The sequence below is a fragment of the Blastococcus sp. SYSU DS0753 genome, from assembly GCF_054051175.1.
This window is the reverse complement of record NZ_JBJHAT010000021.1, coordinates 1-56,450: the sequence shown is the minus strand read 5'-3', so window position 1 is coordinate 56,450 and position 56,450 is coordinate 1. Positions and strand designations below refer to the sequence as shown.

Here is a 56,450-nt window from a genome sequence, read left to right as displayed (position 1 = left end):
GCGACAAGCTCGCGCTGCTCGGCCTGCTCCCGCAGGAGGTCTCCCTGTGACCGCCATGGACACGGGCGAGCGTCGTCGCGCCGGCGACGCCCGCCCCGTCATCGCCGACCTGATCGATGGGGACACCGTCCTGTCGATCGCGCAGGAGGCCTGGATCTCGCTCGTCGGCGAGGACGAGGTGCTCGTCCCGGTGCCCGGTGACCTGCCCGCCGACATCCTGTCCAGCTGGGTCGACATCGTCGGCCCGTGGACCGGCAGCGTCGTGCTGACCACCGCCCGCGCCACCGCCGAGGAGCTCTCGCGTGCCCTGCTGCGCGAGCACGCTCCGGCTGTGCTCGACGGCGAGGACGTCGCGGATGCGTTCGGCGAGATCGCCAACGTGGTCGGCGGCAGCGTCAAGGCCGCGCTGCCCGGCCACTCGGCCCTGAGCCTGCCCCAGGTCGGCAACGCACCGCTGGTGCGCAACCCGGCCGACGTCTGCCGCATCGACGTCGTCTGGCGCGGCGAGCCGATCGCCATCTCCGTGCAGGGCGCCCTCCCGCCACTGCCTGTCCCCACCCCCACCCGCGAGAACGAGGTGTCCTTGTGAAGATCCTGATCGCCGACGACAGCCGCGTCATGCGGCAGATCGTCATCCGCACGCTGCGCCAGGCCGGCTACGACGACCACGACATCGTCGAGGCCGAGGACGGCGCCGACGCGCTGGCCAAGGTCTCGGCGGAGAAGCCGGACCTGGTCCTGTCCGACTGGAACATGCCCAACATGACCGGTATCGAGTGCCTGCAGGCGCTGCGGGCCTCCGGCTCGGCGGTCCCCTTCGGCTTCGTCACCTCCGAGGGTTCCCCGGAGATGCGGGAGAAGGCCGCGAACGCCGGCGCGCTGTTCCTCATCGCCAAGCCGTTCAACGAGGACACCTTCAAGGAGCACCTGGACGGGGTGATCGCATGACCGCCCCCGCCGGCACCGTGCAGCTGCCCGCCGCCAAGGACATCCGCGACATGCTCACCGGCCTGGTCGGCCGGCCGGTCACCGTCTCCCCCGGGGCGCCGGTGACGCCGACGCCGGAGAAGCCGGTGGCGGTCGCCGTCTACGTCGACCCCCAGATGGGCGTGAACGCGCTCTGCCTCATGGACCTGGGTGCGGCCGCCTACACCGGCTCCGCCCTCGCCCTGCTGCCCCCCGGGGGCGCGCAGGACGCGGTCGAGGAGGACGGCGAGCTCACTGGCATGCAGGTCGAGGCGCTGCACGAGGTGGTGAACGTGCTCTCCGCGCTGTTCAACACCGCGGGCGCCCCGCACTCGAAGCTGCACAAGCTGTACGCCCCGGGCGAGGAGCTGCCCGGTGACCTCGCCGGGATGCTCTCCGCCTTCAACCGGGTGGACCTCGCCATCGAGGTGCCCACCTACGGCAAGGGAGCGATCTCCTTCGTCGTGCCGTGAGGCGATGACATGGCGGTCCTCCGGACCGCACCGCGGTCAGGTGCCGTCCCCGGGCGGCGCTGAGCCGCTCCGTCATGGCATCCCGGACCCCTCCGGGGCCCACTCGCCGTGACGCACCGCGGCCGACGGTCGTGCACGGCGAGACCCCCGCCGCCTCCGGGCGACGGGGGTCTCGCCGTGTTGCACGTGGAACAGGTGGTCAGGTGAGAGCGGGCGCCCGGTTCTCGCTCTCGGTCGGCAGGCAGGCCCAGACGTGCTTGCACTCCTCGTCGACGTACCAGCCGTGAGCCACCGACAGGCGGGCCACCAGCTGCAGGCCCATGCCGCCCCGGGCCGGGTCGCGGTCGGCCGTGGGTGCGGGCATCGCCTCCGGCGCACGATCGCTCACGTCGAGCAGCCAGCCGCCGCTGCCGGCCACCACGGTGGCCACCACGGGGTGCTCCCCGTGGCGCAGGGCGTTGGAGGCCAGCTCGTCGAAGGCGAGCACAAGCTGCTCGCCGCACTCGTCGTCGGCGGGCGGGTGCCCCACGTCCCGGAGCCGGGAGCGGAGGGCCGCCCGGGCCGCAGGGAGCTCGGCAAGGGCGCCGAGCCGCCAGCGCCACACCTCGCCGCGTCCGTCCGGTAACGGTCGCACCGGCCACGCGAGTCGCCCCATGCCTCCCCCTCGACTCGGCTGCACGACCGTCTCGTGGTGCCCCGCCCGGGTGACTGTCAACCCCCTCGGGCGCGGTGGCGACGTGCTGTGTGCGGCATCACCCGCTCCCTCCCGGCAGGTGGGATCCCGTTCCCGGACCGTGCGCGCCCTCGTGCGGCCGGGCCCGGTTCCCGGTGCGGTGCGGTGCGGGTGCAGGACTCCGTCAGTCCGGGTGGCGCAGCAGGTACCGGCCGAAGTGCGGCACGGTGAAGGCGATCTGGCCCCGCTCGGCGGAGTAGACCAGCCCCTTCTTGATCAGCGAGTCGCGGGCGGGGGAGAGGGACGCCGGCTTGCGGCCGAGGGCGACCGCGACCTCGGAGGTGGCCACCGCGGTGCCGCCGGGGCCGCCCAGCTCGGCCATGGCGTGCATGTACTCGCGCTCGGCGGGGGTGGCGCGGTCGTAGCGCGAGCCGAAGAAGCCGACGGCGAGCTCGGCCTCGGCGACCGGCGCGGCCATCGCGACGTCGGCGGGGGTGATGGGGGAGGAGGCGGCGACGTCCCAGGTGACCTTGCCGTAGGCCTGCACGAAGTAGGGGTAGCCGTCGGCCGCCTCGTAGAGGGCGTCCAGCGCGGCGGGCTCGAAGGTGACGTCCTCCCGTTCGGCGGGCGCGAGCAGCGCGCGGTCGGCGGCCTCGCGCTCCAGCCGGTCGATCCGCAGGTAGCGGAACAGCCGCTCCGAGTAGCTCTTCGAGGCCGAGAGCACCGCCGGCAGGTGGGGGAGCCCGGCGCCGACGACGATCAGCGGCGCCCCCTGCTGGGAGAGCTCGTGGCAGGCCGCGCAGATGGCCGAGACGTCGTCGGCCTGGATGTCCTGCATCTCGTCGATGAACAGGGCGATGCCGCTGCCGATGTCGGCGGCCACCCCGGCGGCGTCGCTGAGCAGCTCCACCAGGTCGATCTCCATGTCGCCGGAGTCGGCCCGCCCGGTCGCCGCGGGGACGTCGATGCCCGGCTGCCAGCGGTCGCGCACCTTGGCCTCCGGCGTGTTCACCCGCTGCGCGAAGGCCTTGACCACCCCGAGCACCTCGGCGACCGACTCCTGGTCGCCGTGGCGGGGCCCCAGCTCCCGCAGCGCCATGTGCAGTGCCGAGGAGATGGGGCGGCGCAGCGACTGCTCAGGCCGCGCCTCGATCTTGCCGGTGCCCCAGCCGCGCGAGATGGCTGCGGAGCGAAGCTGGTTGAGCAGCACCGTCTTGCCCACGCCGCGCAACCCGGTGAGCACCAGCGACCGCTCCGGCCGGCCCCGGGCGATGCGCTCCAGGACGACGTCGAACGCGGAGAGCTCGCCGTCGCGGCCGGCCAGCTCGGGCGGGCGCTGGCCGGCGCCCGGGGCGTAGGGGTTCCGCACGGGGTCCATGCCGAGCACCGTATGGGCTTCTCTAGCGTTCGCCGTAGAGATTCGTAGAAGGCGCTCACCGCGTGTCGCGTGGGACGGGTGGTGCACCGGGGAGACCGCGCGCCGTCGCGAGGTCCGTATCGGTTCGTCTAGCGCAGTCGCTAGACGCAGTCATACGGCGCTCGCGAGACGGCCTCGCCGGGCACTCCCCGACGGTCGACCCCGCTCTGGGGCTCTCTAGCTCCAGAGCTAGACGGCGCCAGATGTACGGAGATCCCACGATCGGCCGCGCGCCGCCGCTAGCGTGACCACGTGATCAAGTTCGCGCTCAAGGTGGTCATCCTCGGGGCGGTCTTCTACGCCCTGACCTACTTCGACGTGCTCCCGGGGCTGGAGGTCGTGCCGAACCCCGACGCGCCACTGGGCGAGTTCGGCACCTACCTGTGGATCGCCCTCATCTTCGGCGTGGTCAACGCCATCGTGGGGCCGATCCTGCGCCTGCTGTCGCTGCCCTTCGTGCTGCTCACGCTCGGGCTGTTCCTGCTGCTGATCAACGCCGCGCTGCTGGGGCTCACCGCCGCGATCACCGATCGCCTGATGGTCGACGGCTTCGGCACGGCCGTCATCGGTGGGCTGATCCTCGCCGTGGCCGGCTGGGTCGCGGATCAGCTGCTCGACCGCTGAGCAGCCCCTCGTACTCGCACTGGTCCCGCGCCGCCGTGACGACGGTCTCAGTGGGCAGTAGCGTGGCCTGACATGGCCAGTGACACCGGTGTCGCCCCGGGGACCCCGGTGCGCGACCGGGACGGCGGGCCGGGGGGCGGCTCCCTCACCGAGCTCGCCGCCCTCGAGGCCGGCCGCGACGAGAAGAAGCTGCTCCTGCGCGAGGCGGCCCGCGCCGCCGTCGCCGAGGCCGGCCGCGGGTCGCCGGCGCTCCCTCCGGGCTGCACCGCCGACGACCTGCCGGCGTTCCTGCGCCGGTACTACTGGAGCGAACCGGCCGAGGAGGTCCTCGCCACCGATCCTGCCCAGCTGGCCGCGCTCGCCCTCGGGCACCTCTCCCTCGCCGAGGTCCGCCCGGTCGGCGCAGCCATCGTCGACGTGCAGGCCGTCCCGCGCGGGCAGGGCGCCGGCCGGACGGTGATCCGGCTCGTCACCGACGACATGCCGTACCTGGTCGACTCGGTCACCGCCGAGGTGGTCCGCCAGGGATTCCGGCTCGAGCACGTGGTCCACCCGTTGCTGGTCGTCCGCCGCGACATCCGCGGCCGGATCACCGCCCTGTGCGACAGCCTGGACGCCGCTGCCTGCGGTGACGATGCCGTCGCCGAGTCGTGGATGGCCGTCGTGCTCGACGGCCCGCTGGACGGCGAGGCGGCCGGTGACCTGGTGACGGGCCTGCGCGCCGTCCTCGACGACGTGCGTGCCGTCCACGAGGACGGCGACCGGATGCGCGCCCGGATGGTCGCCCTCGCCGCCGAGCTCGACGAGCTGGGCCCGGTGAGCGGGGCCGGCCCGGAGGCTGCCGATGATCCCGCCGACGACCCCGCCGAGGCCGCAGCGCTGCTCCGCTGGCTCGCCGAGGGCAACTTCGTGCTCCTCGGCGCCCGCGACGTCGAGATCACCGCAGGAGTGGACGCCGTCGCCCGGCCGGTGCCCGGGACGGGCCTCGGAGTTCTCCGCAGCGACACCGACATGGCCCGCTCGGCGACCGCCCCGCCGGAGGCCCCGGGGCTCACCGGGCGCCACCGGCTCACGGTCACCAAGGCCGACACGCGCTCGACGGTGCACCGCCGGGCGTGGCTGGACCTGGTCGCCGTCACCCTGCCGCACAGCGATGGCGAGACCCGACGGCGCCGGTTCGTCGGGCTGTTCCCGTCCACCGCGTACGGCACGAGCGTGCTCGACGTCCCGCTCGTGCGCCGCCGCGTCGCCGAGGTGGTCCGCCGTTCCGGCGTCCCGGCCGACAGCCACACCGGCAAGCAGCTGCTCGACATCCTGGAGACCTACCCCCGCGACGAGCTGATGCAGGTGGGGGCCGACGAGCTCCTGCCGGTGGCGATGGCGGTCCTGCACCTGCAGGAGCGGCGCCAGACCCGCCTGTTCCTCCGGCAGGACCCGACCGGGCGGTTCTGGTCCGCGCTGGTCTACCTGCCGCGCGACCGGTACACCACCGAGGTCCGGCTCGCGATGCAGCGGCTGCTGCTCGAGCGGCTGGGCGGCTCCGGCATCGAGTTCACCGCCCGGTCCACCGAGTCGGTGCTCGCCCGGCTGCACTTCGTCGTCCGGTTGCCGGTGGGCAGGCAGCGCTCGGCGCCCCCGGTGGACGTGGACGTCGAGGGGCTGCAGGCCGAGTTGGCCGCGGTCGCGCGCAGCTGGACCGACGACCTGTCCGCTGCCCTCTCGGCGCGCTTCGGCGCGGACGCGGAGAGAGTGTTCTCCCGGGTCGCCGACGCCTTCCCCGCCGCCTACCAGGAGGACTTCCCCGCCGAGCGCGCCGTCGAGGACCTCGAGCGCCTGGACGGCCTCGCTCCCGGCGACCTGTCGCTGCGGCTGTGGACGCCGACCGGTGCGGCCCCGGGGGAACGCCGGCTGTCGGTGTACCGGGTCGGCGAGCGGCTGCTGCTCTCGCAGATGCTGCCCATGCTGCAGAACATGGGCGTCGACGTCGTCGACGAGCGGCCCTACGAGATCGACCGGATCGGGGCGCCACCCACCTGGATCTACGACTTCGGCGTCGCCGTCCCCCAGGTCGAGCTACCGCTGGTCCGCTCCCTGCCGGAGCGGTTCACCGAGGCCGTGGCCGCGGTGTGGCGCGGGGACGCCGAGGACGACGGCCTGGGCGCGCTGGTCATGCTCGCCGGGCTGAACTGGCGGCAGGTGACGGTGGTGCGGGCCTACGTGCAGTGGCTGCGCCAGGCCGGGCTGCCGTTCAGCCAGGCGTACGTCGAGCAGACCCTGGCCGCCCACCCCGGCGTGGTCGCCCGGCTGGTGGCGCTGTTCGAGACCCGCTTCTCGCCGGGCCGGGTGACCGGCCGCGACGCTCGGCAGGCCGATCTGGTCGAGGCGCTGCGCCGCTCGATCGGCGAGGTCGCCTCGCTCGACGCCGACCGGGTGCTGAGCTCCCTGCTGGCCGCGGTGACCGCCACCCAGCGGACGACGTACTACGCCACGTCGTCGACCCAGCCCACCCCCCTGGCTCTCAAGCTCGACCCGGCGGAGGTGCCCGATCTCCCCGAGCCCCGGCCCGCGCACGAGGTCTGGGTGAGCTCACCCCGCGTGATGGGCGTGCACCTGCGGTTCGGCAAGGTCGCCCGTGGCGGGCTGCGCTGGTCCGATCGCCGGGAGGACCTGCGCACCGAGGTGCTGGGGCTGGTGAAGGCGCAGATGGTGAAGAACACCGTCATCGTGCCCACCGGCGCGAAGGGTGGCTTCGTCGTCAAGCGCCCGCCGGGGGAGGGGGCCTCCCGCGAGGAGGTGCTCGCCGAGGGGCAGGCCTGCTACCGGCTGTTCATCGGCGCGCTGCTGTCCCTCACCGACAACCTGGTCGAGGGCCGGGTCGTCCCGCCGCCGAAGGTGGTCCGCCACGACGGCGACGACAGCTACCTGGTCGTCGCCGCGGACAAGGGGACGGCGACCTTCTCCGACCTGGCCAACGAGGTGGCGCTGGAGCGCGGCTACTGGCTGGGCGACGCCTTCGCCTCGGGCGGCTCGGTCGGCTACGACCACAAGGCCATGGGCATCACCGCCCGCGGGGCCTGGGAGTCGGTCACCCGCTACTTCCGCGAGCTCCACCTCGACGTCCAGCGCGACGACTTCACCGTCGTCGGCATCGGCGACATGTCCGGGGACGTGTTCGGCAACGGCATGCTGCTCTCCGAGCACATCCGGCTGGTGGCGGCGTTCGACCACCGGCACGTGTTCGTCGACCCCACGCCCGACGCCGCGACGTCGTTCGCCGAGCGCCGTCGGCTGTTCGCGCTGCCCCGGTCGTCGTGGGCGGACTACGACACCTCGCTGATCAGCGAGGGCGGTGGCGTCTGGCCGCGCACGGCCAAGACCGTGCCGGTGTCCGAGCAGATGCGGGTCGCCCTCGGGCTGCCCGGGAACGTGACGGCGCTGAGCCCGGTCGAACTGATCCGCGCGGTGCTGCTCGCGCCGGTGGACCTGCTGTTCAACGGCGGGATCGGCACGTACGTGAAGGCCGCGACCGAGAGCCACCTCGAGGTGGGGGACAAGGCCAACGACGCGGTGCGCGTGGACGGCGGGCAGCTGCGGGTCCGGGTGGTGGGGGAGGGCGGCAACCTCGGCCTCACCCAGCGGGGCCGGGTCGAGTACGCGCTGGCCGGTGGCCGGGTGAACAACGATGCCATCGACAACTCGGCCGGCGTCGACACCTCCGACCACGAGGTGAACATCAAGATCGCGCTGAACCGGGTGGTCGACGAGGGGCGGATCGACGCCGAGGGCCGGGCGGCGCTGCTCGGCGAGATGGCCGACGACGTCGCCGCCGCCGTCCTCACCGACAACCACGCGCAGAACGCGACCCTCGCCGGGGAGGCCGCGGCGGCGCGCAGCCTGCTGGACTCCCACGAGCGGTTCATCCGGTCGCTGGAGCGGTCGGGGCGGCTCAACCGTTCGGTGGAGGCGCTGCCCGACGCCCGCGGTCTGGCCGAGCGCCGTCGCGACGGGCAGGGGCTGACCAGCCCGGAGCTGTCGGTGCTGCTGGCCTACGCCAAGCTGCAGACCGGTGACGCCGTACTGGCCTCCCCGCTGCCGGACGACCCGGCCCTGGAGGAGCTGCTGATCGGCTACTTCCCCGCCCCGCTGCGCAACCGGTTCCCCGCCGCGGTCACCAGCCACCCGCTCCGCCGTGAGATCATCGCCACCGCGCTGACCAACCGGGCGGTCAACATCGCCGGCGTCACCGGCCTGTTCCGGCTGGGGGAGGAGACCGGCGTGCCGCTGCCGGCGGTCGTCCGGGCGCATGCGGTGGCGCGGGCGGTGTTCGGCATCGATGGCCTGTGGGACGCCGTCCGCCCGCTCGACAACCAGGTCTCCGCCGCCACCCAGGTCGAGGTGCGCACCGAGGCCACCCGGCTGGCCGAGCGGGCGACCCGCTGGCTGCTCCGCCAGCCCGACCTCACCGCGGAGACCGCGGCTCCCCTGGCGGAGGTCACCGCCCGGTTCGCCCCCGCGGTGGCGCAGGTGGCCGGCGGGCTGCCCGGTTGGCTGCTGGGCAGGGAGGCGGAGGCGTACGCGTCCCGGGCCGCCCGGCTCCAGGAGGCCGGCCTGCCCGCGGAGCTCGCAGCCCGCGTCGCGGCCGCACCGCTGATGCCCGCCGCGCTCGACCTCGCGGTGGTCGCCGAGCGCACCGGGGCACCCGTGGCCCTGGTCGGCCGGGTCATGCAGCGACTGGCCGAGCGGCTCGGCCTGGTCGCCCTGCGCGAGCAGGTGACCGCCCTGCCCCGCGACCGCCGCTGGCCCGCGATGGCCCGGGCCTCGCTGCGCGACGACCTCGCCATGGAGCAGTCCTCGCTGACCGAGGACGTGCTGAGCCTGCGCACCGCGGACACCGACGACGCAGACGAGCTGGTGTCGAGGTGGGAGGAGGGCTGGGCCGCCGCGCAGCACCGCGCGGCCGCCCAGCTGGCCGACATCACCGCCGGGGAGCGGCAGGAGCTCGCGGAGCTGCTGGTCGCCGTCCGCACCCTGCGCGGGCTGCGCCGACGCCGCCAGGCCCGGCGCCTGCCGCGCCCCGAGGAGAAGTAGCCGCCGCCGAATGACTCCGCGCCCTAGCGGGCAGGGTCGGGGCGTCCGCCGTCCCGACCTGAGGAGCCGCTGTGCCGCTGCGCCCGCTCGACCGCACCGACGGGTACCTGCCCATCGAGGACCACGGCCTGATCGGTGACGGCCTCACCTGCGCGCTGGTGGCCCGGGACGGCAGCATCCCCTGGCTGTGCCTGCCGAACTTCGACAGCCGGCCCTTCCTCGCCGGCATCCTCGACGCCAAGCGCGGCGGCAGCTTCGGCATCGCTCCGGCGGGGCTGCGGGAGTCGGCCCAGCGCTACCTGCCCGACACGGGGATCCTGGTGACCGAGCTGCAGGGCGCCGACGGGCGGCTGGAGCTCACCGACTGCATGACGCTGCGCTCGGGGTCCGACCTGGGCGAGCAGGTGCCGCCGGGGCGGGGGGAACTGCTGCGCCTGGCCCGGGCGGTCGGGGGTCGGGTGACGGTCGAGGTCCACCTCGACCCGCTCGACGGCGTCCAGGTGCGGCGCGAGCTCGGCGCGTGGCGCATCCTCTGGCCGGCCCACCCGGAGCTCGAGCTCTCCCTGTGGTGCTCGCACGAGTTGTCCGTCGACCGGACCGGCGCCCTGAGCGCCCGCGTGGAGCTCGACGACGGCGAGCTGCTCACCTGCACGCTGCACTGGTCGGGGCAGACGCACACCCGGTCGCGCACCGCGCCCCAGCGGCTGGTCGACCAGACCGCCGCCGCCTGGCGGGACTGGGCCGGGCGCATCCAGTACGACGGCCCGCAGCGGGAGCTCGTGCGCCGCTCCGCGCTCACGCTGAAGCTGCTCGACCACGCCTCCACCGGCGCGATCATGGCCGCGGCGACCTCCTCGCTGCCGGAGGCGATCGGCGGCGTGCGCAACTGGGACTACCGCTACACCTGGGTGCGCGACGCCGCCTTCACCACCTACGCCCTGCGCCGGATCAGGATGCACGAGGAGGCCGACTCGTTCCTGGCCTGGACGCTGCGCAACATCGAGCGCGACGACCGGGCGAGCATCGTCTACACCCTCGACGGCCGGCGCCCCGGCCTGGAGTGGCAGGACCTCACGCTCTCGGGGTACCGGGGATCGGGGCCGGTCCGGTGGGGCAACGGGGCGGCGCGGCAGGTGCAGCACGACGTCTACGGCGAACTGCTCGACGTCGCCTACCAGTGGGCGCGCGCCGGCGGCGAGGTGTCCCCGCCGCTCTGGCGCGCCCTGTGCGAGCTGACCGGCCAGGCGATCGCCAACTGGCGGACGCCGGACAACGGCATCTGGGAGATCCGCGCCGCGGGCCGGCCCTTCACCTACTCCGTCGCCCTGTGCCACGTCGCCGTCGACCGGGCGTTGCGCATCGCGGACCTCTGCGGGCTGCCGCACCCCCGGCGGGAGTGGCAGCGGGAGGCCGACCTGATCCGGGCGACGCTGCTCGAGCAGGCCTGGGACGACGAGCGGGGGACCTTCACCGAGCACCTGGCGCCGCCGGGGGAGGCGCAGCGGGGCGGGCTGGACGGCTCGCTGCTCACTCTGCCGCTGCGCCGGGTCGTCGCCGCGGACGACCCGCGCATGGTGGCCACCACCGAGGCGGTCCGCCGGCACCTCGACGCCGGCGACGGGCTGCTCTACCGGTACCTGCACGACGAGTCGCCCGACGGGTTGCCCGGGGGTGAGGGCGCCTTCCTGCTCTGCAGCTTCTGGCTGGTCGACAACCTGGCCGGTCAGGGCCGGCTCGACGAGGCGCACTCGCTGTACGACTCGCTGTGCGGGCGGGCCAACGAGGTCGGTCTGCTGGCCGAGGAGGTCGACCCCTCGACGGGTGCCTTCCTCGGCAACTTCCCGCAGGCGTTCAGCCACGTCGGGGTGATCACGAGCGGGTGGAACCTGGCTCGTGCCGAGTCGGCGCGGGCGGGGGAGGAGCGGGCATGAAGCGGTCGTTCGTCGTCCTCGGTGGGAGCGGTGACCTCACCGGCCGGTTGCTGCTGCCCGGGCTGGCCGAGCTCGTCGAGGCGGGAGTGCTCGACGAGGAGGTCGACGTCCTCGCGGTGAGCCGGGAGGAGTGGAGCGACGAGGACTACCGGGGGTGGGCGCGCCGCCGGCTGGACGCCCACGCCGCCCACGTCCCCGAGGGCACCCGGGACCGGGTCGTCGGTCGTCTCCGCCACGTCCGCGGGGACGTCACCGTGGGCGAGGACCTGCGCCGGGCGCTCGACCGGGTCGAGCACGTGCCGGTGGTCTACCTGGCGCTGCCGAACACCGTCTTCCGGCCGACCCTGGAAGCGCTGGTGGAGGTGGGGCTTCCCGACGGGGCGATCGTCGCCGTGGAGAAGCCGTTCGGCCGGGACGGGGCCGACGCGCGCGAGCTCAACCGCCTCCTCCACCAGCTGGCGCCGGAGGACGCCGTCTTCCGCATCGACCACTTCCTCGCCAAGCAGACGGTGCTCAACGTCCTGGGGCTGCGGTTCGCCAACCGGTTGTTCGAACCGGTGTGGAACGCCGCGCACATCGAGCGCGTGGACATCGTCTTCGACGAGACGCTGGGGCTGGAGGGCCGGGCCGGCTACTACGACACCGCCGGCGCCCTGCGCGACATGCTGCAGAACCACCTGCTGCAGCTGCTGGCCCTGGTGGCGATGGAGCCACCGCTGACCGTCGACGCGGCGGGGCTCGCGGCCCGCAAGGGCGACGTGCTGCGCGCCGTCCGGCCGCCGGAGGACGTGCGCCGGGACACCGTGCGCGCCCGGTACACCGCCGGCACCGTCGGCGAGCGGGCGCTGCCCGACTACGCCGTCGAGGAGGGCGTGGACCCGGACCGGGGGACCGAGACCTACGCCGAGTTCACCGTGACCATCGACAACTGGCGGTGGTCGGGCGTCCCGTTCCGCCTGCGGAGCGGGAAGGCACTGGGCGCCCAGCGGCGGGAGATCGTGATCCGCTTCCGGCCGGTCCCGCACCTCGCCTTCACCGACGAGGATCCCGAGCCCGACGTCCTGCGCATGCAGCTGGACCCCGACGGCATCGCGCTGGAGGTCAACCTCAACGGCGCCGGCGACCCGTTCGACCTCGAGCGGCGGACCCTGGACATCGCCCTGCCCCCGGCCGGGCTGTCGGCCTACGGGTTGCTGCTCCGGGAGATGCTGGCGGGCGACGCCGCGCTGTCGATCAGCGACGTCGAGGCCGAGGAGTCGTGGCGGATCGTGGAGCCGGTCCTCGCCGCGTGGGCGGCCGGCGAGGCGCCGTTGCTGGAGTACCCCGCCGGCTCCGACGGCCCCACCCCCGCTTGACGTGCGAGATCTGCACACTCGCCCCCATCAGGGACCTGATGGGGGCGAGTGTGCAGATCTCGCCCGGTCTAAGGAGATCTAGCTGGAGCGCTAGAACCCAGTAGACGAGCTCAGAGGGCCGGCCGGCGCTCGCCGAACCGGGTCGCCTGCTCGAACGCGTGCCCCACCTCGAGCACCCGCCGGTCGGCCCGGGCCGGGCCGATCACCTGCAGGCCGACCGGCAGCCCGTCCGCGGTGAAGCCGCCGGGCACCGACAGCGCCGGGCAGCCGGTGGCCGAGATGACCGTGCAGGAGCGCATCCACTCCAGGTAGTTGTCCTGGTGGACGCCGGCGATCTCGGTCGGGTACTCGATCTCCACCGGGAAGGGCAGCACCTGCGTCGTCGGGGCGAGCAGCACGTCGTACCGCTCGAAGAACGCGACCATCCGCTCGTGCAGCTTCGTGTGCAGCTGCTCCGCGCGGGCCAGGTCGGCGCCGGTGAGCTCCGCGCCCCGCGCCGCGTTCCAGCGGATCGACTCCTTGACCTGGTCCGGGTGGCGGCGGATCAGCTCGCCGAACGACGCGTCGAACAGCCACGCCCGCAGCGTGCCGAACACCTCGTCGGCGCCGGAGAGGTCGGGGCAGGCCTCCTCCACCGTCGCTCCCAGCGACTCGAACACCGCGATCGACGGCGCGAGCCCGGCGGTGATCGCGGGGTCGACGGTCACCTGCCCGCCGAGGTCGGGCGCCCAGGCCACCCGCAGCCCGTCCAGCCGCTCGGGCAGGGGTGCGGCGAACCCGGCGCCGGGCTCCTCCAGCGCGATCGGCACCCGGGGGTCCGGCCCGGCCAGCACCGACAGCTGCAGGGCGACGTCGGCCACGGTCCGCCCCATGGGCCCCTGCACCGAGAGGGTCGACCAGCCCATCGGCGCCGGCCAGGTGGGCACGCGGCCGGGGGTGGGCCGCAGCCCGACGACGTTGCAGAACGCGGCCGGGTTGCGCAGCGAGCCGCCCATGTCGCTGCCCTCGGCCAGGGGCACCAGCCCGGCCGCCAGCGCGGCCGCGGCCCCGCCGCTGGAGCCGCCGGCGGAGAGCCCGTGCCGGTAGGGGTTGTGGGTGGCGCCGAACACCGGGTTGAAGGTGTGCGAGCCCGCCGCGAACTCCGGCACGTTGGTCTTGCCCACGCGGATCGCCCCGGCGCCCACCAGGCGGGCCACCACCAGCTCGTCGGCGTCCGGCACGGTGTCGGCGTGCACCGGAGAGCCCCAGGTCGTGCGCATGCCCCCGGTGGCGTGGGTGTCCTTGTGCGCGACCGGGAGCCCGTGCAGCGGGCCGAGCGGCTCGCCGGCGGCCTGCGCGGCGTCGGCGGCGTCGGCGGCGGCCCGGGCGGCCTCGGCGTCCAGCGTCACGATCGCATTGACCCGCGGGTTCACCCGCTCGATGCGCCGCAGCTGCGCCTCGAGCAGCTCCCGGGCGGACACCTCCCGGCGGCGCACGAGTGCGGCCAGCTCGGTGGCGGGGCGGGTGCAGAGCTCGTCGTCGGCGGTCACCCCGGCAGCCTGCCAGAAGCCCGCGTGCGTGCGGGTGCGGCCTCCGGGGAACGATGACCGGTGATGACCGACGAACGCACCACTGCCGACGACGCGGGCTCCGCGGACACCACGAACGAGGGCACGACCTTCGAGGGCACCACCTTCGAGGACCTGGGCCTGCGCCCCGAACTGCTGAAGGCGCTCGGTGCCCTCGGCTACGAGGAGCCGACCCCCATCCAGCGCGAGGCCGTCCCGCCGCTGGCGGAGGGCCGGGACCTGCTGGGCCAGGCGGCCACGGGTACCGGTAAGACCGCCGCCTTCTCGCTGCCCGTGCTCCAGCGGATGCCGGCCCACCGCACCGACCGGGACCCGGTCGCGCTGGTGCTGCTGCCCACGCGGGAGCTCGCCGTCCAGGTGTCGGAGGCGCTGCACCGCTACGGCCGTGACCTGGGCGCCCGCGTGCTGCCCGTCTACGGCGGGGCACCGATCGTGCGGCAGCTGCGCTCGCTGGAGTCGGGCGTCGACGTCGTCGTCGCGACCCCCGGCCGCGCCCTCGACCTGCTCAACCGCGGCGCGCTGCACCTCGGCGAGATCGCGACCGTCGTGCTGGACGAGGCCGACGAGATGCTCGACATGGGCTTCGCCGAGGACCTCGAGGCGATCCTCGACGCGACCCCGGAGGAGCGGCAGACGGTGCTCTTCTCGGCCACGATGCCCCGCCGCCTGGACGCGCTGGCGCGCCGCCACCTCACCGACCCGGTGCGGATCACCATCGCCCGGGAGCGGGCGGCGCCCGGTACGGCGCCCCGCATCCGGCAGACCGCCTACGTCGTCCCCCGCGGTGCCAAGCCGGCCGCGCTGGGCCGGATCCTGGACGTCGAGGCGCCGACGGCGGCGATCGTCTTCTGCCGCACCCGCGAGGAGGTCGACTCCCTCACCGAGACCCTGAACGGCCGCGGGTACCGGGCCGAGGCCCTGCACGGCGGGATGAGCCAGGAGCAGCGCGACCGGGTGATGGGCCGGCTGCGCGGGGGGACCGCGGAGCTGCTGGTGGCCACCGACGTCGCGGCGCGCGGGCTGGACGTCGAGCAGCTCACCCACGTCGTCAACTACGACGTCCCGTCGGCGCCGGAGTCCTACGTGCACCGCATCGGCCGGGTCGGCCGGGCCGGCCGCGAGGGGGTGGCGATCACGCTCGCCGAGCCCCGGGAGCACCGGATGCTCAAGACCATCGAGCGGGTCGCGGGCGCGCCGATCGCCGTCGAGAAGGTGCCCACGGTCGCCGACCTGCGGGCCCGCCGGCTCGACCTCACCCGGGGCGCGCTGCGGGAGAGCCTGCTCACCGACGACCTGGACCGCTTCCGGGTGGTCGTCGAGACCCTCACCGACGAGTTCGACCTCATGGAGGTGGCGCTCGCGGCGGTGAAGCTCGCGCACGAGGCGGCCGGGCCGGTGGACGACGACGAGGAGATCCCCCAGGTCTCCTTCCGCCCGGAGCGGGACGGCGGGCGCGCGGGGGGCGGCCGGGACGGCGGGCGCCGGGACGAGCGCGGCGGCCGTCCGGCCGGGCGCTCCGGCGGCGCTCCGGGCGCGCGCCTGTTCGTGGGGGTGGGCCGGGACGCCGGCATCCGGCCGGGCGACCTGGTCGGCGCCATCACCGGGGAGACCGGGCTGACCGGGCGCGACGTCGGGTCGATCGAGATCCACCAGCGGTTCGCCCTGGTGGAGGTGCCCGAGTCCGCGGCCGACGAGGTCGTGCAGGCGCTGCGCGCCACGATGATCAAGGGGCGCAAGGCGCAGGTGCGGCGCGACCGCGGCCGCTGACCCACCGGCGGGCTAGGCCCCGGCCGGATCCTGGGGCACGGTGGGCGGCACCCGGACCGGTCCGGCCTCGGCCGGCCGGGGGCGGTCCTGGGGGTGCAGCCGGACCGCGACCAGCGCGACGTCGTCCTCGGGCCGGCCGTGCACCAGCCGGTCGAGCAGTTCGTCCAGCAGGTGCTGCAGCGGCAGGTCGGCCAGCTCGACCACCGCCTCGCGCAGCCGCTGGATCCCCTCGTCGAGGTCGGAGTCGCGGCGCTCGACGAGCCCGTCGGTGTAGAGCAGGACCGTCGAGCCGCGCTCGAGCGTGGCCACCGTCTCCCGCCGCTGGGTGCTGGGGTCGACACCGAGCAGCAGGTCGCCGGTCCACTCGCCGAGCTCCGCCACCTTGCCGTCCGGGGTGAGGACCAGCGGCGGCAGGTGCCCGGCGTTCGCCCAGCGCATCCTGGTGACGCCCTGGCCCAGCTCCTCGGGGGTTTGCTCGAACCGGGCCACGGCCGCGGTGGCCAGCGTCGGGATCTGCAGCGTCGTCATCGAGGCGTCGAGCCCGCGCAGGACCTCGCCGGGGCCGGCGTCGCTGTAGGTGGCGACCCCGCGCAGCAGCCCGCGCAGCTGCCCCATGGCGGCCGCGGCCTCGGTGTCGTGCCCGACGACGTCGCCGATGACCAGCATCGTCGAGCCACCTGGCTGCAGAAAGGCGTCGTACCAGTCCCCGCCGACCCGGGCGGCCTCCGCGGCGGGGAGGTAGCGCACCGCGATCTCGGCGTGGTCGGGCTCGGGGGGCTCGGTGAGCAGGCTGCGCTGCAGCCCCTCGGCGAGTTGCTGCTGGGCGGTGTACAGCCGGCCGTTGTCCAGGGCCAGACCGGCGCGGTCGGCGGCCTCCTGGGCGGTGGCCAGGTTCTCCGCCTGGGTCGGGGTCGCACGGGTGTAGTAGACGGTGAGCAGGCCCAGCGTGCGGTTGCGCCCGCGCATGGGCAGGACGACGGCCTCGCGGGGGCCGAGCCGGGCCAGCAGGTCCCTGGCCTCGCCCGGGGCCATGAGCTCCAGCACCGCGGCCCCGTCGCTGCGCTGCTGCTCACCGGTGCGCAGCGCGATCGCGGCCGGCGAGTCCGGCGGCATCGAGTCCATCCGCACGCTCCGGTACCGCTCCAGCACCGGGCACATCGCGGGGTCGGCGTGCCAGCCGCCGACGTCCCGCGGCCGGCCGTCCTCGTCCACGATCGTGACGATGCAGAAGTCGGCGAGCGCCGGCACGACCAGCTGGGGCAGGTGCGCCATCGCTGCCTGCTGGTCCAGGGCGCCGGCCAGGTCGGCGCTGACGCGTGCCAACAGCGCCAGTCGCTGGGCCGACCGCTCCGCCTGCTCCTGCATCCGGCGGCGCTCGGTGACCTCGAGGAAGTACACCGAGAGCCCGTCGGGGCTCGGCCAGGCGCGCAGCTCGTACCAGCCGTCCAGCGGGGCCGGGTAGTAGGCGTCGAACGACACCGGCTCGCCGGTGCGGACCGCCTGGTCGAAGCCGTCCTCGAAGACGCTGTTGAGCGCGTCCGGGAAGGCCTCCCACAGCACGCGGCCGAGCAGCTCGTCGCGGGTCACCTGCAGCAGCCGCTCGGCCTCGGCGTTCACGTGGGTGAACCGCCAGTCGCGGTCGAGGCTGTAGAAGCCGGCGGGCATCGCCTCGAGCACCCGGGTGACCAGGGTGGCCGCCTCCCGCTCGCCGGTGATGTCGAAGGCGGCGCCGAGCAGGCGGACGGCGGAGCCGTGGCGGTCGGGCAGCGCCCGGCCGCGGGCGTGCACCCACCGGGTCTCGCCGTCGGGTCGGACCACGCGGTAGGTCGCGTCGAAGTCGCCGCACTCGTCGATGGCGTTCTGCAGCGCCTCCCCGACCGGCTCCAGGTCGTCCGGGTGCAGCCGCGCGTTGAACGCCTCGATCGTCTGGTCGAAGCCCTCGGCGTCGTAGCCGAACAGCGTGATCAGCTGCTCGTCCCAGATCAGCTGCCCGGTCGCCAGGTCCCAGTCGAACGTGCCGACCTCGCCGGCCTCGGTCGCCAGCTCCCAGCGCACCCGGTCGTTCTCGGACCGCCGCAGCAGCGCCGAGAGCTCGAGCTCGGTCATCACCGAGCCGGCCAGCTCGCGGAGCGTGTCGATCTCCGACGCGGCCCACGGCCGCGGCTCGGGGTCGAAGACGCAGAGCGCGCCGACGACGGCACCCGAGGCGTCGGTGAGCGCGATGCCCAGGTAGGAACCGACGGCGCCGGCCCGGACGGGCGGGAGGTCGCGGACGCGCTCGTCCGACCGGGCGTCGGGAACGACGAGCGCCTCCCCCGCGGGCAGCGCGGCGGTCACCGTGCAGAGGGATTCCTCGAGCGGTCCGGTGGTGCCCACGGCGGCGGCGCCGGTGCCGGCGGCGACGTGCTGGATGTCCACCAGCAGAGAGACCTGGCTCCCGCTGGTGCCCAGGAGCCGGGCGGCGAGCGCCGCGAGGCGGTCCAGGCCGGTGAGGTCCCCGTACGGGAGGACGGCGCGGGCAGCCGCCACCCGGGCGGGATCCTGCCGCAGCTGGGCCGCCGACCAGGCGCCGAGGGTCGCTGCCGCGCCGACCGTGCGGTCCGATCCGTCCACCGAAGCCCTTCTGCCCCGGCGGTCGCCGGATCCGTGACACCGGGCGCCGCACTGTTCGGGCGCACCGGATCACCGCAGTTATGTCACGACTAGCCGGTTGCGTGCAACCAACTGCTCGGTATGGGCGGGAGAGATGGGCCTCACCGGGCGGGCACGACCAGGGTCAACGCCGTGCCGCCGTCATGTTCCACGTGCAACCCCGCCCGCCTCAGCAGTCCCCTGAGCCGCACGACGTCGTCCGGCTCGGCCGTCGTGCTGGCGAGCAACCGGGCCACCCGGCCCTTGTGCGCCTTGTTGAAGTGGCTCACCACCGCGCGGGTGCCGTCGGGCCGTTCGCTCAGCACGGTGACCGTGACCGCGCCGGGCGCGGGGGCCAGCGCCGCGTAGGAACCGCTGCGCAGATCGACGACGAGCCCCTCGACGCCGTCGAGCACCGGCCCGAGCGCCGGCCGCCACAGGGCGCGCAGGGTGGGCCGACCGGGCAGCGCGGAGCCCGCCGACAGGCGGTAGGCCGGGATCCGGTCCCCGCCGGCGACCAGGCCGAACAGCGCCGACCCCACCGCCAGCCGGCGGTCGGCGCGGGCCCGTTGCGCCCGGGAGAGGGAGCCGATGTCCAGGGCGTCGTAGAGGACGCCCGTGTAGCGCTGCAGGGCCGGGAGCGTGCTGGCGGAGAAGAGGGCCGCGTTGCGGGCGATCTCCTCGTCCTGCTTCGGGGAGAGCCCGAGCGCCGCCCGGGAGGCCGGGACGTCGCCGGCGAGCTCCACCAGCGCCTCGGTGAGCTGGGTCCGCACCGGGGTGAGCTGCGGCGCGGTGAGCGCGGCGAGGTCGAGCGGAGGGCCGTCACCGCCGGGGGCCTTGGTCTCCGACGGGGGCAGCAGGACGAGCACGAGGCGCCAGCCTAAGCGCCCGTCAGCTCAGGTCGACCACCACCGGGGCGTGGTCGCTCGCGCCCTTCCCCTTGCGCTCCTCGCGGTCGATGAACGCCCCACCGACCCGCGCGGCCAGCGCCGGGGACCCCAGGACGAAGTCGATGCGCATGCCCTCGCGCCGGGGGAAGCGCAGCTGCGTGTAGTCCCAGTAGGTGTAGACCCCCGGGCCGGGGGCGTGCGGGCGGACCACGTCGGCGTACCCGGCGTCGACCACCGCCTGGAAGGCCGCCCGCTCCGGGGCGGAGACGTGCGTCGACTGGCTGAACACCGACATGTCCCAGACGTCGTCGTCCTGCGGGGCGATGTTCCAGTCGCCGACGAGGGCGACCTGCGCGGCGGGGTCCTCGGCCAGCCAGCCCGCCGCCGTGTCCCGCAGGGCGGCCAGCCACTCCAGCTTGTAGGTGTAGTGCGGGTCGGCCAGCGTGCGCCCGTTGGGCACGTAGAGGCTCCACACCCGGACGCCGGCGCAGGTGGCGGCCAGCGCCCGCGCCTCGCAGGTGGTCTCCTCGCCCCAGCACGGCTGACCGGGGAAGCCGACGGTGACGTCCTCCAGCCCCACGCGGGACAGGATCGACACCCCGTTCCACTGCGAGTAGCCGACGTGCGCGACCTCGTAGCCGAGCGCCGTGAACCGGTCCAGCGGGAACTGGTCGTCCCGGCACTTGGTCTCCTGCATGGCCAGGACGTCGACGTCGTGCCGCTCCAGGTAGGCCGCGACGCGGTCGGCGCGGGTGCGGATCGAGTTCACGTTCCAGGTGGCCAGGCGCACGACCCGGAGCTTACGGAGAGCCACCGACGGAGCGGCCCGGCCGCCCCGGGTGTCGGTGTCGCCGGATCGGGCGGACCTGCCCGGAGGGCCGGCCGCGGGCGTCCCGACCTGGCCGAACGGTGGGAGCATGGCCGCGTGAGCTGGGCTGGCGCGGAGGGCGTGGGATGACCGTCGGGACGACACCTCCCGCCCCGCAGCGTGGAGCGCGGGCGTCGGGGGCCGTTCCGCGGCGCGGGTTCGGCGCCGCCCTCGGCTGGACCGTCCTCGGCGCGCTGGTGCCCGGCGTCGCGCTGCTCGCCGCCGGCCGCCGACGGCTCGGCGCGGTCGTCCTCACCGTCTTCCTCCTCCTGGCCGCCGCCGCCGGGTGGCTGGCCACCGGGGGACAGCGGTTCGCCGCCCGCACCCTCGTCGACACCGACGTCCTGCTCTGGACCACCATCGGCATCGGCGTGCTGGCCGCGCTGTGGATCGCCGTCGTCGTGGCCGGCTACCGGATGCTCGTGCCGGCCGGCACGTCGCGCGGGCGGCGCGTCGCCGGCGGGTTGGTCGTGGCGGTGCTCGTCGTGGCGATCGTCGTCCCGGCCGTCTTCGTGGGGCGCCTGGCGACGACGTCGCGGGACCTCATCGCCGGTGTGTTCGACGACGACCGGAGGTCGGCCACCGTCGACGAGGAGCCGGACGACGGCACCGCCGAGCTCTTCGGTGGGCGCGAGCGGGTGAACGTGCTGCTGCTGGGGGGCGACGGCGGGGAGGGGCGTGAGGGCGTTCGCACCGACACGGTCATCGTGGCCAGTACCGACACCGCCACCGGCGAGACCCTCCTGTTCAGCCTGCCCCGCAACCTCCAGGACCTGCCGTTCCCCGAGGACAGCCCGCTGGCCGAGCTCTACCCCGAGGGCTTCGACGCCGGCAGCGAGAGCGAGAGCCTCCTCAACGCCGTCTACCGCAACGGCCCGGCCTGGTACCCCGACGCCCTCGGCCCCACCGACGACCCGGGCGCCGACTTCCTGAAGCTGGGCGTCGGGGAGGCCCTCGGCCTGCGGATCGACTACTTCGTGCTGGTCAACCTCGAGGGGTTCAGCCGGCTGGTCGACGCGCTCGGTGGGATCACGGTCAACGTGAACTACTACGTGCCCATCAACGGCGACCCGGGCACCGGCGAGCTGCCCGACGACTACATCGAGCCAGGGCCGGACCGCCGCATGGACGGGTACACCGCGCTGCAGTTCGCCCGGGGCCGGTTCGGGTTGAGCGACTACGACCGCATGGCGCGGCAGCGCTGCACCATCTCCGCGATCGTCGACGCCGCCGACCCGGTGACGCTCCTGCAGCGCTACCAGCAGCTGGCCGCGACCACCGAGGACATCGTCAGCACCGACATCCCGCGCTCGCGGCTCGACGACTTCGTCGACCTGGCCTTCCTCGTGAAGGACGCCGAGATCCGCAGCGTCGTGTTCGACCCCTCGGTGATCGATCCCGCGTATCCGGACTACGACCGGATCCGGCAGCTCGTGCAGGAGGCGATCGACCCGCCGCCGGCGCCTGCGCCTGCGCCGCCGGGGGACGGGGCGCCGGGGGCGGAAGCCCCTGGACCGCCGGAGGCCCCCGAGCCGGAGGACGACCCGGTCATCGACGTCGCCGACGCCTGCGCCTACGACCCGGCCCGTGCGGCCGAGGCGCGCGCGGAGGGCGAGCCGCCGACCAAGTGAGTACCCGGGCGGATGCCGGACAGCCCAGGGCGGTGCCGCTCAGCCCAGGGCGATGTCCCGCCGGCGGAAGCCGGTGAAACCGGCCGCCAGGAGGACGCCGGCGACACCGGCCAGCCCGACGAGTGGCGCGAGTCGCCACTCCTCGAGCGGCAGCGTCGGGATCCAGGCGATCGGCGACAGGTCGCTCACCCAGCCCGGCCAGTCGAACGACTCGGCGAACATGGTGATCACGAGGAAGAGCCCGACCGCGGCCCACGCCACGGCCGCGGCCAGGCGGGGCAGCAGCCCGAAGAGCGCGACGGCGACGCCGGCGACGACCCAGATGGCCGGGACGTAGGAGACCGCAGCGCCCACCATCCGGCCGAGCGCCGCCGCGTCCCCCGTCTGCGCCACCCGCACCAGCCCGGTGGTCACCCCCGCGGCGGTCATCGCCAGCGCCGAGCCCAGCAGCGCGACCAGCACGTGGCTGCCCAGCCAGGCCGGGCGGCTGGTCGCCGTGGCGAGCAGCACCTCGGCCCGGTCGTCCGACTCCTCGGTGCGGGCCCGGAGGACCGCCGACACCGCGTAGGCCGAGGCCAGCAGTGCCGTGACGGCGAACGTTGTGCCGAGGTAGGCGTCGACGAGCCGGCCGAGGTCGGGGTCGCCGAAGACGGCCAGTGCCTGCTCGTTCCCCGCGATCAGCGTCTCGACCGACTCCGCCAGGGCGCCGTAGACCACGCCGAGCAGGCCGAGCCCGACCGTCCAGGCGATGAGCGCACCGCGGTGCAGCCGGAGCGCCAGCCCGAGCGGGGAGAGGAGTGCCCGCCGCGCGGTGGGCCGGCCGGGCCGGGGCTGCACGAGCCCGGAGCCGAGGTCCCGGCGGTCGAGCAGGGCAAAGCCGGCGACGACGAGGACGGCGGCGACGACGAGGCACAGTGCCAGGGGGGCGGGGGCGTCGTCGGTGAACGGGTGCGTGGCCTGCGCCCAGCCGATCGGCGAGGTCCACACCACCCAGTTGCCCTCGATGTCGCCGATGGCGCGCAGCACGAACGCGACGGCGAACAGCCCACCGACCAGGCCGTAGACGCCGCGGGTGGAACCGGTGGCCTGGGCGGCGACCGCGGTGATCCCGGTGAAGACCAGCCCGCACGCGCCCACCGACGCGCCGAGCACGAACGAGCCGACCGCCGGCAGCCCCGAGGCCGTCGTGGCCGCGCCGATGGTCAGCGCCAGCACGACGCACGCCAGCGAGGAGAGCAGCACGGCGGCCAGCAGCGGCGCGTGCCGGCCGACGCGCGCCGACCGGAGCAGCTCGGTGCGGCCGGCCTCCTCGTCGGCGCGGGTGTGCCGGGTGACGGTGAACATCGCCATCAGCGCGGCGATCAGCATCAGCGTCGCGGAGATCTCGAACGCGACCGCGCCGGCGACGGTGTCCAGCCCGACCGGGGGGCCGGCCAGCGCGATGGTCGCCGCGTTGCTGCCGACCGAGGCCTGGTACGCGGCCAGGTCGGCGGGGGTGTCGTAGAGGGCCTGGCTGGAGACGGACTGCGTGAGCACCATGAAGGTGCCGGCGGCGATCCAGATCGGCAGCCGCAGCCGGTCCCGGCGCAGGGCGAAGCGGAACAGGGCGCCGGTGCCGGCGAGCGTGCTCGATGCGTTGCTCACGACCGCCCCGCCTCCTGGGGAACGGGCACGCCGTCGGCGGCGAGCTCGTCGCCGTAGTGCCGGAGGAACAGCTCCTCGAGGGTGGGCGGGGTGCTCGTCAGGCCGCGCACGCCCAGGGGGGCGAGGTGGCGCAGCACCCCGTCGAGCGCGTCGGTGTCGACGTCGAAGTGCACCCGGCCGTCCTCGTGCCGCAGGTCGTGCACCCCGGGCAGGGAGCTCAGCCCGTCGGCGGGACGCTCGGTCTCCACCGCCATGGACATCCGGGTGAGGTGGCGCAGCTCGGCCAGCGTGCCGCTCTGCACGGTCCGGCCGAGCCGGATGATGCTCACCCGGTCGCAGAGGGCCTCGGCCTCGGCGAGGATGTGGCTGGACAGGAGCACCGTCCGGCCCTCGGCGCGCAGTTCGCGGATGCACTCCTGGAACACGGCCTCCATGAGCGGGTCCAGGCCCGAGGTCGGCTCGTCCAGGATGAACAGCTCCGCGTCGGAGGCGAGCGCCGCGACGAGGGCGACCTTCTGCCGGTTGCCCTTCGAGTAGGTGCGCGCCTTCTTCCGAGGGTCGAGGTCGAAGCGCTCCAGCAACTCCGTGCGGCGCCGCGGATCGAGGCCGCCGCGCAGTGCGCCGATGAGGTCGATCGCCTCGCCACCGCTGATGGTCGGCCACAGCGTCACGTCCCCCGGGACGTAGGCGAGCCGGCGGTGCAGCGCGACGGCGTCGCGCCACGGATCACCGCCCAGCAGCTCGGTCCGGCCCGCGTCGGGGCGGAGCAGGCCCAGCAGCACGCGGATGGTCGTGGACTTCCCGGACCCGTTCGGGCCGAGGAAGCCGTGCACCTCGCCGGAGGCGACCTCGAGGTCGAGGCCGTCGAGGGCGCGGGTGGCGCCGAAGGTCTTCACCAGGCCGGAGACGGAGATGGCTGTGGTCACGGCGGCAGAACCTACACTCATTTCACAAAGTTGTGAAGTTCATTGCGTGCCCGACGGGTCCGGTACCGTGAGGGAGTGACCAGCGTGGATGCGACGGACGAGGAGCGGGCCACCCTGCTCCGCTTCGTCGAGCGGTTCGCCCTGGTCCTGCGGGAGTCGGGCATGCCGCCGATGCCGGCCCGGGTCTTCGCCTACGCCCTCGCCGACGACGCCGACCGCTACACCGCCGCCGAGCTGGCCGAGGGGCTGCAGGTCAGCCCAGCCGCGATCAGTGGCGCGGTCCGCCAGCTGGTGCAGGTCGGGTTCCTCGTCCGCGAACGGGAGCCGGGGACGCGCAGCGACCTCTACGTCCTCGACGACGAAAACCTGTGGACGCGGTTCGCCGGGGCGGAGCTGGCGGCGTTGCAGCGGTTCGAGGACGTCGTCGCGGGGGGCATCGAGCTGATCGGCGTCGACCGCCCGGGCGGTCGCCGGCTGGCCGAGACCCGGGAGTTCCTCGCCTTCCTGCACGAGGTACTCGCCGAGGCGGTCGCCCGCTGGCCCGCGGAGCGGGTCCGTCGCGTCGTACCCGGCCGCGCCGGCTGACCCGGGGCGCGGGCACACGCCCGCTGCGCGCCGAGGGGCGCCGCAGGCCGCCGAGCGCCGCCACGGAGAATGGCCGGGTGCCCGCTCCCTCCGTCCGGCCCGTTGCCACCGTCGACGCGGCGCTGCGCGCCGAGCTGCTCGCCTGCTGGACCGACGTCACCAACGCCGGCGGCGCCGTCGGGTTCGTGCCGCCGGTGACGCAGGACGACGTCGTCCCGCTGCTCGACAAGCTCCTGGAGGGCGTCCACTCCGGCCGGGACGTGCTCGCCCTGCTCGAGGTGGACGGCGAGACGGCGGGCTTCGCCAGCGTCGTCGGGTCGCTGAGCCCGCTGCGCCGCCACTGGGGGACGGTGCTGCGGGTGCAGGTGCACCCCTCGCGTCAGGGCCAGGGTCTCGGTCGGGTGCTCATGGACGGGGTGCACCGGATCGCCCGGGACCGGGGCTGGGAATTCCTGCACCTGACCGTTCGCGGGGGCACCGGCGTGGACGGGTTCTACCGGGGGCTCGGCTACCAGGAGGTCGGGCGGCTGCCCGGCGCGATCCGGGTCGCACCGGGCGACGACCGCGACGAGATCGTCATGGCCTGTCCGCTCTGAGCGCCGGGCGGACGGTTCGAGCCGCCGCCCGTCGCCCTCGCGTCAGACCCCTCGCGTCAGACCTCTTGCGTCAGACCTGGACCGGGACCTCGCCCTTGGCCGCCATGCGGGCCCGCATCCGCTCGCGGCTCTCCACGAACTTCGTCGCTTGGGCGTCGAGGCCGGCGAGGAACTCGGCCAGCTGCTCGCGGGCCTGCTCGCCCTCGGGGCCGAGGTCGCTGCGCTCGAAGACCTTCCAGGTGCGCAGGATCGGGCTGACCACCTCGTCGTGGTGCAGCCGCAGGTCGTAGATGCCGGCCTTGGCGATGATCGTGGAGTTCTTCCGGAAGTTGGCCATGTTCGCGCCGGGCATCTCGAAGGTCATGACCTCCTTGGCGACGGCCTTCATCATCTCGTCGGGGTCGATGTCGAACGCCGCCGTCACCAGGTTGCGGTAGAAGATCATGTGCAGGTTCTCGTCGGTTGCGATGCGGGCCAGCAGCTTGTCCGCGATCGGGTCACCGGTGGCCTTGCCGGTGTTGCGGTGCGACACCCGGGTGGCGAGCTCCTGGAACGAGACGTAGGCGACGGCCTCGAGCGGGGTCTTGTCTCCGGAGTCGTAGCCGGTGGTCATGTAGTCCATCCGGGCCCGCTCCAGCTCCACCGGGTCGACGCCGCGGGTGACGACCAGGTAGTCGCGCAGCGCGACACCGTGCCGCCCCTCCTCCGCGGTCCAGCGGCCCACCCACTGCCCCCAGGCGCCGTCCCGGCCGAAGCGGGTGGCGATCTCGCGGTGGTAGCTGGGCAGGTTGTCCTCGGTCAGCAGGTTCACGAACATCGCGGCCTTGGCCGTCGCGTCCAGCCGGGACTGCTCGGGGGACCAGTCCTCGCCGCCGAGGAAGGCGAAGTTGCGCCCCTCGTCCCAGGGCACGTAGTCGTGCGGATGCCATTCCTTGGCCATCCTGATGTGCCGGTCGAGGTTCTCCGCGACCACCGGTTCGAGCTCGGTGAGCACGGCTGCCTGCGGGGATGTCTGGGGCATGGGGACCTCCGGGTCGGCTCGACCTGCGTCGTCGCAACCTACGCCGACGTGGCTCCGGTCGTGCTCGTACGGGTTCCCCCGACGGCCTGTCGCTACCCCTCGATCGGGCATCCGGGAGGAAGCGCCCGCCCGGCCCCGCCGTCCGACCCGAACGGGCCGGCTGCCGTCTCCGGTCGGCGCGCGGGCCGGTTTGGCAGGGTGGGGGCATGACCGACCCGTCCCCCGGCGCTCCCGTCTCACGCAACGCCCGCCGCGAACGCCTGATCGGACTGCTCGTCCTGGGGGTCGCCTTCGTGCTCCTGGTGTCCTCGCCGACCTGGTTCGCCGCCGAGCAGGCGGGCGTGGGCATCGGCCAGCTGGCCGTGGCGGTGGTGCTCGCGGTCGTCGGCGGTCTCCTCGTCCGTCGCGCCACCCGGGGCTGAGTGCTCGAACCGTCGCGCGACGGCCGTTCCGCGCCGCCGGGCCTCCTCGGCCAGCTGCCGCATCGCGGTCACCGACGCCGGCTCGCTCATCCGTCGGGCTCCGAGACCGGGGCCTCGGCGACGACCGCACCCCTGGCGTCCAGGATCCGCACCCGGTCGGGCGTCGGTGACCCCAGCGGACCCACCCCGGCGCCGTCCACCAGCGGCACCGTGGCGTGCAGCCTGCCGTCGGCGAGATAGATCTCGGCCAGGGCGCCGGACTCCGGCCCGCTGATCGTGACCGAGTTCGACGTCGGCACGGCGAACACCCGCTCCAGGAGCGGGGTGCCGGCCGGGGCCAGCGCGACGCGGAACGAGTCCTCCTGCGCCATGTCGAACTGGTCCGTCCAGTAGTCGACGAACGCGGCCCCCGTCGCGCCCGAGGGGAAGGTCACGCCCAGGAGCAGGGTCCGGGTCCCCGGGTCACCGTCCACGGCGCCGGCGGCGAGCAGGGTCGGGCGGAGGTCGCGGAGCGGCAACCCGTACCGCCCGGCGAGCTGTATCGCGGCCTGCTGTAGCACCTCCTCGTGGGCGAGCCCGCGCAGCCCGCGGGGGTCGGCGATCTCCACCGGCTCGTTCCAGGCCCTGGTCAGGTCCTCCTCGGTGGTGTTGGCGCGGTTGAGGGGCCGGCTCTGGCCGGGCCGGGACAGCTCCACGGAGAGGCCTGTCGGCCAGTCGGAGGACCCGCCGAGCGCCAGCGCGCCGGCGCCCTCCTCCATCGGCACCGGTTCCCACTGGTCGACGACGTCGGCCGACGCGGTCACCGTCCGGCCGGTCAGCACCCGGGCCTCGTCCCCGGGCGCGCCGACGACCACCACCATGCGCTGCTCGGGCGCCCCGTACGGGGCGGCGAACAGCTCCGCGGACTCCAGGCCGGGGGCTGGCGCGAGAAGGCCGACCGGGACCATCTCGTCCGGTGCGGCGTCGCGGGGACCGGTGAACCAGGCCTGGACGACGCCCTCCTGTTCGGTCCGGCCGAGGACGAGCGTCACCCGGCTGCCGGCCACCTCACCCGCCCACGCGACCCGGCGGGTTTCGACCGGTGGATCGGGCAGCTCGACGCCCGGCGGCAGCTGGGCGGCGAGCTCCGGAGGGACCCAGTCCAGCTCGCGGACCCCGGCCAGCCACTCCTCGTCCCCGGCGAGCGAGCCGCGCGTCGGCAGGTCGTAGAGGGAGGGCGCCGGGTTCCGGGTCGGGCTGCCCGGCACCGCGACCTCGCCGCCCCGCTCGCCGCTCAGCAGGCCGGAGGTCGTGACCGGCACCCCGACGGCGACCGCCAAGGCCACCAGGCCGCCGACGGCCATGGCCGTCCGGGACCGCCGCTGGGCGCGGTACCGCGCGCGGGTGCGCTCGGCCAGGTCGGCCGGGGGAGGCGCGGTGACGTCGGCGCGGTAGCGCAGGTCTCGCAGGCCGGCTTCCAGATCGCCGTCGGAGATCGTCACGTCAGCACTCCTCGAAGGCGTTGGCGGGGACGGTGGCAGCGAGGGCGGTGCGGAGGCGGGCGAGGCCTCGGACGGTCTGGCTCCGCACGGTGTGCACCGAGCAGCCGAGCAGCTCGGCGGTGGCCGCCTCGCTGAGGTCCTCCGTGTAGCGGAGGACGAGCACTGCCCGCATGCGCGGCGGGAGGGTGCCGAGCGCCTGGGCCATCCGCTCCCGCTCGGCGAGGGCGTCGGTCGCGTCGGGGGTGGCGGGGTCGTGCGCGGGCAGCGACACGATCTCCTGGGTGCTGCGCAACCGCCACCAGCTCGCGGCGCTGGTGACCAGCACCCGGCGCACGTACGGGAAGGGGTCGCCGGAGATCCGTCCCCAGCGGCGGTAGGCCTTCACCAGCGCCGTCTGCAGCAGGTCCTCGGCGTGACCGCGGTCCCTCGTCAGCAGCACGGCGGTCCGGAGCAGCTCACCGGACCGTGCCGCGACGAACGCCTCGAAGGCGTCGTCGTCCGTTCGTCCCACCGGGCCCCCCTCCGTCGTCACTGACTAGGACGGCCGAGGGGTGGGTGGACGAACGCCGCCGTGACCGGATCGTGACCTGAACGGTTCCGCTCGGGCGCCGTTGCGACCCGTGGTGACCCGCACCACACTCACGACGACGCCCGACGGGCGGCGGACGGAGGACCGGGTGAAGCTGGACAAGAAGGAGCTGGTGCGCGTGCTGCGCACCGAGGGGGACAACGGCACGGCCGACCAGGTCGAGGCGCGCCTCCCCGACGAGATCGACACCGACCGGGACGGCGACGCGCTGGCCGAGGTGGGGCTGGACCGGACGCAGCTGATGAGCAAGCTCGCGGGTGGGGGCTTCGGGACGACGCTCACCCCCTGAGCCGGGGACGGCGGTGGCCCGGAACCACGAGCGGTTCCGGGCCACCGGTCGTGCGGGCCTCGTTCAGCCGGTGAAGGGGCGCTCCCGCGCCAGCTCCTCCTTGGCCACGCCGCGGATGTGCACCGCGTCCGGGCCGTCGACGATGCGCAGCGTCCGCGCGCTGGCGTAGAAGCGGGCGAGCACGGTGTCGTTGCTGACGCCGGCGCCGCCGTGCACCTGGATCGCGCGGTCGATGACGTCGAGGGCCACCTTGGGTGCGGCGACCTTGATCGCGGAGATCTCGGTCCGGGCGCCCTTCGCGCCGTACTTGTCGATCAGGTCGGCGGTCTTCAGCACGTACAGGCGGGCCTGGTCGATCTCGATGCGCGAGAGCGCGATGGCCTCCCGCACGGTGCCCTGCTCGGACAGCGGCCGGCCGAACGCGACCCGGTTCTGGGTCCGCTCCACCATGAGCGCCAGCGCCCGCTCGGCCATGCCGATGGCGCGCATGCAGTGGTGGATGCGGCCGGGGCCCAGCCGCGCCTGGGCGATCATGAAGCCGTCGCCCTCGCCGGCGAGGATGTTCGTGGCCGGGACCCGGACGTCGGTGAACCGCAGCTCGGAGTGGCCGTGCTGGTCCTGGTACCCGAAGACCGGCAGGTGGCGGATGATCTCCAGCCCCGGGGTGTCGCGGGGGACGAGGACCATCGACTGCTGCCGGTGCGGCGGCCCGTCCGGGTCGGTCTTGCCCATGACGATGAAGATCTGGCAGCGCGGGTCCGCGGCGCCGGAGGTCCACCACTTGCGCCCGTTGATGACGTACTCGTCGCCGTCGCGGACGATCGAGGTCTGGATGTTGCGGGCGTCGGAGCTGGCGACGTCGGGCTCGGTCATCGCGAAGCCGGAGCGGATCTCCCCCTCCAGCAGCGGGTTGAGCCAGCGCTCCTTCTGCTCGGGCGTGCCGAACAGCATGAGCGTCTCCATGTTGCCGGTGTCCGGCGCGCCGACGTTCATCGACTCGGGTGCGATGACCGGCGACCAGCCGGTGATCTCGGCGACCGAGGCGTACTCGAGGTTGGAGAGGCCGCCCAGCTCGTGGTGGAAGAGGTTCCACAGGCCGCGCTTGCGCGCCTCGGCCTTGAGCTCCTCGAGGATCGGCGGGTGCTCGTGGTTGTCGTGGCCGCGCTCGGCGCGCCAGGCGTCGTAGACGGGTTCGGCGGGGAACACGTGCTCGCGCATGAAGTCCCACGCGCGGGCGCAGACGTCCTCGGCCTTGGGCGAGAGAGCGAAGTCCATGCCCGGCAACGTAGCGCCGGACGTGATCGCCGTCGCATCGGGGGTGAGCCGGCCCCGGACGCGGCAGAGCCGGGCCCACCGCTGGATGGCGGCAGGCCCGGCTCCCCGGACGGGTCCTCTCAGGCGCGCGTACGGCGCCCCTCGACGGCGTCGCGCACCGGGCCCAGCGCGATCGCCAGACCGGCCAGGGCGCTGACCAGGTGCAGCCAGTTGTCCGCCCAGTTCAGGCTCAGGAAGTCCCACTCGGCGTTCACGGCGAAGAGGCCGTAGATGAACGCCGCACCGTAGCCGATGGCGAGCAGCCAGCCGTACGTGCGAGCCCCGCTCAGGGTCCGGAACAGGGCCAGGCCCGCCGCGCCGATGACGATGTGCACGATGTTGTGGAACGGGTTGACCTCGAAGCCCAGGATCGTCTCGTTCGTGTCGTGGGCGAAGAAGTCGTCGAAGCCGGTGACGAAGAAGCCGATGATGCCGACCAGCAGATAGATCGCACCGATGGCCAGTGCCAGCATCTGCGGCCAGGTCATGCCCCGCCGGTCCGCTCCGGTGTTGCCTGTTGCAGACATCGTGTCCTCCCATGGGTCGTGAGACCTGCCAGGTTCTTGACAGGTGGCTGCCAGCAGCCCGTTACCCGGGGCTGAGCACGACTAACGAGGGCCACCGGTTCGGGGGACGGCCGTTGCCGGATCGTCACCTGGCGGCGACCCGCCCGTGGAGCGCGTGACCCGCGCCGGTCACGACGGCGGGCCGCGTCGCCGGCGGGGACGTGCGGCGTCGCGGGGTTCAGCCGCGCCCGGGGCGCGGCGTGGCCCTCGCCCGGCGGACGACGAACGGGCCGATGGCCAGCAGGTCGACCGGTGCCGAGCCGAAGCACTCCAGGGCGTCCCGGGGGTCGTCGACCATCGGGCGCCCGGCGGTGTTCAGGCTGGTGTTCACGACCACGGGCAGGCCGGTGCGCCGCTCGAAGGCCGAGATCATGCGGTGCACCAGCGGCTCGGTCTCCGGGTCGATGGTCTGGATCCGCGCCGTGCCGTCCACGTGGGTGACCGTGGGGATGCGCTCCCGCCACTCCTCGGCGACGTCGTGGACGAACAGCATGTACGGCGAGGGGATCGGGCCACGGCTGAAGATCTCCGGCGCCCGCTCCAGCAGGACCATCGGTGCCACCGGGCGGAACTGCTCGCGGCCCTTGACGTCGTTCATCCGCTCGAGGTTGGCCTCGAAGCCGGGGTGGGCGAGCAGCGAGCGGTGCCCCAGCGCGCGCGGGCCGTACTCGCTGCGGCCCTGGAACCAGGCGACGATCCCGTTGTCGGCGAGCACCTCGGCGACGGCCTCGGCGACGTCGTCGGGCCGCTCGTAGTCGATGGCCGCCGTCTGCAGGAACTGCTCGATCTCGTCGTCGCTCCACCCGCGGCCGAGCGCCGCCCCTGCCATCGGCTCGGTGCGCTCGCCGAGCTCCGCGGCGACGTGCAGGGCCGCACCCAGCGCGGTGCCGGCGTCGCCGGCCGCCGGCTGCACCCAGACCTGCTCGAACGGGCTCTCGGCGAGGACGCGGGTGTTGGCCACGCAGTTGAGCGCGGTGCCGCCGGCCATGGTGAGGGTCTTCTCGCCGGTCTGCTCGTGCACCCAGCGGGCGAGGTCGACCAGCACCTCCTCGAGGCGGGTCTGCACGCTGGCGGCGAGGTCGGCGTGGGCCTCGGTCCAGTCCTCGCCCTTGGCCAGGCGGGGCGCGAACTCGGCGAAGTCGATCTTCTCGGTGCGGAAGCCGCCGTCGTCGGTCGCGCGGATGAGTTCGGAGAGCTCGCCGAGGAAGCGCGGCTTGCCGTAGGAGGCCATCGCCATGACCTTGAACTCGTCGGAGCTGCGCAGGAAGCCGAGGTGGTCGGTGAGCTCCTCGTACATCAGCCCGAGGGAGTGGGGCAGCGCCTGGCCGGCGAGCACCTCCAGGTGGCCGTCCACGTAGCGGCCGGCCAGGTGGCTGTGGGCCTCCCCGCGGCCGTCGAGCACGAGGACGGCGTTGTCCCGCTGCGGCGCGGCCTTGCCCGCGGAGGCGGCGTGGGCAACGTGGTGCTTGACGAAGCGGACCTTCGCCGGGTCCAGCCCGGGCAGGGCGTGGGCCAGGAAGTCCGGCGCCATCTCGGCGTACTTCTTGCGCATGGTGTCGCCGTCGTCGAAGAGCCCGGACTCCTCCGGCGTCCCCATGAGGGACGGGTCGAAGGAGTAGGCGACGGCGTCGAGCTCCTCGGGCCGGATGCCCGCCTCCTTCAGGCACCAGGCCGCCGAGAGCTCCGGCAGTTCCCACGCGCTCCACGGCAGGGGGCGCTTGCCGTGCTTGCGCCGGCTGAACCGCTCCTCCTCGGCGGCGGCCACGATCCGGCCGTCGACGACCAGCGCCGCGGCGGGGTCGTGGTAGATCGCGTTGATGCCGAGGACCTTCACGCTGCGTCTCCTCCTGGCCGGGCTGACGCCTCCCGGTCCGGTCTCATGATCACGCCGGTCCGCCGACCCCGCACGGCGAGCCAGGCGACGTCCCTCGGATGGGCAGCGCGGCCGCGGGCCCGTCTGGCAGGGTGCCGGTGTGGATTCCGGGACGCTGGAATGGCGCGGCCGGCGGGTGCGGCACTGGCACGTCGGCGCGGGCCCCGACGTGGTGATGTGCCACGGCACCCCCTGGTCCGCGGAGCTCTGGCGGCCCTACGCCGAAGCGCTCGCCGCCGACTTCACCGTGCACCTGTGGGACATGCCCGGCTACGGCGCCTCCTCCAAGGACGCCGGGCACGCGGTCTCCCTGGACGTGCAGGGCGAGCTGCTGGCGGAGCTGGTGGAGCGGTGGGGCCTGCGCTCCCCGCACGTCGTCGCCCACGACTACGGAGGCGCGGTCGCCCTTCGGGCGCACCTGCTGCACGGGGTGCCCTACGCCTCCCTGGCCCTGGTCGACGTCGTGGCGCTGGCACCGTGGGGATCGGACTTCTTCCGGTTGGTGCGCGCCCACGCCGACGTCTTCGCGGCCCTGCCCCCGGCGGTGCACGAGGGGGCGCTGCGCGCCTACATCGCCGGGGCCAGCCATCGCGGGCTGACCGCCGGCCAGGTCGACGAGCTGGTGGCGCCGTGGACCGGCCCCGAGGGGCAGGCTGCCTTCTACCGGCAGATCGCCCAGGCCGACGAGGCGTACACCGACGTGCTGGAGCCTCGTTACCCGGACCTGGATCTGCCGGTGCTCGTGGTGTGGGGCAGCGAGGACACCTGGATTCCCGCTGATCGGGCGCACCGCCTCGCCGCACTGATCCCCGGGGCCCGCCTGGAGCTCCTCCCGGGCGCCGGGCACCTGGTCCAGCTCGACCAGCCGGTGCGGCTCGCGACGACCCTGCACCGGTGGCTGGCGGGGCAGGTCGCCCGTGGCGTCAGTCCCGGGGTCGAGCGGTGAGCAGGTCGTTGTCGAGGACGGCGGCCAGCCCGAGGGTCTTGTAGCCCACCTCGTCGAACAGCACGGTGAGCCGGTCGTCCTCGACCCGCATCACGACGCCGTTCCCCCACTCGCTGTGCTCGACCGGCGTCTCCACCGGGAAGGGCGTGTCCTCGGGCTCGGTGGCGACGTGCTCGTGCGCGGTGCCGGCCGAGCAGTTGTCGCAGTTGCCGCACGGCTCGTCGAGCTGCTCGCCGAAGTAGCCCAGCAGGAACTGGCGGCGGCACTCGGCGGTCTCGGCGTACCCGCGCATCATCTCCACGCGCGACTGGTCGACCTTCTCGTGGTGCTCGGCGAGCTCCCGGGCCTGCTCGGCGGCCTCGCCTGGCGGCGGGGCGCCGTCGGCGGGGTGGGCGGCGCCGTCCTCGTCCAGGACGACGGCCGACACCTGCTCCAGCAGGTTGAGGTCGCGCACCAGGGGGGTCGCGGCCCGGCCGGTCTCCTCGCGGAGCGCCTTGACGTCGACGCCGTCGTCGATGCCCGCCGCGGCGGCGGCCTGGACGAGCCCGGCGACCTGCTGCAGCTCCTCCTCGGCCGGCGCGCCGGCGGCGAAGAACCGGCGCAGCCCGAGGTCCTCCTGCCGGTAGACCAGGACGGCGAGCGCCGGTTCGCCGTCGCGACCGGCCCGGCCGATCTCCTGGTAGTAGCTGTCGAGGGAGTCGGCGGGCTCGGCGTGCACCACGAAGCGGGTGCCGGGCTTGTCGATGCCCATGCCGAACGCGGTGGTGGCGACGACGACGTCCAGCTCGTCGTCCATCCAGGCCCGCTGCGCCTCCTCGCGCTCGGACTTCTTCATCCCGGCGTGGTAGGCGAGCGTGCGGAGCCCGCGCCCGGCCAGCTCGGCGGCGATCTCCTGGGTGCCCTTCCGCGTGGCGCTGTAGACGATGCCGGGGCCACGCCCCTCGCCGACCTCGGCGACCACCCGGTCCAGCACGCCCTGCTCCTTGGCGTGGGCGTCGGCGTAGTGGTCGACCTCCAGCCGGATCTCCGGGCGGTCGAAGCCGGCGACGACGACCTCGGGCTCGCGCATGCCGAGCTGCTCGACGATCTCCGCGCGCACCGGAGGCGCGGCGGTGGCGGTGAGCGCCAGCACCGTCGGGTGGTCCAGCTGCTCGATGACCCCGCCCAGCCGCAGGTAGTCCGGGCGGAAGTCGTGGCCCCAGGCGGAGACGCAGTGCGCCTCGTCGACGACGAACAGCGCGGGCCGGGCCTTCGCGATCACGTCGACGACCTCGGGCTTGGTCAGCTGCTCCGGGGCGAGGAAGAGGAAGCGGACCGTTCCCTCCGCCAGCCCGTCGAGCGCCTCCTGCTGGTCGCCGGCCGACAGCGTGGAGTTCAGCTGCGCGGCCCGCCCGGCGCGCTCCGCCAGCTCGGTGAGCCGGTCGACCTGGTCGCGCTGGAGGGCGATGAGCGGGGAGACGACGAGCACCGGGCCGTCGAGCAGCTGGCCGGCGACCTGGTAGATCGCGGTCTTCCCGGCGCCCGACGGCAGCACGGCGAGGGTGTCCTGCCCGCCGACGACGGCCTGCATCGCCGCCTCCTGCCCCGGGCGGAAGTCGTCGTACCCGAGCACCTCGCGGGCGAACTCGCGGATGCGGCGGGTGCGGACGGAGGCGGTGGCACCGGCGGGGTTGTCGCGCTCGGGGGAGGGAGGCACCGGCTGCCTCTCCCCGCTGCCGGTGCGCGGCAAACGGTGCGCTGGCCCACCCCGCGTTCCCGCGGGAACGTGCGCTCCTCGCGACCGCCCATCGCCTCGAGCGTCCCGCCGTCTTCCGGGGGCCGGCAGAGCCGCTCGCCTGCGCCGGCCGGACGTTCTCGCGGGTCGGCGGGCATCCGCGAGGGGCGAGCGGCGGGGCATGCGGCCCACAATGGGCGCGACCCGCCCCGGCGCGAGCCCGCGCGGCGTCGACGAGAGGAGCACGAGCGGTGTGACGTGGCGGTCGATGGTCAGCCGATCGAGGGTGAGCGCGTCGTCGCACCGCTGCCCCGCCGGGTCGGCTGCCTCCCCCCACTCGCGCAGCTCTGGTGGGGGCGGTGGCCCGGGAACGCGGGAACCTGCAGCCGGGGGGACGGTTCGATGACTGGCGGCGGACGGCTGCGTGTCCGCGACCGGCGGGTCGGTCACGGTGCGGTGATCGCCGTCGCGCTGCTCGTGCTCGCCGGGGGCTGGTGGGCGAGGGCGCGGTGCCTGGGCGGTGGCTGGGTCGACGGCGAGCAGTACTACGGCTACTGCTACACCGACGTCGCTCCGCTGTGGTACGTGCGGGGGCTGGCCGACGGGGCCGGCCCCTACGGGTCCGACCCCCTGGAGTACCCCCCGGTGCTCGCCGTGCGCATCTGGCTTGCCGCCGTCCTCGCCCACGCCCTCCCGGGTGATGCCACGGTCAGCACCTTCTTCGCCACCAACGGCCTGTTCGTGGTGGTCGAGGTGCTGGTCTCCCTGGTGCTGCTCCGGCGATTGGGCCTGTCGCCGCGCAGGTTGCTCTGGTGGGCCGCCGCCCCGGCGCTGTTCCTGTACGCCTTCTACAACTGGGACACCCTGCCGGTGGCCCTGCTGCTGGGGGCGGTCCTGCTGCACCAGCGCGGTCGGCACACGGCCTCCGGGGTCGTCGCCGGCCTCGGTGCGGCCGCGAAGGTGTTCCCCGGGTTCCTGGTACCGCTGGTCGTCCTGGCGCTCCTGGCCCGTCGTCGTCCACGCGCCGCCCTGTTGCACGGCGGTGCCGCGGCGCTGGCGTTCGCCGCGGTGCACGTGCCCGGCTACCTGCTCGCCCCCGAAGGCTGGGATCGCTTCTACGAGTTGAGCCGCCGACGGGCCATGCACGTCGACAGCCTCTGGTACCTGCTCGCGCAGCTGGGTGGCCCGCAGCCCGGACCGGCGGCGCTCGGCGTCGCCAGTCTGCTGGTGTTCGCGGCCGGCGCGGTCGTGGTCGTCGTCCTCGGGATCCGGCGGCGTCCGCCCGAGGAGTGGTGGCAGGTGCTGCTGCCGGTGCTGGTCTGCTTCATCCTCGCCAACAAGGTCTACTCCCCGCAGTACACCCTGTGGCTGGTGCCGCTGATGGCTCTCGTCCTCCCCCGCGCGGCCCCGTTCATCGCCGTGGTGGCCGCCGACGTCCTGGTGCACGCGGTCGAGTTCCCCTTCCTCGCCGGGCGCGCGGGCCACGGGGACGAGCTCCCCTATCCGGTGATGGGTGCGGCCGTCGCTCTGCGGGCCGCCGCCCTGGTGTGGGTGCTCGTCGAGGCGGTGCGCCGCCCGGCAGGGTCACCGCCAGGACGACAGCCAGTACCGGAGGTCGAGGGCGTCCCGAGCCAGCGGGATGCCTAGCCAGATCGGGGCGAAGAAGGCGAAGCAGGCCACCGCCAGGACGAGCAGCGCAGTCCCGACGAGGCGGGGCCTGGGGCCGACCTGGATGGCCCGGACCAGGCCGAGGGCGATGAACGGCACCGCCGGGACCAGGTAGAAGAAGTAGCCCGGCTTGCCCGCGGCCAGCCAGGGGAGCCAGAGCAGGGCCAACGGGACGAGGATCGTGGCCGCGACGCCGTCCCGACGTACCGCGGCCCGCCAGAGCAGCACCGGGTAGGCGAGCAGCGCCGGCCACCACAACGCGGGACTGCCGACCAAGGTGATGCGGGCGACCGTCTGGGGCGGGACCTCGCACTCGCCCGCCTCCTGCTGCCGCGTCGTGCAGCTCTCGGCGTAGGCGAGCACCGGCCGTTCCAGCCACACCCAGCCCAGCGGGTCCGAGCGGTACGGGTGAGTCGCCTCCAGGTTCCGGTGGTAGCTGACGAGATCGACCTGGGTGTCCCACCACGTCGACAGCCGCTCCCCGGCGTCGGCGGAGCAGGCGCCGGGGCCGCAGGCGCGCGAGCCGGCGTAGCTGTCCTCGTAGTTGGCGAACCAGCCCGCGAAGCTCGCGACGTAGACGGCCGCGGGGACGACCAGCAGGCTGAGCACGGCTCCAGCGGTGACGGCGACCGCTCGCTGCGCCGCCCGGCGCACGCCTTCTCCGCGCCCGGCCAGTTCGGTTCCCAGGACGAGCAGCCCGGCCGCGCCGACGGCCAGCAGGCCGGACCACTTGGTGGCCACCGCCAGGCCCAGCGCCACGCCGGCCAGCCAGCGGTAGGGGGAACCGAGCAGGGACCGGTGGAACGGTTCGCCGGCTCCCCGTGCGGAGCGGCGGGCATCCCGGTCGAGCAGGAGGAGCCAGAACGCCGCGATGACGCACAGTGCGAGCGTGGCGTCGAGCATCGCCATGCGACTGGTCGTCACCGCCAGCCCGTCGAGCGCGACGAGCGCGGCGGCGAGGGCCGCCGGCGCCACCCGCCGGAAGAGGCGCAACCCGCTGAGGTAGACCAGCAGCACCGAGGCGGTCCCGGCCACGGCGACGCCGATCCGCCAGCCGAAGGGCGTGAAGCCGAAGAGCTTGATGCCCAGGGCGATGACCCACTTGCCCAGCGGTGGATGCGCCGGGCGCTCCTCCTCCACCCCCCGGGTCACGTATTCGTACCCGTCCGAGCCGTAGTACTTCTCGTCGAAGAACAGCCGGTCGGGGTCGCCCAGGTCCCACAGCCGGATGGCGGCCGCGAGGACGACCAGGGCCACCGGGACCCACCGCGACGACAGCGGACGGCGCCCGGAGGCGCCGCCCGCTGCCGGCTGGTCCGCCTGGACGGCGGCAGTGCTCACCCGGTCACTCGGTGCCGAACTCGGTCTCGGTCTCGGTGTCGACCTCGGTCTCGGTCTCGACGACCTCGGTCTCGGTCTCGGTCTCGGTCTCGGTCGGCTCGAGGGTCTCGGTGACCTCGGTCTGCTCCTCCTCGGTCTCGGTGACCTGCTCGGTCTCGGTCTCGGTGACCGTTCCGGGCTCGTCCTCCCCGCAGGCCGCGAGGCCCAGCGCCAGGAAGCCGGAGAACGAGGCGGCGGCGACGCCTCGGGTGAGTCGATTCATGTCGCTCTCCTGTCACGTGCGTTCGGCGTGCGTGCGAGCCCGTTCCATGTCCGCTGAGTCCCCGGGTACACGCGATGCCGTGGTCACGAATGCATCACGGTGGATGTCTCGGCGCGATGTCGCAGGAAGTGTGTCGGCTCGGCCTGAACGGGGAAATGCCGCGGGATGATCGCTCCCAGCGTGTGCGTCTGCATTCCCACGTACGAGGAGCGGGAGAGCCTGCCGCGCACGCTGGCGGCCGTCCGGCGTGCGGTGCCCGGGGCGCACGTCCTGGTCATCGACGACAACAGCCCCGACGGCACCGGGGCGGTGGCCGAGGAGATCGCCGGCCGCGACCCGCAGGTCCGGGTTCTCCACCGGCCGGGGAAAGCGGGTCTGGGCCCGGCCTACGTGGCCGGCTTCCGCTGGGCCCTGGCCCAGGGGTTCGACGTCGTCGCCCAGATGGACGCCGACGGATCGCACCGCCCCGAGGACCTCCCGCGGCTGCTGACGGCCCTCGCCGAGGCCGACGCGGTCCTCGGGTCCCGGTGGGTGCCGGGCGGCGCCGTCCGGAACTGGCCGCGCAGCCGGGAACTGCTGAGCCGTACCGCCAACCGGTACGTGCGCTCGGCCCTGCGGCTCCCCCTGCGCGACGCGACCGGCGGCTTCCGGGCCTTCCGCCGCCATGCCCTCGAGCGGGTGGAGCTGGACTCCCTGCAGTGCGAGGGGTACTGCTTCCAGGTCGACGTCGCCCGGCGGCTCGTCGCCGCGGGGCTGCGCGTGACGGAGGTGCCGATCCTCTTCCTCGACCGCGAGCTGGGCGCGAGCAAGATGAGCGGGCGCATCGTGCGGGAGGCGCTCCTGCGGGTGACGGCGTGGTCGCTGGAACCCGTGTTCGCGTGGGGGAGGCGCCACGGCGCCGTGGAGGGCGCCGGCAACGCGGTGCCCGCACCGACGAGGTGATCATGCCCCTGCGGCGGTGGTGTCGGTAGCTGGCGGCGTCAGCGCAGGGGCGAGCGCCGGGGCGCGACGTCGGCGCGCTCGGCCGCGGCCCGGCCGGCGTACCAGCCGCCCGCGTCCACCGAGGAGCGGCTGCGGCCGGCCCGGACCCGCGGGAACAGCTCGGCGGTGCGGGCCGCCACGGCCTCCTGCCGCGAGCGCAGCACCGGGAGCAGGTCCGCGCCCCGCTCCGCGGCCGCCTCGGCGGTCGCCCGCCGGCGCGCCGCGACGAGCCGCTCCCCGATGCGGTGGGCGTAGCCCAGCAGGAACGCGCGGCGGAACGACCGCGAGGCCGGGCGGCGGCCGTCCTGCCGCTCGGCGGTGGCCAGCGCCTGGGCGACCTGGAGCAGCAGCGAGGTGAACAGCAGCTCCACCGCGTCCAGATCGGATCGGATGCCCACCAGGGTGGCGATGCCCAGGCCCTGGTACCAGACCAGCCGCACGTCGTTGGCCTCCGCGACGGCGCCCAGCAGCTGCGTCTTGGCCCGCGCGTACGGGTCGGCGAGGTGCACCCGGCGGGTGTCGACGTCGGCGCCGGACGGTGGGCCGCCGTCGAGCAGGGCCGCATCCACCGCGTGCCGGGTCATGAGCTCCTGCGCCTTGGCCGTCAGCGCCTCGGCCTCGTCGGGGAACCCGGTCGACTCCGCCTTGGCCAGCAGTGCGCGGATGCGCCGCAACGCCCGGTCGTCGTCGCTCGCGGAGCGCCGCTCGGCGCGCGGCCGGGCGGCGCCCCACCGTGACGGCGGCGGCACGAGGAGCTCGATCCGGGCGGTGGTGCGCAGCATCCCGGTCAGCTGCAGCGCGATGCGCCACGCCTCGGCCGGCACCCGCCGCTCGGACCGGTGCCAGGCGGTGACCGTGGCATCCCCCGTGGCGCCCCCGGCGTCCAGCGCTCCCAGCTCGCGCAGCTGGTCGACCCAGCTCTCCGGCGCCCGGGACACCGCATCGGTGCGGCGCGCGTGCTCGGCGACCAGCGCGACGAGCAGTGGCACCGACGCCGCACCCACCTGGCGCCGGGCCGCGTGGGCGACGTCGGCCGGCTGCCAGCCGCGCTCCCAGGTCTCGTCGAGCGCGTCGAGCAGGGCCCGCGTGACCAGGCCGCCGTCGTCGAGGCCGACCCCGCGCGTGCTCAACGTGGCCGCCAGCTCCGCGGCGACCCCGGCGTCGGCGAGCGCCGGGGCCCGGTGCTGGAGCAGGTCCGCGAGGGAGGCGTCGTCGATCACGACCGGCATGCTGCCCGCCCGCGCCGACGCTCGCCCGGACCGGGTGTGGACGACACCCGCCGTCCACAGCCGCGGCTAGGGTCTGGGCCGTGGCCGCCACCTACCGCATCGCCGAGGCGGCGACGCTGCTCGGCGTCAGCGACGACACGGTGCGGCGCTGGGTCGACGGGGGTCGCCTGCCGGCGCGCCGGGAGGGCGGGGGGCCGGCCGTCGTCGACGGCGCCGACCTCGCCCGGCTGGCCACGCAGCTGCGCGAGGCGCCCGAGCCCGGGACCACGCCGTCCTCGGCGCGCAACCGGCTCGCCGGCATCGTCACCAACGTCGTCCGCGACGGCGTCATGGCCCAGGTGGAGATCCAGGCGGGCCCCTTCCGCATCGTGTCCCTCATGTCCCGCGAGGCGGCCGACGAGCTGGGGCTGGTGGTCGGCGTCCGGGCGGTCGCCACCGTCAAGGCCACCCAGGTCAGCGTCGACGTGCCGTAGTCCGCATCTGCGGATCTTTCAGCCCACTGCCTTGTGCAGATGCGGGGATCGCTGCTCTGATGTTCCGCAGGCGCGGCCATCGGAGCCGTCGCCCGGGAGGGGCTCATGCGTTCGCGTCCGCTGCTCGCGCTGCTCGCGGCGGCGCCCCTCCTCGCCGGCTGTGCGGGGGAGGGGCCGGACGGCGACCGGTCCGGCGGCACGCTCACGGTGTACGCCGCCGCGTCGCTCGTGGACGTCTTCGACCGGCTGGAGGCCGAGTACCGCGAGCGCCACCCGGACGTGGAGGTGGACATCGGCTACCTCAGCAGCGCGGCTGCCGCGGCGGCGATCAGGCAGGGCGCGCCGATCGACGTCTTCGCCTCCGCCGACGAGCGGCAGATGCAGCTGGTCGTCGACGCGGGCCTGGCCGAGGAGCCGCAGGTCTTCGCCGCGAACGTGCTGACCCTCGCCGTGCCCGAGGGGAACCCGGCCGGCGTCACCGGGCCTGCCGACCTGGCCCGCGAGGAGCTGGCCGTCGCCCTCTGCGCGCCCCAGGCGCCCTGCGGTGCGGCCGCGGAACGGCTCCTCGCCGCCGTCGGCGTGACCGCCCGCCCGGACACGTACGAGGAGGACTCCCGCGCCACCCTGCAGAAGGTCGAGCTCGGCGAGGTCGACGCGGCGCTGGTCTACGTCACCGACGCGGCCGCCCGGCACCACGCGGTCGACGCGATCGAGGTGCCGGAGGCCGGGGCGGCGGTCAACCGGTACCCGATCAGCGTGCTGGCGGACGCCCGGAACCCGGAGGCGGCGCGCGCCTTCGTCGACCTGGTGCTGTCTGCCGAGGGCCGCGAGGTGCTGCGGGACGCGGGGTTCCGGGCGCCGTGACCCGCGAGACCGCCCGCGTCCCGGCGCCGCTGCTGCTGCCCGCCGCGCTCGGCGTCGCCTTCCTGGTGCTGCCCCTGGTGGGTCTGGTGGTGCGGACGCCGTGGTCCCAGCTCGGTGCCCAGCTCGCCGCCCCGGGGGTGGGGGAGGCGCTGCGGCTGTCGTTGGTGTCGGCGACGCTCGCCACGGCGCTGTCGCTGCTGCTCGGCGTCCCCCTGGCCTGGGTGCTGGCCCGCTCCCGGGCGCGCGGCCGCTCGGTGCTGCGCGCGCTGGTGACGGTGCCGCTGGTCCTGCCGCCGGTCGTGGGTGGCGTCGCGCTGTTCCTCGTGCTGGGCCGGCAGGGGATCGTCGGCTCCTGGCTGCACGACGCCTTCGGGATCACCATCCCGTTCACGACGGCGGCGGTCGTCATCTCCCAGACGTTCGTCGCGATGCCGTTCCTCGTGATCAGCGTGGAGGGGGCCCTGCGCGCCGCCGACGCCCGGTTCGAGGACGTCGCCGCCACCCTGGGCGCCGGCCGCTGGACGACGTTCCGCCGGGTCACCCTGCCGCTGGTCGCGCCCGGGGTCGCGGCCGGTGCGGTGCTCTGCTGGGCCCGGGCGCTGGGCGAGTTCGGCGCCACCATCACCTTCGCCGGCAACTTCCCCGGCACCACGCAGACGATGCCGCTGGCGGTGTACCTGGCGCTGCAGCGCGACCCGGACGCGGCGATCGTGCTCTCGATCGTGCTGCTGGCCGTCTCGCTGGCCACGCTGCTGCTGCTCCGGGACCGCTGGCTCGGCCGGGGGGCGGCGTGAGCCTGGCCGCGACGGTCGCCACCCGCCGGGGAGCCCTCGACCTGCGGGTGGACGTCGAGGTGGCAGACGGCGAGGTGCTGGCGGTGCTGGGCCCGAACGGGGCGGGGAAGAGCACCTTCCTGCGCGTCCTGGCCGGGCTGGTGCGGCCCGATGCCGGCCGGGTCGTGGTCGACGGCGAGATCTGGGACGACGCGGGCACGTCGCGCCCGGCGCACGAGCGGGCGCTGGGCATGGTGTTCCAGGACGCCCTGCTCTTCCCGCACCTGAGCGTGGCCGACAACGTCGCCTTCGGCCTGCGGGCGCGCGGGGCCGGCCGGGCGGCAGCCCGGACGGCCGCGGCGGGGTGGCTGGCCCGGGTCGGGCTCGACGGGCTGGGCCCGCGGCGGCCGGCAGAGCTCTCCGGGGGCCAGGCCCAGCGGGCGGCGCTGGCCCGCGCCCTGGTCGGAGACCCGGCCCTGCTGCTGCTCGACGAGCCGCTGTCGGCGCTGGACGCGCGCACCCGGCTGGCGGTCCGGGCCGAGCTGCGCCGGCACCTGGCCGGCTTCCGCGGCAGCACGGTGCTGGTCACCCACGACCCGGTGGACGCGATGGCGCTGGCCGATCACGTCGTCGTCCTCGAGGAGGGACGCGTCGTGCAGGCCGGCACCCCCGCGGAGGTGGCCCGCCGACCGCGCACCGACTACGTGGCCCGGTTGGTCGGGCTCTCGCTGCTGCCCGGCGCCGGCGAGGGCCGGCTGGTGCGCCTCGACGGCGGGGCGGTGGTGGCGGTGGCCGAGGAGGCGCGCGGCCCGGTGTTCGCGGCGGTGCGCCCCGAGTCGGTGGCGCTGTATGCGTCGCGGCCCGACGGCAGCACCCGCAACCTGTGGCGGGAGCGGGTGGTGGGGGCGACTCCGCACGGCGCCACGGTGCGCTGCGAGCTCGCCGGCGAGGTGCCGCTGGTCGCCGACGTCACCGCCACCTCGTTCGCCGAGATGGGGCTCGCCCCCGGCGTGGAGGTCTGGGCGGGCGTGAAGGCGTCGGAGGTCGCCGTCTACGCCCGCTGAGCACGCTGGGAGGCTAGGGGCATGAGCACCGCCGCCGTCGTCCTGGCCGCCGGGGGCGGCCGCCGCTACGGGATGCCCAAGGCGCTGGTCGAGTACGAGGGCAGCCTGCTGGTGGAACGGGCGGTACGGACGGCGCGGGCCACCTGCGAGGTCGTGCTTGTCGTCCTCGGCGCGCGGGCGGTCGACGTCTGGCGCAGCGCCGACCTCACCGGGGCCACCGTGCTGGCCAACAAGGAGTGGGAGACCGGGATGGCCTCCTCGCTGCGCGCCGCGCTGGAGGGGCTGCGCGGCTTCCCGGGAACCGTCGACGCCGCGCTCGTCACGCTGGTGGACATGCCGGGCATGACGCCCGCGGCGCTGGCCTCCGTCGCCGCGCACGCCGCCCCGGACGCGCTCGCCGTCGCCACCTACGACGGCGTCCGCGGCCACCCGGTGCTGCTCGGGCGCGACCACTGGGCCGGGGTCGTGGAGACGGCGACCGGGGACGAGGGCGCCCGTGGCTACCTCGCCGCGCACGACGTCGTCGAGGTCGACTGCACCGGGTTGGCCGATCCGGTCGACCTCGACGTGCCGCCGCCAGGGGTAGCGTCGGGCCCGTGATCGCCCGGGTCGTCGATGCGCCGCTGTCCGTTCCCGAACACGAGGACGCCGTCGCCGACAAGGCGGCCGGCGCGGTGGTCTCCTTCGCCGGGGTCGTGCGGGACCACGACGGCGGCCGCTCGGTGACGGAGCTGGAGTACGTCGGGCACCCGAGCGCGGCCGAGGTCATCACGGAACTGGCCGAGGAGTTCGCGGCGCGCCCGGAGGTGCACGCCGTCGCGGTCAGCCACCGCATCGGCCTGCTGGGGATCGGTGACGTCGCCCTGGCCTGCGCGGTGAGCGCCTCGCACCGTGGCCAGGCGTTCGCCGCCTGCGCCGAGCTCGTCGACGAGGTGAAGAAGCGGCTGCCGATCTGGAAGCGGCAGGTCTTCACCGACGGCGAGGAGGAGTGGGTCGCCTGCCCGTGACGACGGCCCGGGGACCGCTGGACGGCGGCCGATACCGAGCGTGCGCGGAGCGTCCTCGTCGACTGAGCGCCCGCGCGGTCACCGCCGCCAGCAGCCCGGCGCCGTTGGCGCCCAGGTGCAGGCCCGCGGGGGCGAGCAGGCTCCCGCTCCGCAGCCGCAGCCAGCCCAGCACGCCGCCGCCGAGCCCGGTCGCCGTCAGGATCGCCGTGACGGGACCACCCGCGTCGACGGCACCGCGGAGGTGCCACAGCGCGAAGACGAGCGCGGTGGCGGCGGTGGCCCCGTGGTCGCCGAGTCGCCGGCGGGCGACCGCCAGGAGGACGCCGCGGAAGGCAACCTCCTCGGCGAACACGGTGCCCAGCGGGATGTGGACGAGCAGGCGCGCCGCCACCTCGCGGGGCGGCGCCGCGCCGGCGGGCGAGCGGGCCAGGGCTTCCCGCGCCGCAGGCACCCCCAGGGCGAGGAGGTAGCCCGCCGCGGCACCGGCGAGCCCCGCGCCGCCCCAGCGCGCGCCCGCCCGTCGTGCGCAGCGGTGCACCCCGAGCTCCCGGGTCGTGAACCCCGCCGAGCGGGCGCCCCGCCAGAGGGCGGCGGCAGCCCCCGCGTTCGCCGCCGTGCGCACCGCAGCGGCAGGTGGGAGCGCCGGGACGACCAGGCTGCTCCACGCCAGGTACCCGGACGACGCGACGACCAGCGGCAGCGTCAACCGGCGAACAGGCGCGCCGGCTGTCCGCGGACCCCCACGTCCACCCGGAACAGCGACCCGGCCACGCCGTCGTCGAGCCCGCCCTCGGCGGACGTGGTGATGAAGAGCTGGTCCAGCCCCGGGCCGCCGAGCGTGCAGGCGGTCACCTGGGGCGTCGGGAGCTCGACCACCGCGTCGAGCCGCCCGTCGGGGGAGTACCGGTGCACCGTTCCGCTGCCGTACAGCGCGACCCACACCCCGCCGGTGCTGTCGACGGTCAGCCCGTCGGGGTTCCCGTCGTCCGGGAAGGTCACGAACGGACGGCGCCCGGTCAGGCCCGTGCCCGGGTCGTAGTCGAAGACGTCGATGCGGTGGGTCGCCGTGTCGTTGTAGAACGCCCGCGACCCGTCGGGGCTCCAGTCCAGCCCGTTGGAGACGGTGACGCCGGTCAGCGCCCGGTGGACGGCGCCGTCGGGGTCGAGCCGGTAGAGGGCGGCGGCGCCCGGCCGCTGGTCGTAGGCCATCGACCCGCACCAGAACCGGCCGTCGGGGTCGCAGCCGCCGTCGTTCATGCGCACCGACGGGTCGTCCCACACGGCGCCGAGGGGGGTGAGCGTGCCGTCGGCGTCCTGCAGGGTGAAGCCGCGCTCGACGCCGATCACCGCGCCGCCGCCCCGGCGCGGCCGCAGTGCCGCCGCCACCTCCCCCACGTGCTCGCGGCGGACCGTTCCGTCCGCCGCCAGCGAGAGGACGTCGCCGGCCTGCATGTCGACCCAGCGCAGCCCGCCCCACCCCGCCGACCAGACCGGCCCCTCCGCGTGGTGGGCGACCGGCCCGGTGATCTGCTCGGCGCGCACGGTCAGCGCGTGCCCGCGGGCCCGTCCTCGCCGGCCGCGTCCTCGCGCTCCAGCTCGGCCTCCTCGGCCTCGGCCTCCAGCCGGTGCGCCTCGCCGTCGATCTTGGCGGCGGGGTCGCCGTGCGACTCGCCGTACAGCTCTTCGGCCCGGCCGTACAGTTCCTCGGCCTTCGCCTTGGCCTTGTCGAAGATGCTCATGCGCCCATCCTGGCGCGCTGATCAGCCTCCGGCAAAGGGCGGGAGCACGTCGACCACCGCGCCGGCGGGCAGCCGCGCGGCCCGGTCGCGGGCCTGCGCGCCGTCGACGAGGAACGAGCAGGCGGTGAGCACACGCTCCAGCCGCTCGCCGTGGTGGGCGACGATCTGCCCGACCAGCTCGTCGAGGCTGCCCGCCTCGCGGGCCTCGGTCTCGACGCCGGCGGCCGCGCGGGCTCCGGCGAAGTAGCGGACGGTGACGCGCGCCTGGTCGTCCACGTCAGCCGCCGATCGCGGACATGGGGCGGGTGGGCTGCAGGAAGCTGGGGTCGTCGATGCCGTGGCCGGGCAGCTTGCCCAGGGTGGCGATCCGCCACCGGTCGGCGAGCTCGGTGTCGGTGGCGCCGTCGCGCATCGCGGTGCGCAGGTCGGACTCCTCGCGGGCGAACAGGCAGTTGCGGATCTGCCCGTCGGCGGTGAGCCGGGTGCGGTCGCAGGCGCCGCAGAACGAGCGGGTCACCGAGGCGATCACCCCGACGGTGGCCGGGCCGCCGTCGACCAGCCACCGCTCGGCCGGCGCGGAGCCGCGTTCCTCGCTGTCGGGTGTGAGGGTGTGCGCCGCCGAGAGCCGTTCCAGGATGTCCTCGGCGGTGACCATCCGCCCGCGGGTCCAGGCGTGGTGGGCGTCCAGCGGCATCTGCTCGATGAACCGCAGCTGGTAGCCCTGCTCCAGGCAGTAGTCCAGCAGCGGGACGGCGTCGACGTCGTTGATCCCGTGCAGCAGCACGGCGTTGACCTTGACCGGGGTCAGCCCGGCGTCGCGCGCGGCGGCCAGCCCGGCCAGCACGTCGTCGAGGCGGTCGCGGTGGGTCAGCTGCTTGAACCGGTCGCGGTCGATGGTGTCGAGGCTGACGTTGATCCGGTCCAGCCCCGCCGCGGCCAGCGCCGGCGCGGTCCGGGACAGCCCGATGGCGTTGGTGGTGAGGCTGACCTCGGGGCGGGGGTGCAGCGCGGTCACCGCGTCGACGATGCCCACCAGGCCCGGGCGCAGCAGCGGCTCACCGCCGGTGAAGCGCACCTCGCGGATGCCGAGCTGCTCCACCCCGATGCGCACCAGCCGGACGATCTCCTCGTCGGTGAGCACCTCCACCTTGGGCAGCCAGTCCAGCCCCTCGGGCGGCATGCAGTAGGTGCAGCGCAGGTTGCACCGGTCGGTGAGCGAGACCCGCAGATCCGTGGCGGTGCGGCCGTACCGGTCGACCAGACCGCCGGAGCCCGCGGGCACCGCGCCCACGGCGGGGCGCACCGCGGGGTCGGGGAGCGAGGCGCTGGTCATGGCCCGAATGTAGCCGCGACCGGTGATGCGTGCGGAGCAGGAAATGCGCGGCCGGCGGCGGGGCCGTGTTGCTAGCCTGCCCCTCGCCACCCGAGAGACCGGCGGAGGACGTCCCGCACTCGCCCGTGGCCAGGAAGCGCGAGAGAACAGTGTCGGTCAGCACCGTCTTCAGCCCCTACCGTCGCCTCTTCGCCGTCCCCGGGTCGGTGGCCTTCTCCCTGGCCGGGTGGGTGGGGCGGCTGCCCGCCCCCATGCTCGGCCTGGGGGCGGTGCTCCTGGTCTCGCAGGAGACGGGCAGCTACGGCCTCGCCGGGGCCGTCTCCGGCGCCCTCGCCCTCAGCTACGGCATCGCCGGCCCCCAGTGGGCGCGGGCCATGGACCGCCGCGGCCAGAGCCCGGTGCTGCGCCTGGCGATGGCCTGCTTCGCCCTCTCCGGCGTCGGGTTCGTCGCGGCGGTGGTCGCGGGCGGGCCCCGCTGGAGCTGGTTCCTGCTCGCGGCGGCGGTGGGGGGCAGCAGCCCCAACGTGGGTTCGCTGGTGCGCGCCCGGTGGGCCGCGGTGCTCGACCCCGCGGGCCGGCAGACGGCGTTCGCCTTCGAGGCCGTCGCCGACGAGGTGGTCTTCGTCGTCGGGCCGCCGCTGGTGACTCTCCTGGCCACCCTCGTCGCCCCGCCCGTCGGGTTCCTCACCGGCGTCGTCCTGGGCACCGTCGGAGGCCTCTGGCTGGCCGCCCTGCGCGACACCGACCCGCCGGCGCACCCCGTCGCCGGTCCGTCCCCGGTCCGGTGGTGGGCCGTGCTGACGCCCACGCTGCTGGTCGTCGTCGTCACCTACCTCGCGGTGGGCACGGTGTTCGGCGCCATCGACGTGGTGGTCGTGGGCTTCGCCGAGGCCGAGGGGGCGCCTGCGCTGTCCGGGGTGGCCCTGGCCGTCTTCGCCGCGGGCAGCCTGCTGGCCGGGCTGGTCTACGGGCTGGCCCGGCTGCCCGGCACGCTGGCCACCCGGTTCGTGGCGACGGCCGTCGCCTTCGCCCTCGCCGCGCAGCTGTTGTGGGGGGTCGGCTCGCTGACCGTGCTGATCGGTGGCGGCTTCCTGGCGGGGCTGACCATCGCCCCGGTGCTCGTGTCGGGCACCTCGCTCGTGGAGTCCCGGGTCGTCCCCGGCATGCTCACCGAGTCGCTGGCGTGGACGATCTCCGGTCTCACCCTGGGCGTGACCGTGGGCTCGGCGCTCGCAGGTGCCGCGGTGGACGCCTGGGGCGCCGAGGCCGCGTTCGCCGTGCCGGCGGTCGCCGCCGCCCTCGCGGGTCTGCTCGCGCTGGGCGGGGTGGCGCTGGTCGGGGACCGCCCGGCCCCCGCGGAGCTGGTTGAGGATCGCATCACCGGGTAGGCGGGGTCGGGGCCGATCGCGCACGACCGACCGTGCGGCTCGCGGCCTTTCCCGAACCGGAAGGATCAGCCTGTGGCCACCGTGCCCACCCTCGCACTCAACAACGGCGTCCAGATCCCGCAGCTGGGGTTCGGCGTCTACCAGGTGCCGCCCGAGCAGACCGCCGACACCGTGGCGACCGCGCTCGAGGTCGGCTACCGGCACATCGACACCGCCGAGATGTACGGCAACGAGAAGGGGGTCGGCGAGGCCGTCGCCCGCTCCGGCATCGACCGCGGCGAGATCTTCGTGACGAGCAAGCTGAACAACGGCTTCCACCGCCGCGACGACGCGCTGCGCGCCTTCGACCGGACGCTGGCCGACCTCGGTTTCGAGTACCTCGACCTGTTCCTCATCCACTGGCCGCTGCCGGGCATCGACGTCGACTACATCGAGACCTGGAAGGCGCTGGAGGAGATCTACCGCGACGGCCGCTGCCGCGCCATCGGCGTCTCCAACTTCCAGGAGCACCACCTGCGCCGGCTGTTCTCGGACACCGAGATCACCCCGGCCGTGAACCAGATCGAGGTGCACCCCTACCTGGCGCAGGACGCGCTGCGCGCCTTCGACGCCGAGCACGAGATCGTCACCGAGGCCTGGTCGCCGATCGCACAGGGCAAGGTGCTCGGCGACCCCGGCATCACCGCGATCGCCGAGCGGCTCGGCCGCACCCCGGCCCAGGTCGTCCTGCGGTGGCACATCCAGCGCGGCGACGTCGTCTTCCCGAAGTCGTCCTCCCGTGAGCGCATGGCGGAGAACTTCGCGCTGTTCGACTTCGAGCTCAGCCGCGAGGACATGTCCGCGCTGACCGGCCTGGACCGCGGCGAGCGCACCGGCCCCGACCCGGACACGTTCAACTACATCCCCGGCTGACCCGACCGTCCTGGCTCACCGTTCGGGGTCCTGGCTCAGCACCGACCGTGAGCCAGGACCCCGAATGATCAGGTCACCTGATCATCAAGGGCAGCCTCAGCCGGTGGCAGCACGCGCGAGGGCGGCGCGGACGACGGCCAGCACGGTCGCGTCGTCCACGCCGTCCTCGCGTGCCGTCCGGGCCAGCGCATCGGCAGCGCTGCGGATCCGCTCCTGGACGCGCGGCGGGGGTGCCGCGCCGGTGACGACCGTGCCGGTGCGCCGCCGGCTGGCGACCAGGCCGGCCGCCTCCAGCTCCGAGTAGGCCCGGGCGACCGTGCCGACGGCCACGCCCAGGTCGGCGGCGAGGGCACGCATCGTCGGCAACCGGCTGCCGGAGGGGAGCAGGCCGCCGTGCACCGCCGCGGCGATCTGGCTGCGGATCTGCTCGTAGGGCGGGACCGGGCTGCCGACGTCGACGGTGAGGGCCGGTGGCGGGGAGCTCATGCCGCGGCCGGCACGCGGTCCGCCGGCACCGCGGGGGCGCGCCAGCAGGCGACGGCCACGCCGCCGAGCATCGCCGCGACGCCCGCGAGCGCGATCACGGGGCTCGCGCCGTCCCACGGACCCGCGCCGGTGGAGCCGGTGCCCAGCCCGTGCAGCGCCGTCCCGGCGACGAAGAGGAGTCCCCCGGCCACGACCAGCGGGACGCCGGCGGCGATGCGCAGCACCCGGTGCGCGGAGGCGCGGCGGAGGGCGTCCTCGATCCGCTCGTCCTCGGTGGCCACCGCCGGCCGGGCGGCGACGACCCAGAGGGCCACCGCGGCGGCGACCGCGACCGCGAGCAGGCCTGCCGCCGCAGGCCCGCCGTAGAAGAGGCCCGGGAAGGGGCTCGCGGCGGCCGAGGAGAAGGCGTCGGGTGAGTAGGTGACGCTGCGGCCGTCGGGCGCGGCGAGCAGGGCCCCACCGGCGACCGTGAGCGCGGCGAGGGCGAAGGCGGCCGCGGTGGTGCGCAGCAGCCACCGCGGCGCCGCGTCGAGCGGGCCCCGGCGGACCAGCCGGGCCCGGCGCACGTCCCCGGCCGGCCGCGGCCAGGTCAGCTCGCCGAGCGCCAGGACGACGACGTGCACGACCCCGCACGCCACGGGCGTGAGCAGCACGGTGACGCCGAAGCCGCCCGGGGAGGTGTTGCCCACCTCGGCCGCCAGGAAGGCGAACGCGGCAGCCGCCCCCAGGGCGTAGGCGGCCGCCGCGGTTCGGGTGGCATGCCGGCGCGCGGCGGCGACGGCGTGCTCGCGGCTGGGTGGCGACCGGCGCGCCAGGCCCGCGCCGACAACCACGGTGACGACCGCCGTGAGCAGCAGGAGGAACGAGAGCCCTGCCACGTCGACCTCCACACAGTCAATGACTCAAGGGATTGAGACAATGACGTGGCGGGGGCGGCCTGTCAAGCCGGTCGGCGGGCCCCTTGCGACATAAATACTGAGTATGCATACTCCGTATCCATGTCCATCCGACACGGCCTGCTCGCGCTCCTGGAGCGCGGCCCCAGTCACGGTTACCAGCTCCGCGCGGAGTTCGACGCGGCCACCGGCGCCACCTGGCCCTTGAACGTCGGGCAGGTCTACTCGACGCTCGACCGGCTCGAGCGCGACGGGCTGGTGGCCCAGGACGGGCCGCCGGACGCCGATGGCCGGATCGCCTACCGGATCACCGACGCCGGCCAGGCGGAGCTGCGCGGCTGGTTCGCCTCCCCGGTCAGCCCGAAGGGCGCCCCGCGCGACGAGCTGGCGATCAAGCTGGCGCTGGCGGTCACGACGCCGGGGGTCGACGTCCTGGACGTGGTGCAGACCCAGCGCACCGCCACCATGACCGGCCTGCAGGAGATCACCCGGCTGAAGACACGCGTCACCGGCGACGACGAGCTCGCGTGGTCCCTGGTGCTGGACTCCCTGGTCTTCCGCGCGGAGGCCGAGATCCGCTGGCTGGACCACTGCGAGGCCCGGGTCGCCCGCGCGGCGGCCGGACGGCGCGGCGCGGTGCCCACCCCACCGGCTCCGGCGACCGACGTCGTCCCGGCCGGGAAGCGGGGCCGGCGATGAACGAGGCGGTGCTGCGGCTGTCCGGGGTGACCCGCGACCACCGGCAGGGCGACGTCGTCGTCCAGGCGTTGCGCGGGGTGGATCTCGCCGTCCACCCGGGGGAGCTGGTCGCCGTCATGGGGCCGTCGGGCTCGGGCAAGTCGACCCTGCTGCACCTCGCCGGCGGGCTGGACAGCCCGACGTCGGGCGCGGTCGTCGTCGAGGGCCGCGACCTGGCCGGTCTGTCGGCGGCACAGCTGGCCGCCGTCCGGCGCCGCAGCGTCGGCTACGTCTTCCAGGACCTCAACCTCCTGCCGTCCCTGTCGGCCGTCGAGAACGTCGCGCTGCCGCTGGAGCTGGACGGCGTCCGGGGCGGGGTGGCGCGGCGCGCGGCCCGGGAGGCGCTGGACGAGGTAGGGGTGGGCGCGCTGGCCGGGCGCTTCCCCGACGAGATGTCCGGCGGGCAGCAGCAGCGGGTGGCCATCGCCCGAGCGCTCGTCGGCCCGCGCCGACTGCTGCTCGCCGACGAGCCCACCGGCGCCCTGGACTCCACCACGGGCGAGGAGGTGCTGCGGGTGCTGCGCGCCCGGTGCGAGGCCGGCGCCGCCGGCGTGCTGGTGACCCACGAGGCCCGGCACGCCGCCTGGGCCGACCGGGTGGTCTTCCTGCGTGACGGCGTCGTCGTCGACCAGAGCGGGCCGGCCGCCGCGGCGGAGTCGCTGCTGCCCGCCGGCGGCGTCGGGTGAGTGCCTGGCTGACCCGCTGGCGGATGGCGCTGCGCATCGCCCGCCGCGACGCGCTCCGCCACCGCGGCCGCACCGCGCTGGTGCTGGTGATGGTCGGGCTGCCCGTCCTCGTCGTCGTCGGCGCCGACACGCTGCTGCGCACCTGGCAGCTCGACCCCGTCGAGTCGCTGCCCGCGACGCTGGGCGCGGCGGACGCGCGCATCGAGGGGATCGCCCGGAGCCCCATCGAGGCCGACCCGCTCACCGGCGACCCGCTGGTCTACGAGCCGGACGAGGAGCTGTCACCGTGGTCCGCCGCAGAGGTCCGTGGCCTGCTGCCGGACGGCGCGGAGGTCGTCGAGCGCACCGTCGGACGGCTCGCCTACCGGACCGGGGTGGGCTACGCCGACGTGACCGCCTACGCCGACGACCTCGGCCTGCCGATCCGGAACGGCGCCGTCGAGGTGGTGGAGGGGCGGGTGCCGGCCACGACCGAGGAGGTAGCGGTGAGCGGCGGGGTGGCCGAGCGCGCCCGCGTCGCGCTCGGGGACACCCTCGAGGTGACTCCGGAGGACGTCCCACTGACGGTCGTCGGGATCGTCGCGCCGGGTGCCGGTGAGCGGGACGACCTCGTCGTGGTGGCACCGGGCTCGGCCGACCTGCTGCGCTCGCGCAGCAGCGAGTTCTACGTCTCGGTGCCCGGCGAGCTGGACTGGCCGACCGTGCGGGAACTCAACGCCGAGGGCCTCGCCGTCGTCTCGCGGGCGGTGGTGGCCGACCCGCCGCCCGCGGAGGAGTACCGCTCGACGAGCGGCGCGAACGCCGCCGAGATGGCCGTGCTGGCGCTCATCGTGGTCGGCATCCTGCTCGAGGTCGTGCTGCTGGCCGGGCCCGCGTTCGCGGTGGGGCTCCGGCGGCAGCGGCGGGATCTCGCCCTGCTGGCCGCGGCCGGTGGGAGCCCCGCGGACCTGCGGCGGACCGTGCTGGCGTCGGGCGTGGTGCTCGGCGGCGGGGCGGCGGTCGGCGGGGCGCTGCTGGGCATCGGCCTGGCGTGGCTGGCGCTCCCGCTCGTGGGCGGTTGGGCCGACGTGCGGTTCGGTCCGTGCGACGTCGCCCCTCTCGACGTCCTGGCCGTCGTCGTCACCGGCCTGCTGGCGGGCCTCGCCGCCTCGGCCGTCCCGGCCCGGCAGGCGGCCCGCACCGACGTCGTGCCGGCGCTCGGCGGCCGCCGGGGGCAGGTGCGCACCTCCTGGCGGCTGCCGGTCGCCGGGCTGGCCGCGGTCGGGATCGGCGCGGTGCTCACCGTGCTCGGCGCGCGGGGGAGCGAGTTCGCCGTCGCGGGCGGCGCGGCGCTGCTCGTCCTCGGCACCGTCGCCGCGACGCCGTGGCTGGTCGGGCTGCTGGCCCCGCTGGCGCGCCGGCTGCCGACAGCGGGGCTGATCGCCGTCCGGGACGCCGCCCGCAACCGGACCCGCACCGCGTCGGCCGTCGCCGCCGTCATGGCCACCGTCGCCGTGGTGACGACGATGGCGATCGGCAGCCAGAGCGACAGCGCCCAGGCCCGTCGCGACTACGTACCGCAGGCGCCGATGGGAGCGGCGACGGTCTTCGTGCACCAGGCCGGGGCGGCCGGCTGGTCCGCCGTCGAGCAGGCCGCGGCCGAGCACCTGCCCGGACGGCCCGTCGGCCGCCTCTCCACGGTCGCGGCGACCCCGGAGGACCCGCGCTCCCTGGGCACCGTCCGCGCCGGCTGCACGGCGGAGCTACCGGAGTGCAGCTGGTTCCCGGACGACATCGGCTGGTTCCAGCCCATCTTCGGCGGTGAGGTGATCGTGGCCGACGTCGCCACCGCGACCGCGGCGAGCGCTGCCCCGTGGCGGGACGAGGTCGGTGCCGCGCTGCGGGCGGGGCGTGCGGTCGTCTTCGGCTCGGGTGCCGTCGACGCCGCCGGGCAGGTGACGCTCGCCGGTTCCACGTGGAACGGCACCCGGGAGGTGGAGCTCGGCCGCGTGTCGCTGCCCGCGACCGAGATCGAGGTGTCCGCAACCGACGAGCTCCGCGCCCCTGCCCTGGTGGTCGTGCCCCCGGCGCTGGCCGACCGGCTGCCCGTACCGCTCGCCACGACGTCGCTGGTGATCGGCGGCCCGGAGGCGCCGGTCACCGTGGCCGAGGAACGGGCGTTCACGGAGGCGGTGAACGCCCTGGGGGTCCAGGCGTCGGTGTACGTGGAACGGGGGTGGAGCGACTACCTGGCGATCGCCCGGCTGCTGCTGTTCGCGGTGGGCGGGCTGCTGGTGCTCGTGGCGACGCTGACCGCGACCGGGCTCGCGCTGGCCGATGCCCGTCCCGATCTCGCCACGCTCGCGGCGATCGGTGCGGCGCCCCGCACCCGCCGGTTCATCGCGATGGGGTCGGCGGCGGTCATCGGTGTCGGCGGGGCGCTGCTGGGCCTGCTGGTGGGCGCCGGGCCGGGCATCGCCGTCGCGTACCCGCTCACCAGCACCGACTACGGGACGGGCGCGCGGCCGCTGATCGACGTCCCCTGGTTGCTGCTCGCCGGCGTGGCCGTGGCGGTGCCGCTGCTCGCCGTCGCCGTCACCGGCCTCGTCGTCCGCTCCCGGCTGCCGATGGCCCGCCGGGTGACGTGACCCGCGCCGACCGACGTCCTGGCTCACCTGGTGGGGGGGGGGGGGGGGGGGGGGGGGGGGGGGGGGGGGGGGGGGGGGGGGGGGGGGGGGGGGGGGGGGGGGGGGGGGGGGGGGGGGGGGGGGGGGGGGGGGGGG

The 56,450-nt window shown here is 75.0% G+C and carries 53 protein-coding genes (1 of these 53 running past the window's edge); 28 read left to right on the top strand and 25 right to left on the bottom strand.

Going from position 1 to position 56,450, the window contains the following annotated elements; all coding sequences use genetic code 11:
* The 4 genes in view from ACI799_RS15400 to ACI799_RS15385 are tightly spaced (at most 5 nt apart) and all read left to right on the top strand, a layout consistent with a single transcriptional unit that may run on beyond the window.
* Positions 1–50, top strand: the 3' end of a protein-coding gene (locus ACI799_RS15400; RefSeq protein ID WP_456590162.1) for a response regulator. Its footprint begins 334 nt before the window's first position; only the last 50 of its 384 coding nucleotides appear in the window; its start codon lies off the left edge, out of view; it ends in the stop codon at positions 48–50.
* Positions 51–55: 5 nt separating this feature from the next.
* Entirely contained in the window at positions 56–589 is a 534-nt protein-coding gene (locus ACI799_RS15395; RefSeq protein ID WP_456590220.1) for a chemotaxis protein CheX, read from the top strand.
* Positions 586–948 carry a response regulator gene (locus ACI799_RS15390; RefSeq protein ID WP_456590163.1) on the top strand — a complete coding sequence of 121 codons (363 nt, stop codon included), beginning with the start codon at positions 586–588 and terminating at the stop codon, positions 946–948. Before ACI799_RS15395 ends, ACI799_RS15390 begins: the two co-directional genes overlap by 4 nt.
* Positions 945–1,439, top strand: a complete 495-nt coding sequence (locus tag ACI799_RS15385) for a hypothetical protein (RefSeq protein WP_456590164.1) — start codon at positions 945–947, stop codon at positions 1,437–1,439. The genes ACI799_RS15390 and ACI799_RS15385 overlap by 4 nt, the downstream gene beginning before the upstream one ends.
* Positions 1,440–1,638: 199 nt before the next feature.
* On the opposite strand, the gene ACI799_RS15380 is transcribed toward ACI799_RS15385, so the two are convergent.
* On the bottom strand, positions 1,639–2,094 hold the full coding sequence (locus ACI799_RS15380; protein WP_456590165.1) for an ATP-binding protein: 456 nt from the start codon (positions 2,092–2,094) through the stop codon (positions 1,639–1,641).
* 202 nt (positions 2,095–2,296) lie between these two features.
* On the bottom strand, positions 2,297–3,490 hold the full coding sequence (locus ACI799_RS15375) for an AAA family ATPase (protein ID WP_456590166.1): 1,194 nt from the start codon (positions 3,488–3,490) through the stop codon (positions 2,297–2,299).
* Between the two features lie 291 nt (positions 3,491–3,781).
* Between ACI799_RS15375 and ACI799_RS15370 the strand changes: the two genes are divergently transcribed.
* The 4 genes from ACI799_RS15370 (at position 3,782) to ACI799_RS15355 (ending at position 12,527) form a co-directional block, all read left to right on the top strand.
* A complete protein-coding gene (locus tag ACI799_RS15370) occupies positions 3,782–4,153 on the top strand; it encodes a phage holin family protein (protein WP_456590167.1) in 372 nt (123 codons plus the stop codon).
* 72 nt (positions 4,154–4,225) lie between these two features.
* Positions 4,226–9,241: an NAD-glutamate dehydrogenase gene (locus ACI799_RS15365; protein WP_456590168.1), complete on the top strand. Its 5,016-nt coding sequence runs from the start codon at positions 4,226–4,228 to the stop codon at positions 9,239–9,241.
* Between the two features lie 71 nt (positions 9,242–9,312).
* Entirely contained in the window at positions 9,313–11,172 is a 1,860-nt protein-coding gene (locus ACI799_RS15360) for a glycoside hydrolase family 15 protein (RefSeq protein WP_456613417.1), read from the top strand.
* Positions 11,169–12,527, top strand: a complete 1,359-nt coding sequence (locus ACI799_RS15355; protein WP_456597607.1) for a glucose-6-phosphate dehydrogenase — start codon at positions 11,169–11,171, stop codon at positions 12,525–12,527. Before ACI799_RS15360 ends, ACI799_RS15355 begins: the two co-directional genes overlap by 4 nt.
* A gap of 110 nt (positions 12,528–12,637) precedes the next feature.
* Here ACI799_RS15355 and ACI799_RS15350 read toward each other — a convergent pair whose 3' ends face one another.
* Entirely contained in the window at positions 12,638–14,056 is a 1,419-nt protein-coding gene (locus ACI799_RS15350) for an amidase (protein ID WP_456613416.1), read from the bottom strand.
* A 63-nt stretch (positions 14,057–14,119) separates the two neighbouring features.
* Here ACI799_RS15350 and ACI799_RS15345 point away from each other — a divergent pair, with 63 nt between their 5' ends.
* Positions 14,120–15,862: a DEAD/DEAH box helicase gene (locus tag ACI799_RS15345; RefSeq protein ID WP_456590172.1), complete on the top strand. Its 1,743-nt coding sequence runs from the start codon at positions 14,120–14,122 to the stop codon at positions 15,860–15,862.
* Between the two features lie 12 nt (positions 15,863–15,874).
* Here ACI799_RS15345 and ACI799_RS15340 read toward each other — a convergent pair whose 3' ends face one another.
* From ACI799_RS15340 to ACI799_RS15330, 3 genes are all read right to left on the bottom strand, one after another.
* A complete protein-coding gene (locus ACI799_RS15340; protein ID WP_456600040.1) occupies positions 15,875–18,475 on the bottom strand; it encodes a SpoIIE family protein phosphatase in 2,601 nt (866 codons plus the stop codon).
* A gap of 140 nt (positions 18,476–18,615) precedes the next feature.
* Positions 18,616–19,362 (bottom strand): peroxide stress protein YaaA, encoded by a 747-nt coding sequence (yaaA, locus tag ACI799_RS15335; protein ID WP_456613415.1) that lies wholly within the window; start codon positions 19,360–19,362, stop codon positions 18,616–18,618.
* Positions 19,363–19,384: 22 nt separating this feature from the next.
* Positions 19,385–20,173 (bottom strand): exodeoxyribonuclease III, encoded by a 789-nt coding sequence (locus ACI799_RS15330; protein WP_456613414.1) that lies wholly within the window; start codon positions 20,171–20,173, stop codon positions 19,385–19,387.
* A 164-nt stretch (positions 20,174–20,337) separates the two neighbouring features.
* On the opposite strand from ACI799_RS15330, the gene ACI799_RS15325 reads away from it, so the two are divergent.
* Positions 20,338–21,882 carry an LCP family protein gene (locus ACI799_RS15325; protein WP_456590176.1) on the top strand — a complete coding sequence of 515 codons (1,545 nt, stop codon included), beginning with the start codon at positions 20,338–20,340 and terminating at the stop codon, positions 21,880–21,882.
* Between the two features lie 39 nt (positions 21,883–21,921).
* Here the strand turns inward: ACI799_RS15325 and ACI799_RS15320 are convergent, their stop codons facing one another.
* A complete protein-coding gene (locus ACI799_RS15320) occupies positions 21,922–23,526 on the bottom strand; it encodes an ABC transporter permease (protein WP_456600039.1) in 1,605 nt (534 codons plus the stop codon).
* The gene (locus tag ACI799_RS15315; RefSeq protein ID WP_456590178.1) at positions 23,523–24,452 is read right to left on the bottom strand and encodes an ABC transporter ATP-binding protein; all 930 of its coding nucleotides are present in this window, start codon (positions 24,450–24,452) and stop codon (positions 23,523–23,525) included. The genes ACI799_RS15320 and ACI799_RS15315 overlap by 4 nt, the downstream gene beginning before the upstream one ends.
* Positions 24,453–24,527: 75 nt before the next feature.
* Here ACI799_RS15315 and ACI799_RS15310 point away from each other — a divergent pair, with 75 nt between their 5' ends.
* Entirely contained in the window at positions 24,528–25,037 is a 510-nt protein-coding gene (locus ACI799_RS15310; protein ID WP_456613413.1) for a GbsR/MarR family transcriptional regulator, read from the top strand.
* A gap of 77 nt (positions 25,038–25,114) precedes the next feature.
* Positions 25,115–25,633 (top strand): N-acetyltransferase family protein, encoded by a 519-nt coding sequence (locus tag ACI799_RS15305; protein ID WP_456590180.1) that lies wholly within the window; start codon positions 25,115–25,117, stop codon positions 25,631–25,633.
* 70 nt (positions 25,634–25,703) lie between these two features.
* Here ACI799_RS15305 and ACI799_RS15300 read toward each other — a convergent pair whose 3' ends face one another.
* Entirely contained in the window at positions 25,704–26,654 is a 951-nt protein-coding gene (locus tag ACI799_RS15300) for an acyl-ACP desaturase (protein WP_456590181.1), read from the bottom strand.
* 206 nt (positions 26,655–26,860) lie between these two features.
* Here ACI799_RS15300 and ACI799_RS15295 point away from each other — a divergent pair, with 206 nt between their 5' ends.
* Complete coding sequence (locus ACI799_RS15295; RefSeq protein WP_456590182.1) at positions 26,861–27,076, top strand: hypothetical protein; 216 nt, start codon at positions 26,861–26,863, stop codon at positions 27,074–27,076.
* Between the two features lie 86 nt (positions 27,077–27,162).
* Here ACI799_RS15295 and ACI799_RS15290 read toward each other — a convergent pair whose 3' ends face one another.
* Positions 27,163–28,557, bottom strand: coding sequence for a hypothetical protein (locus tag ACI799_RS15290; RefSeq protein WP_456590183.1), 1,395 nt, complete (start codon positions 28,555–28,557; stop codon positions 27,163–27,165).
* Between the two features lies 1 nt (position 28,558).
* Positions 28,559–29,068, bottom strand: coding sequence for a SigE family RNA polymerase sigma factor (locus tag ACI799_RS15285; protein WP_456590184.1), 510 nt, complete (start codon positions 29,066–29,068; stop codon positions 28,559–28,561).
* Positions 29,069–29,180: 112 nt separating this feature from the next.
* On the opposite strand from ACI799_RS15285, the gene ACI799_RS15280 reads away from it, so the two are divergent.
* Positions 29,181–29,435 carry a hypothetical protein gene (locus ACI799_RS15280; protein WP_456613412.1) on the top strand — a complete coding sequence of 85 codons (255 nt, stop codon included), beginning with the start codon at positions 29,181–29,183 and terminating at the stop codon, positions 29,433–29,435.
* A 63-nt stretch (positions 29,436–29,498) separates the two neighbouring features.
* On the opposite strand, the gene ACI799_RS15275 is transcribed toward ACI799_RS15280, so the two are convergent.
* From ACI799_RS15275 to ACI799_RS15265, 3 genes are all read right to left on the bottom strand, one after another.
* Positions 29,499–30,710 (bottom strand): acyl-CoA dehydrogenase family protein, encoded by a 1,212-nt coding sequence (locus ACI799_RS15275; protein ID WP_456590186.1) that lies wholly within the window; start codon positions 30,708–30,710, stop codon positions 29,499–29,501.
* 119 nt (positions 30,711–30,829) lie between these two features.
* Complete coding sequence (locus ACI799_RS15270; protein ID WP_456613411.1) at positions 30,830–31,237, bottom strand: DUF4383 domain-containing protein; 408 nt, start codon at positions 31,235–31,237, stop codon at positions 30,830–30,832.
* Positions 31,238–31,493: 256 nt separating this feature from the next.
* Positions 31,494–33,149 (bottom strand): carbamoyltransferase family protein, encoded by a 1,656-nt coding sequence (locus tag ACI799_RS15265; protein ID WP_456600037.1) that lies wholly within the window; start codon positions 33,147–33,149, stop codon positions 31,494–31,496.
* A gap of 139 nt (positions 33,150–33,288) precedes the next feature.
* Here ACI799_RS15265 and ACI799_RS15260 point away from each other — a divergent pair, with 139 nt between their 5' ends.
* A complete protein-coding gene (locus ACI799_RS15260) occupies positions 33,289–34,134 on the top strand; it encodes an alpha/beta fold hydrolase (protein WP_456613410.1) in 846 nt (281 codons plus the stop codon).
* Here ACI799_RS15260 and ACI799_RS15255 read toward each other — a convergent pair.
* Positions 34,112–35,830 carry a RecQ family ATP-dependent DNA helicase gene (locus ACI799_RS15255; protein ID WP_456613409.1) on the bottom strand — a complete coding sequence of 573 codons (1,719 nt, stop codon included), beginning with the start codon at positions 35,828–35,830 and terminating at the stop codon, positions 34,112–34,114. The two genes, ACI799_RS15260 and ACI799_RS15255, sit on opposite strands and share 23 nt — an antisense overlap.
* Positions 35,831–36,250: 420 nt before the next feature.
* Between ACI799_RS15255 and ACI799_RS15250 the strand changes: the two genes are divergently transcribed.
* Positions 36,251–37,495, top strand: a complete 1,245-nt coding sequence (locus tag ACI799_RS15250) for a glycosyltransferase 87 family protein (RefSeq protein ID WP_456590191.1) — start codon at positions 36,251–36,253, stop codon at positions 37,493–37,495.
* Here ACI799_RS15250 and ACI799_RS15245 read toward each other — a convergent pair.
* Together ACI799_RS15245 and ACI799_RS15240 are read right to left on the bottom strand one after the other, a co-directional pair.
* Positions 37,433–38,857, bottom strand: coding sequence for a phospholipid carrier-dependent glycosyltransferase (locus ACI799_RS15245; RefSeq protein WP_456600035.1), 1,425 nt, complete (start codon positions 38,855–38,857; stop codon positions 37,433–37,435). The two genes, ACI799_RS15250 and ACI799_RS15245, sit on opposite strands and share 63 nt — an antisense overlap.
* A 4-nt stretch (positions 38,858–38,861) precedes the next feature.
* Positions 38,862–39,119, bottom strand: a complete 258-nt coding sequence (locus ACI799_RS15240; protein ID WP_456590193.1) for a hypothetical protein — start codon at positions 39,117–39,119, stop codon at positions 38,862–38,864.
* Positions 39,120–39,284: 165 nt separating this feature from the next.
* Between ACI799_RS15240 and ACI799_RS15235 the strand changes: the two genes are divergently transcribed.
* Complete coding sequence (locus tag ACI799_RS15235) at positions 39,285–40,061, top strand: polyprenol monophosphomannose synthase (RefSeq protein ID WP_456590194.1); 777 nt, start codon at positions 39,285–39,287, stop codon at positions 40,059–40,061.
* A gap of 38 nt (positions 40,062–40,099) precedes the next feature.
* On the opposite strand, the gene ACI799_RS15230 is transcribed toward ACI799_RS15235, so the two are convergent.
* Positions 40,100–41,320, bottom strand: coding sequence for a DUF2786 domain-containing protein (locus tag ACI799_RS15230; RefSeq protein WP_456590195.1), 1,221 nt, complete (start codon positions 41,318–41,320; stop codon positions 40,100–40,102).
* Positions 41,321–41,409: 89 nt separating this feature from the next.
* Here ACI799_RS15230 and ACI799_RS15225 point away from each other — a divergent pair, with 89 nt between their 5' ends.
* The 6 genes from ACI799_RS15225 (at position 41,410) to ACI799_RS15200 (ending at position 45,510) form a co-directional block, all read left to right on the top strand.
* Positions 41,410–41,802 carry a TOBE domain-containing protein gene (locus tag ACI799_RS15225; RefSeq protein ID WP_456597588.1) on the top strand — a complete coding sequence of 131 codons (393 nt, stop codon included), beginning with the start codon at positions 41,410–41,412 and terminating at the stop codon, positions 41,800–41,802.
* A 105-nt stretch (positions 41,803–41,907) separates the two neighbouring features.
* Positions 41,908–42,666, top strand: coding sequence for a molybdate ABC transporter substrate-binding protein (modA, locus tag ACI799_RS15220; RefSeq protein ID WP_456613408.1), 759 nt, complete (start codon positions 41,908–41,910; stop codon positions 42,664–42,666).
* Positions 42,663–43,460, top strand: coding sequence for an ABC transporter permease (locus ACI799_RS15215; RefSeq protein ID WP_456590198.1), 798 nt, complete (start codon positions 42,663–42,665; stop codon positions 43,458–43,460). Before modA ends, ACI799_RS15215 begins: the two co-directional genes overlap by 4 nt.
* Complete coding sequence (locus tag ACI799_RS15210; RefSeq protein ID WP_456590199.1) at positions 43,457–44,503, top strand: ABC transporter ATP-binding protein; 1,047 nt, start codon at positions 43,457–43,459, stop codon at positions 44,501–44,503. The genes ACI799_RS15215 and ACI799_RS15210 overlap by 4 nt, the downstream gene beginning before the upstream one ends.
* 21 nt (positions 44,504–44,524) lie before the next feature.
* Complete coding sequence (locus ACI799_RS15205) at positions 44,525–45,103, top strand: nucleotidyltransferase family protein (protein WP_456590200.1); 579 nt, start codon at positions 44,525–44,527, stop codon at positions 45,101–45,103.
* Positions 45,100–45,510, top strand: coding sequence for a molybdenum cofactor biosynthesis protein MoaE (locus tag ACI799_RS15200; protein ID WP_456590201.1), 411 nt, complete (start codon positions 45,100–45,102; stop codon positions 45,508–45,510). Before ACI799_RS15205 ends, ACI799_RS15200 begins: the two co-directional genes overlap by 4 nt.
* Here ACI799_RS15200 and ACI799_RS15195 read toward each other — a convergent pair.
* From ACI799_RS15195 to moaA, 5 genes are read right to left on the bottom strand one after another with little or no spacing between them, the layout of a single operon-like run.
* Positions 45,473–46,216, bottom strand: a complete 744-nt coding sequence (locus ACI799_RS15195; protein ID WP_456613407.1) for a CPBP family intramembrane glutamic endopeptidase — start codon at positions 46,214–46,216, stop codon at positions 45,473–45,475. The genes ACI799_RS15200 and ACI799_RS15195 overlap by 38 nt on opposite strands.
* Positions 46,213–47,052 (bottom strand): SMP-30/gluconolactonase/LRE family protein, encoded by an 840-nt coding sequence (locus tag ACI799_RS15190; RefSeq protein WP_456590203.1) that lies wholly within the window; start codon positions 47,050–47,052, stop codon positions 46,213–46,215. Before ACI799_RS15190 ends, ACI799_RS15195 begins: the two co-directional genes overlap by 4 nt.
* A 2-nt stretch (positions 47,053–47,054) precedes the next feature.
* The gene (locus tag ACI799_RS15185) at positions 47,055–47,249 is read right to left on the bottom strand and encodes a hypothetical protein (RefSeq protein WP_456590204.1); all 195 of its coding nucleotides are present in this window, start codon (positions 47,247–47,249) and stop codon (positions 47,055–47,057) included.
* Positions 47,250–47,270: 21 nt separating this feature from the next.
* Complete coding sequence (locus ACI799_RS15180; protein ID WP_456590205.1) at positions 47,271–47,525, bottom strand: MoaD/ThiS family protein; 255 nt, start codon at positions 47,523–47,525, stop codon at positions 47,271–47,273.
* Between the two features lies 1 nt (position 47,526).
* Positions 47,527–48,582, bottom strand: coding sequence for a GTP 3',8-cyclase MoaA (gene moaA, locus ACI799_RS15175; RefSeq protein WP_456590206.1), 1,056 nt, complete (start codon positions 48,580–48,582; stop codon positions 47,527–47,529).
* A gap of 149 nt (positions 48,583–48,731) precedes the next feature.
* On the opposite strand from moaA, the gene ACI799_RS15170 reads away from it, so the two are divergent.
* Positions 48,732–49,970: an MFS transporter gene (locus ACI799_RS15170; RefSeq protein WP_456613406.1), complete on the top strand. Its 1,239-nt coding sequence runs from the start codon at positions 48,732–48,734 to the stop codon at positions 49,968–49,970.
* A gap of 72 nt (positions 49,971–50,042) precedes the next feature.
* Entirely contained in the window at positions 50,043–50,882 is an 840-nt protein-coding gene (locus ACI799_RS15165) for an aldo/keto reductase (protein ID WP_456590208.1), read from the top strand.
* A 96-nt stretch (positions 50,883–50,978) separates the two neighbouring features.
* Here the strand turns inward: ACI799_RS15165 and ACI799_RS15160 are convergent, their stop codons facing one another.
* The gene (locus ACI799_RS15160) at positions 50,979–51,368 is read right to left on the bottom strand and encodes a GntR family transcriptional regulator (protein WP_456597580.1); all 390 of its coding nucleotides are present in this window, start codon (positions 51,366–51,368) and stop codon (positions 50,979–50,981) included.
* Positions 51,365–52,246, bottom strand: a complete 882-nt coding sequence (locus ACI799_RS15155) for a hypothetical protein (protein ID WP_456613405.1) — start codon at positions 52,244–52,246, stop codon at positions 51,365–51,367. Before ACI799_RS15155 ends, ACI799_RS15160 begins: the two co-directional genes overlap by 4 nt.
* A 120-nt stretch (positions 52,247–52,366) precedes the next feature.
* Here ACI799_RS15155 and ACI799_RS15150 point away from each other — a divergent pair, with 120 nt between their 5' ends.
* From ACI799_RS15150 to ACI799_RS15140, 3 genes are read left to right on the top strand one after another with little or no spacing between them, the layout of a single operon-like run.
* The gene (locus tag ACI799_RS15150; RefSeq protein WP_456613404.1) at positions 52,367–52,963 is read left to right on the top strand and encodes a PadR family transcriptional regulator; all 597 of its coding nucleotides are present in this window, start codon (positions 52,367–52,369) and stop codon (positions 52,961–52,963) included.
* Positions 52,960–53,688, top strand: coding sequence for an ABC transporter ATP-binding protein (locus ACI799_RS15145; protein WP_456590212.1), 729 nt, complete (start codon positions 52,960–52,962; stop codon positions 53,686–53,688). The genes ACI799_RS15150 and ACI799_RS15145 overlap by 4 nt, the downstream gene beginning before the upstream one ends.
* Positions 53,685–56,315, top strand: a complete 2,631-nt coding sequence (locus ACI799_RS15140) for an ABC transporter permease (protein ID WP_456613403.1) — start codon at positions 53,685–53,687, stop codon at positions 56,313–56,315. The genes ACI799_RS15145 and ACI799_RS15140 overlap by 4 nt, the downstream gene beginning before the upstream one ends.
* The last annotated feature ends 135 nt before the right edge of the window (positions 56,316–56,450 follow it).

What these genes read in the sequence shown, in the direction of transcription:
- ACI799_RS15395 (WP_456590220.1), top strand. Translation starts at nt 56, where the DNA reads ATGGACACGGGCGAGCGTCGTCGCGCCGGCGACGCCCGCCCCGTCATC.
- ACI799_RS15385 (WP_456590164.1), top strand. Translation starts at nt 945, where the DNA reads ATGACCGCCCCCGCCGGCACCGTGCAGCTGCCCGCCGCCAAGGACATC.
- ACI799_RS15380 (WP_456590165.1), bottom strand. Translation starts at nt 2,094, where the DNA reads ATGGGGCGACTCGCGTGGCCGGTGCGACCGTTACCGGACGGACGCGGC.
- ACI799_RS15375 (WP_456590166.1), bottom strand. Translation starts at nt 3,490, where the DNA reads ATGGACCCCGTGCGGAACCCCTACGCCCCGGGCGCCGGCCAGCGCCCG.
- ACI799_RS15365 (WP_456590168.1), top strand. Translation starts at nt 4,226, where the DNA reads ATGGCCAGTGACACCGGTGTCGCCCCGGGGACCCCGGTGCGCGACCGG.
- ACI799_RS15355 (WP_456597607.1), top strand. Translation starts at nt 11,169, where the DNA reads ATGAAGCGGTCGTTCGTCGTCCTCGGTGGGAGCGGTGACCTCACCGGC.
- ACI799_RS15345 (WP_456590172.1), top strand. Translation starts at nt 14,120, where the DNA reads ATGACCGACGAACGCACCACTGCCGACGACGCGGGCTCCGCGGACACC.
- ACI799_RS15325 (WP_456590176.1), top strand. Translation starts at nt 20,338, where the DNA reads ATGACCGTCGGGACGACACCTCCCGCCCCGCAGCGTGGAGCGCGGGCG.
- ACI799_RS15300 (WP_456590181.1), bottom strand. Translation starts at nt 26,654, where the DNA reads ATGCCCCAGACATCCCCGCAGGCAGCCGTGCTCACCGAGCTCGAACCG.
- ACI799_RS15295 (WP_456590182.1), top strand. Translation starts at nt 26,861, where the DNA reads ATGACCGACCCGTCCCCCGGCGCTCCCGTCTCACGCAACGCCCGCCGC.
- ACI799_RS15275 (WP_456590186.1), bottom strand. Translation starts at nt 30,710, where the DNA reads ATGGACTTCGCTCTCTCGCCCAAGGCCGAGGACGTCTGCGCCCGCGCG.
- ACI799_RS15270 (WP_456613411.1), bottom strand. Translation starts at nt 31,237, where the DNA reads ATGACCTGGCCGCAGATGCTGGCACTGGCCATCGGTGCGATCTATCTG.
- ACI799_RS15250 (WP_456590191.1), top strand. Translation starts at nt 36,251, where the DNA reads ATGACTGGCGGCGGACGGCTGCGTGTCCGCGACCGGCGGGTCGGTCAC.
- ACI799_RS15240 (WP_456590193.1), bottom strand. Translation starts at nt 39,119, where the DNA reads ATGAATCGACTCACCCGAGGCGTCGCCGCCGCCTCGTTCTCCGGCTTC.
- ACI799_RS15235 (WP_456590194.1), top strand. Translation starts at nt 39,285, where the DNA reads ATGATCGCTCCCAGCGTGTGCGTCTGCATTCCCACGTACGAGGAGCGG.
- modA (WP_456613408.1), top strand. Translation starts at nt 41,908, where the DNA reads ATGCGTTCGCGTCCGCTGCTCGCGCTGCTCGCGGCGGCGCCCCTCCTC.
- ACI799_RS15205 (WP_456590200.1), top strand. Translation starts at nt 44,525, where the DNA reads ATGAGCACCGCCGCCGTCGTCCTGGCCGCCGGGGGCGGCCGCCGCTAC.
- ACI799_RS15185 (WP_456590204.1), bottom strand. Translation starts at nt 47,249, where the DNA reads ATGAGCATCTTCGACAAGGCCAAGGCGAAGGCCGAGGAACTGTACGGC.
- moaA (WP_456590206.1), bottom strand. Translation starts at nt 48,582, where the DNA reads ATGACCAGCGCCTCGCTCCCCGACCCCGCGGTGCGCCCCGCCGTGGGC.
- ACI799_RS15160 (WP_456597580.1), bottom strand. Translation starts at nt 51,368, where the DNA reads ATGAGCTCCCCGCCACCGGCCCTCACCGTCGACGTCGGCAGCCCGGTC.
- ACI799_RS15150 (WP_456613404.1), top strand. Translation starts at nt 52,367, where the DNA reads ATGTCCATCCGACACGGCCTGCTCGCGCTCCTGGAGCGCGGCCCCAGT.
- ACI799_RS15145 (WP_456590212.1), top strand. Translation starts at nt 52,960, where the DNA reads ATGAACGAGGCGGTGCTGCGGCTGTCCGGGGTGACCCGCGACCACCGG.